General features: G+C 69.5%; 36 protein-coding genes and 1 tRNA gene (1 of these 37 cut by a window edge). 28 read left to right on the top strand and 9 right to left on the bottom strand.

The features are described from left to right. The 3 genes from D4740_RS10770 to D4740_RS10760 all read right to left on the bottom strand — a co-directional run. Positions 1–1,156, bottom strand: the 5' portion of a protein-coding gene (locus D4740_RS10770; RefSeq protein WP_147392906.1) for a hypothetical protein. Its footprint begins 122 nt before the window's first position; the window shows 1,156 of its 1,278 coding nt (coding positions 1–1,156); its start codon is at positions 1,154–1,156; its stop codon lies beyond the left edge, outside the window. Further along, positions 1,153–1,923, bottom strand: coding sequence for a YveK family protein (locus D4740_RS10765; protein WP_119836933.1), 771 nt, complete (start codon positions 1,921–1,923; stop codon positions 1,153–1,155). The genes D4740_RS10770 and D4740_RS10765 overlap by 4 nt, the downstream gene beginning before the upstream one ends. 79 nt (positions 1,924–2,002) lie before the next feature. Continuing rightward, entirely contained in the window at positions 2,003–2,707 is a 705-nt protein-coding gene (locus D4740_RS10760; RefSeq protein ID WP_119836932.1) for a TetR/AcrR family transcriptional regulator, read from the bottom strand. Positions 2,708–2,875: 168 nt separating this feature from the next. Here D4740_RS10760 and D4740_RS10755 point away from each other — a divergent pair. From D4740_RS10755 to D4740_RS10735, 5 genes are all read left to right on the top strand, one after another. Next, positions 2,876–2,947: transfer RNA gene (locus tag D4740_RS10755), tRNA-Gln, on the top strand. 175 nt (positions 2,948–3,122) lie between these two features. Continuing rightward, a complete protein-coding gene (locus D4740_RS10750) occupies positions 3,123–4,121 on the top strand; it encodes a bifunctional N-acetylglucosamine-1-phosphate uridyltransferase/glucosamine-1-phosphate acetyltransferase (RefSeq protein ID WP_119836931.1) in 999 nt (332 codons plus the stop codon). A 141-nt stretch (positions 4,122–4,262) separates the two neighbouring features. After that, positions 4,263–5,246 (top strand): ribose-phosphate diphosphokinase, encoded by a 984-nt coding sequence (locus tag D4740_RS10745; protein WP_119836930.1) that lies wholly within the window; start codon positions 4,263–4,265, stop codon positions 5,244–5,246. Between the two features lie 250 nt (positions 5,247–5,496). Beyond that, entirely contained in the window at positions 5,497–9,756 is a 4,260-nt protein-coding gene (locus tag D4740_RS10740; RefSeq protein ID WP_119836929.1) for a DUF5979 domain-containing protein, read from the top strand. Positions 9,757–10,063: 307 nt separating this feature from the next. Continuing rightward, complete coding sequence (locus tag D4740_RS10735; RefSeq protein WP_119836928.1) at positions 10,064–11,041, top strand: aldo/keto reductase; 978 nt, start codon at positions 10,064–10,066, stop codon at positions 11,039–11,041. A gap of 60 nt (positions 11,042–11,101) precedes the next feature. Here the strand turns inward: D4740_RS10735 and D4740_RS10730 are convergent, their stop codons facing one another. Continuing rightward, positions 11,102–11,767, bottom strand: a complete 666-nt coding sequence (locus D4740_RS10730; protein WP_119836927.1) for an SDR family NAD(P)-dependent oxidoreductase — start codon at positions 11,765–11,767, stop codon at positions 11,102–11,104. Between the two features lie 642 nt (positions 11,768–12,409). On the opposite strand from D4740_RS10730, the gene D4740_RS10725 reads away from it, so the two are divergent. From D4740_RS10725 to D4740_RS10705, 5 genes are all read left to right on the top strand, one after another. Next, on the top strand, positions 12,410–15,847 hold the full coding sequence (locus D4740_RS10725) for a DUF5979 domain-containing protein (protein WP_119836926.1): 3,438 nt from the start codon (positions 12,410–12,412) through the stop codon (positions 15,845–15,847). 164 nt (positions 15,848–16,011) lie between these two features. Beyond that, a complete protein-coding gene (locus D4740_RS10720; RefSeq protein WP_182911402.1) occupies positions 16,012–18,024 on the top strand; it encodes a NosD domain-containing protein in 2,013 nt (670 codons plus the stop codon). A gap of 217 nt (positions 18,025–18,241) precedes the next feature. Next, positions 18,242–22,051, top strand: a complete 3,810-nt coding sequence (gene mfd, locus D4740_RS10715; protein ID WP_119836924.1) for a transcription-repair coupling factor — start codon at positions 18,242–18,244, stop codon at positions 22,049–22,051. A gap of 250 nt (positions 22,052–22,301) precedes the next feature. Further along, positions 22,302–23,714: an Ig-like domain-containing protein gene (locus tag D4740_RS10710; protein WP_119836923.1), complete on the top strand. Its 1,413-nt coding sequence runs from the start codon at positions 22,302–22,304 to the stop codon at positions 23,712–23,714. Between the two features lie 9 nt (positions 23,715–23,723). Continuing rightward, complete coding sequence (locus tag D4740_RS10705) at positions 23,724–26,030, top strand: DUF5979 domain-containing protein (RefSeq protein WP_119836922.1); 2,307 nt, start codon at positions 23,724–23,726, stop codon at positions 26,028–26,030. 161 nt (positions 26,031–26,191) lie between these two features. Here D4740_RS10705 and D4740_RS10700 read toward each other — a convergent pair whose 3' ends face one another. The 3 genes from D4740_RS10700 to D4740_RS12940 are packed head-to-tail and all read right to left on the bottom strand — an operon-like array spanning position 26,192 to position 31,670. Then, positions 26,192–27,511 carry an isochorismate synthase MenF gene (locus D4740_RS10700; protein WP_119836921.1) on the bottom strand — a complete coding sequence of 440 codons (1,320 nt, stop codon included), beginning with the start codon at positions 27,509–27,511 and terminating at the stop codon, positions 26,192–26,194. Next, a complete protein-coding gene (locus tag D4740_RS10695; protein WP_119836920.1) occupies positions 27,508–28,398 on the bottom strand; it encodes an SDR family oxidoreductase in 891 nt (296 codons plus the stop codon). The genes D4740_RS10700 and D4740_RS10695 overlap by 4 nt, the downstream gene beginning before the upstream one ends. Then, positions 28,395–31,670, bottom strand: a complete 3,276-nt coding sequence (locus D4740_RS12940) for an AMP-binding protein (protein WP_182911401.1) — start codon at positions 31,668–31,670, stop codon at positions 28,395–28,397. Before D4740_RS12940 ends, D4740_RS10695 begins: the two co-directional genes overlap by 4 nt. A gap of 212 nt (positions 31,671–31,882) precedes the next feature. On the opposite strand from D4740_RS12940, the gene D4740_RS10685 reads away from it, so the two are divergent. The 18 genes from D4740_RS10685 (at position 31,883) to D4740_RS10600 (ending at position 55,198) form a co-directional block, all read left to right on the top strand. Then, positions 31,883–32,875, top strand: coding sequence for an iron ABC transporter permease (locus D4740_RS10685; protein WP_243106743.1), 993 nt, complete (start codon positions 31,883–31,885; stop codon positions 32,873–32,875). Further along, positions 32,872–33,957 (top strand): iron chelate uptake ABC transporter family permease subunit, encoded by a 1,086-nt coding sequence (locus tag D4740_RS10680; RefSeq protein ID WP_119836918.1) that lies wholly within the window; start codon positions 32,872–32,874, stop codon positions 33,955–33,957. The genes D4740_RS10685 and D4740_RS10680 overlap by 4 nt, the downstream gene beginning before the upstream one ends. Before the next feature lie 170 nt (positions 33,958–34,127). After that, a complete protein-coding gene (locus tag D4740_RS10675) occupies positions 34,128–34,982 on the top strand; it encodes an ABC transporter ATP-binding protein (RefSeq protein ID WP_119836917.1) in 855 nt (284 codons plus the stop codon). 47 nt (positions 34,983–35,029) lie between these two features. Continuing rightward, positions 35,030–36,136: a Fe2+-enterobactin ABC transporter substrate-binding protein gene (gene fepB, locus D4740_RS10670; RefSeq protein ID WP_119836916.1), complete on the top strand. Its 1,107-nt coding sequence runs from the start codon at positions 35,030–35,032 to the stop codon at positions 36,134–36,136. 134 nt (positions 36,137–36,270) lie between these two features. Next, positions 36,271–37,290, top strand: a complete 1,020-nt coding sequence (locus D4740_RS10665) for an isochorismatase family protein (protein ID WP_119836915.1) — start codon at positions 36,271–36,273, stop codon at positions 37,288–37,290. A gap of 4 nt (positions 37,291–37,294) precedes the next feature. Continuing rightward, positions 37,295–45,457, top strand: a complete 8,163-nt coding sequence (locus D4740_RS10660) for a non-ribosomal peptide synthetase (protein ID WP_119836914.1) — start codon at positions 37,295–37,297, stop codon at positions 45,455–45,457. Positions 45,458–45,772: 315 nt separating this feature from the next. Beyond that, the gene (gene eno / locus D4740_RS10655; RefSeq protein WP_119836913.1) at positions 45,773–47,059 is read left to right on the top strand and encodes a phosphopyruvate hydratase; all 1,287 of its coding nucleotides are present in this window, start codon (positions 45,773–45,775) and stop codon (positions 47,057–47,059) included. Between the two features lie 231 nt (positions 47,060–47,290). Continuing rightward, complete coding sequence (locus D4740_RS10650; RefSeq protein ID WP_162933934.1) at positions 47,291–47,839, top strand: septum formation initiator family protein; 549 nt, start codon at positions 47,291–47,293, stop codon at positions 47,837–47,839. Then, the gene (locus tag D4740_RS10645; protein WP_119836912.1) at positions 47,836–48,351 is read left to right on the top strand and encodes a DUF501 domain-containing protein; all 516 of its coding nucleotides are present in this window, start codon (positions 47,836–47,838) and stop codon (positions 48,349–48,351) included. Before D4740_RS10650 ends, D4740_RS10645 begins: the two co-directional genes overlap by 4 nt. Positions 48,352–48,453: 102 nt before the next feature. Then, complete coding sequence (locus D4740_RS10640; RefSeq protein ID WP_119836911.1) at positions 48,454–49,533, top strand: exopolyphosphatase; 1,080 nt, start codon at positions 48,454–48,456, stop codon at positions 49,531–49,533. Beyond that, on the top strand, positions 49,530–50,531 hold the full coding sequence (locus tag D4740_RS10635; protein WP_259390802.1) for a type I 3-dehydroquinate dehydratase: 1,002 nt from the start codon (positions 49,530–49,532) through the stop codon (positions 50,529–50,531). The genes D4740_RS10640 and D4740_RS10635 overlap by 4 nt, the downstream gene beginning before the upstream one ends. A gap of 322 nt (positions 50,532–50,853) precedes the next feature. After that, on the top strand, positions 50,854–51,438 hold the full coding sequence (locus D4740_RS10630) for a 50S ribosomal protein L25/general stress protein Ctc (protein WP_119836960.1): 585 nt from the start codon (positions 50,854–50,856) through the stop codon (positions 51,436–51,438). Between the two features lie 19 nt (positions 51,439–51,457). Then, the gene (pth, locus tag D4740_RS10625; RefSeq protein ID WP_119836910.1) at positions 51,458–52,072 is read left to right on the top strand and encodes an aminoacyl-tRNA hydrolase; all 615 of its coding nucleotides are present in this window, start codon (positions 51,458–51,460) and stop codon (positions 52,070–52,072) included. A gap of 74 nt (positions 52,073–52,146) precedes the next feature. Then, positions 52,147–53,115, top strand: a complete 969-nt coding sequence (locus tag D4740_RS10620; protein WP_119836909.1) for a hypothetical protein — start codon at positions 52,147–52,149, stop codon at positions 53,113–53,115. 99 nt (positions 53,116–53,214) lie between these two features. Beyond that, positions 53,215–53,694, top strand: a complete 480-nt coding sequence (locus tag D4740_RS10615) for a hypothetical protein (protein ID WP_119836908.1) — start codon at positions 53,215–53,217, stop codon at positions 53,692–53,694. 19 nt (positions 53,695–53,713) lie between these two features. Further along, positions 53,714–54,187 carry a hypothetical protein gene (locus tag D4740_RS10610; protein WP_119836907.1) on the top strand — a complete coding sequence of 158 codons (474 nt, stop codon included), beginning with the start codon at positions 53,714–53,716 and terminating at the stop codon, positions 54,185–54,187. Positions 54,188–54,199: 12 nt separating this feature from the next. Next, entirely contained in the window at positions 54,200–54,709 is a 510-nt protein-coding gene (locus D4740_RS10605; RefSeq protein ID WP_182911400.1) for a hypothetical protein, read from the top strand. Positions 54,710–54,718: 9 nt separating this feature from the next. Beyond that, the gene (locus D4740_RS10600) at positions 54,719–55,198 is read left to right on the top strand and encodes a hypothetical protein (RefSeq protein ID WP_147392905.1); all 480 of its coding nucleotides are present in this window, start codon (positions 54,719–54,721) and stop codon (positions 55,196–55,198) included. Here the strand turns inward: D4740_RS10600 and D4740_RS10595 are convergent. After that, a complete protein-coding gene (locus D4740_RS10595; protein WP_119836904.1) occupies positions 55,195–55,932 on the bottom strand; it encodes a response regulator transcription factor in 738 nt (245 codons plus the stop codon). The two genes, D4740_RS10600 and D4740_RS10595, sit on opposite strands and share 4 nt — an antisense overlap. After that, positions 55,914–57,656 carry a histidine kinase gene (locus D4740_RS10590; protein WP_119836903.1) on the bottom strand — a complete coding sequence of 581 codons (1,743 nt, stop codon included), beginning with the start codon at positions 57,654–57,656 and terminating at the stop codon, positions 55,914–55,916. The genes D4740_RS10595 and D4740_RS10590 overlap by 19 nt, the downstream gene beginning before the upstream one ends. Positions 57,657–57,671 lie beyond the last annotated feature (15 nt).

The raw sequence follows: 57,671 nt of genomic DNA, 5'->3' as shown, positions 1-57,671 counted from the left end.
CCCAGGGCCCGACAAGCACGTTCTGGACGATGACGAGGCTGGCGACACACAACCAGGGGGTCACACGCAGGCTGCCCAGGTCCCGCACCATGGCAAGGAGGGTGAGCCACAGGACAGTCAGTACCAGCGCCGCTCCCGGCAGGGAGCCCGCGATCCAGACGTCGGCCAGACCGGAGTGGAGCTCGAAGCCGTTGCCGAACATGAAGTTCTCTACGTATCCGTTGGCGGGGTCGTACCCCAGGGCCGCCATGCCCTCCTTGGCCACGCGGACATCCTCGTAGCGGGGCATGACCCCGGCGCCGTAGCCCCAGGGGCGGCTGAGGAAGAGTGCCCAGGAGCCTCCGAGCTCGGGACGGGCGGCCAGGAGGAAGCCTGCGGGCCCGGAGGCCTGGGCCACGGTACGTTCCTGGGCGTCCTCGCCCAGGGAGCCGGTGGAGGAGGCGAGCAGGACCCCCAGGACGGCAGTGGCACCGACGGCGGCCAGGGCTAGGACCTGGGTCAGTGCCAGGCGCCGAGGCTGAGCAGGCTGCCACCGCATCCAGGCAGCGACCGCCTGCCAGCACACGATCCCTGCGGTGATAGCCAGGAAGGCCAGGCTTGAGCGTGCGTCGGAGACTAGGAAGGTGGCGGCCAGGGCGGCCAGGGCGGCCAGCTGGACCAGGCGCCCGTACCGGTCCGCAGCGACCAGGACCACCAGGCTCACCGCCGCACCGACACCGAACTTCCACGGGTTGGGGGAGCTGCCCAGCAGACGCATGGAGTCCAGTACCATGCCGCTACTCAGGGCCAGAGCAGCACCACGGGTGCCCAGGCGCTGCGCCGCCCAGACGAAGGCGGCCGCTGAGGCGGGCACGCCGAGAAGACTCAGGATGATGTTGCGCTGGGCGGAGGCCATGACGCTGAAGTCCGGGTCTGCGAGCCACGACAGAGCCAGCCCGGTGAGGGCGGCCAGAACCGCTGTCACGAGAAGAGGGGAGAACAGGCGCTGGCGTCGTACTGTGGGCCACGTCATGGGCAGCGCTGCCAGTGCCACACAGTCCGCCGTGGCCATGGACCCGACCAGCTCGCGGCGGACTCCGACCAGCACCATGAGGAGGGCTGCCAGGACCAGGACGCTCCTGCTCTGCAGACGCACTCGCCCGGTAACGGGAGTCATCCGGCTCGCGGCTGCCTGGTGGGTCCACCAGGGTAGGTGCCCGTCCCGGTGCGGGCCGAGCCCCCAGTAGTCTCACTGTCCCCAGCGCCCCCGGTATTCCTGCCGCCCTTCTCTGCGTCCTTGGGGCGCCCCAGGAGGACCAGGGGGGCGACGGTGTGGGCCTCAGGGTCCCTGCGCTGAAGGACGTAGAGCAGCAGCGCCATCCCCGCACCGGCTGCCAGGCCCACGACGGCGCCGACCATCATCGTGCGCGAGGTGGGCAGGCTGGAGGGGGTGGAGGGCAGCGAGGCCGCGTCCAGGACGGCCAGCGTGAGAGTCAGGTCGCTGTTCTGGCTCCTCTCAGACAGGTCCCGGGCGGCGGAGTCCAGTGCCGCGATCTCAGCCTCGGCGATGGCCTGGGCCTGGCCGGGGTCGGAGTGGGAGGCCTGGACCTCAATGATGATCGTCTCCGTCTTGGTGGAGATAGTCACGGAGCGGCGCACCTCGTCCTCGCTGAGCCCTGTGGCCTCGGCAACCTGGGACAGAGCAGCCTCTGAGGTCCCCATCTCCACGAGGGTAGGCATGATGTTCTTCATGTAGTTGAGGACGCTGTCGTTGGTCTGGGAGGAGTCTGGCTGCTCGGTGCCCACGTTCGCGCTCGCGGTCGAGGTGTACACCGGGGGAGTCAGCAGGCCCAGCACAAGGCCCAGCACGGCGCCCAGGACGACGTGCAGGGCGACAAGGACGATGTTCTTGCGCAGGGCGGCGACGACAGTTTCCGGGTCCATGGGCTCCGTTCCGGTGGTGGCTCCGCTGGTGGGCAGGAGCAACCAGACTAGCGCGTGCGAGGTCAGTCCGCCCGGGACGTTATGACGCCGTTGTCACGTCGTCGGTGCTGTCGGCGTCGTCGGTGCCGTGGGCGGGGACGTCGTCGGCCCGGAGCACGGGGTCTGGTTCCAGCCCGCTCAGGCCGTTCCAGGCCAGGTTGACCACGTGGGCGGCGACCTCCTCCTTGCTCATCGTGACCTGCTCCGTGTTCATTGTGCGGTTTCTCAACCACCACTGTGACGGGGTCGCGACCATTCCCACCAGCATCTGGGCGTACAGGGGGGCGGTGCGCGGGTCGAGCCCATGGGCGCAGAACCGGGAGGCCAGGATCCCGGAGACCTGGACGGCGACGTCGGCCAGCAGGGTGGAGTAGGAGCCTGCGGCCCTGCCCGAGCCGGCGGACAGGATCTGGAAGCCGTCCGAGGAGCTCTCGATGTAGGTCAGCAGGGCTAGGGCCGCCCGCTCGGTGATGACGGACGCGGACCGTGCGGAGCCGAGAGCCTCGGTAATCGTCGCGGAGATCGCGGCCAGCTCCCGGTCGACGATGGTGGCGTACAGGCCCTCCTTCCCCCCGAAGTGCTCATACACCACAGGTTTGGACACCTGTGCCCGTGCCGCGACCTCCTCGATGCTGGTGGCCTCGAATCCCTTCTCCGCGAAGAGGCCCCGAGCGACGTCGATGAGCTGCTCACGACGCTCGGAGGCGCTCATCCGGCGGGAACGCTTGCCGTTTCTGACGGACATGGCTCCATCATGCCGTGCTGTCTCCGTGTCTTCATGCCGTCTCCAAGAGCTCAGGAAGCCTGCCGTCGGGGCGCCGTGACAGCGGCAGTGACGACACCTCTGCGGCTCCGCCCACATCCTGGTGCCTCCGTGAGACACTATGCCCGCGCGCCTCCCCAGAGGCGGCGTTCCGCCCTGGTGTAGCGGCAGCACGCAGGCCTTTGGAGCCTTGAGGCCCGGGTTCGAGTCCTGGGGGCGGAGCGACGTACTATGTGGCTGCCCAGGCCCGTCGGGCGCGGAAGGCGCTCGGCGGTGTGCCCTGGGCGTCCCAGGTACGCACAAGTAATCAAGGGGCACGTCACAGGCGCGTTGCCAGCCAGTCATCTGTCCGGTGCACCGGGTTTCCGGGTGCCGGGCACCACCGAGGAGAGGACACGTGGCTTCTACCGCTCCCGCCGCCGTCATCGTCATGGCCGCTGGCAAAGGAACCCGCATGCGCTCGGCTACGCCCAAGGTGCTCCACGCCATCGGCGGCCGTACCCTCCTGGACCATGCAGTGACCGCTGCCAGGGGCCTGGATCCGCAGTACCTGGCTGTCGTCGTGCGTCACGAGCGTGACGCCGTCGTCGCCCACCTGGCTCAGGTAGCGCCGCAGGCCCTCGCGGTGGACCAGGACGAGGTCCCCGGCACCGGACGCGCCGTGGCCTGCGGGCTGGCGGCACTGCCCGAGGACCTCACCGGAGGGGTCGTCGTCACCAGCGGGGACGTCCCGCTGCTCGACACCGCCACGCTGGAGGCGCTTGTGGCCCAGCACGCCGAGCGTGGCGATGCTGTCACCGTGCTGACCACCGAGCTGGAGGACCCCGGTGGCTACGGGCGTGTCCTGCGTGAGCCGGACGGTGCGGTCGGCGCGATCGTCGAGGAGCGTGACGCCACCCAGGCCCAGCGGGCGGTCAGGGAGGTCAACGCCGGCGTCTACGTCTTCGACGCCGAGCACCTGAGGCAGGCTCTGGCGACACTAGGAACCGACAACGACCAGGGAGAGGTCTATCTCACCGACGTCGTCGCCCATGCCCACCGGGCCGGGCACCCTACCAGCGCCCTCGTGGTCGATGACCACTGGTTGGTGCAGGGGTGCAACGACCGCGCCCAGCTGGCTGAGCTCGGTGCTGAGCTCAACCGTCGTGTCCTGTCTGGCTGGATGGCCCAGGGAGTGGGGGTGGTGGACCCGGCGTCGGCCTGGGTGGACGTCACCGTGGAGCTGGCTCAGGACGTCCTCCTGGAGCCTGGTGTCCTGCTGCGGGGGAGGACCCGGCTGGGGCAGGGCGTGCGCGTCGGGGCCTACGCGATCTTGGAGGACGTCGAGATACCGCCCGGGGCCGTCGTGCCTCCTTTCAGCCACCTGGGTGCCGATGACACCGGTGGTGAGCGCTGAGACCAGACCGGGAGCCTGGTGGGCGCCTGCTCGGGGTTCCTGCCGACACCGGTGGCAGCGCGTGCCACGGCACGGCTGCCGCAGCACTACAGGTACGGCCACGCACCACAGCCGCGGCGGCGGCGAGAAGGGATCCATGTCATGACAGGCATCATCACCACCGGCGAGAAGCGGCTGGTCATTGTCTCCGGGAGGGCTCACCCCGAGCTGGCCCAGGGGGTTGCTGCTGAGTTGGGGACGGAGGTCCTGTCCTCCACGGCCTACGACTTCGCCAACGGAGAGACCTACGTCCGCTTCAATGAGTCGGTGCGGGGATGCGACGCCTTCGTGCTGCAGTCTCACGGTGACCGTGTCAACGACTGGCTCATGGAGCAGCTCATCATGGTTGACGCCCTCAAGCGAGCCTCAGCCAAGCGTATTACCGTGGTGGCGCCCTTCTTCCCCTACGCCCGCCAGGACAAGAAGCACCTGGGGCGCGAGCCTATCTCAGCCCGTCTGGTGGCAGACCTGTACCAGACAGCGGGCGCGGACCGCCTCATGAGCGTGGACCTGCACACCTCCCAGGAGCAGGGGTTCTTTGACGGTCCCTGGGACCACCTGTGGGCGCAGCCGGTCCTGGTGGACTACGTGCGGACCCGGGTGGTCCCCGCTAACGCCACGGTGGTCTCCCCGGACGCGGGGCGTATCCGTGTGGCCGAGCGCTGGGCCAGCGCCCTGGGCGGGACCCCCCTGGCTTTTGTCCACAAGACGCGTGACGTCACGCGTCCCAACGAGTCCGTAGCCAACCGGGTGGTCGGTGACGTGGAGGGTCGCTCCTGCGTCCTGGTTGACGACATGATCGACACCGGGGGCACGATTGCCAAGGCGGTCCAGGTCCTGCTGGGCTCCGGGGCCAAGGACGTCATCGTGGCGGCCACCCACGGCGTGCTCTCCGGGCCCGCGGTAGACCGCCTGTCCTCCTGCGGCGCCCGCGAGGTCATCGTTACCGACACGCTGCCGATCCCCGTGGGTAAGCAGTTCGACCAGCTGACGATCCTGCCGATCGCCCCGCTACTGGCTCGCGCGGTCAAGGCCGTGTTCGATGACGGCAGTATCACCTCCCTCTTTGACGCCATGGGGGCGTGAGTCCTCGGCTCCCCTTCCGGTTCCGTAGATGTTTTGCAGTTTCTGACAGTGCCTCGGGGTGCGGGCTTATAGGTTCTCTTAGTGGGCCTGTAAGCGGATTGCAGGGGCGCAGGCCTGGGTAAGTATCGGTTCCGTAAAAGTACCTCCTTTTTAGTGCTGAGAGGTTGCGGCTTCGGGACAGGCATTAATACTCTGGGTCGTCCGTTGCTCTGCATGGTGCAGGCATTTTGATCTCGAAAAGGTCTCATCTATGAAATCCATTGCCGTCCGTGCGGCTGCGCCCCGACGGGGGGCTGGCCGTGCTGGCGCCTGTCTGGCCCTGCTGGCCATGGTGGTGACCATGGTGGTGCCGGTCCTGGCTCCCGCGCCCGCCCATGCTGACGTCAATACCGGCATCACGATCTCCAACTTGAGGCTGGCCAAGACGGATGCCTCGGAGAACCCGCAGTCAGGAAACCTGGACGCAGGCAGCTCGATTGCGCTCATAACCTTTGACTGGGACGCTAGCAACGCCGATCTCAGGGACGGGGACTCCTTCTCCATCGACCTGCCTGAGGAGCTCAGGTTCCGGGTGCCCCAGACGCGCGCCTTCACCCACTTTGTTGACGGTGTGGAGACGGAGGTCGGTACCTGCGTCATCGCGGAGACCAATATGACCTGCACCTTTAACGAGGTGCTGCCGCTTCTCATCCGCCAGGGCTACAACCTCCTGTCCGGGTCCGGCAAGATCCAGGGGGTGGCTGTCAAGTCCACCACGGAGGAGGAGCTTCCCTTCACCGTCAACGGCTCGCAGACCGTCATGGTGGACCTGCCCGGGCAGGGCGGTATCACCGCGCAGCAGATACGCTACGTTCCCGACGCCCTGAGCAAGGGGGCTACCGCCATGTCCGAGAGGTCAACTGGTGTGACATGGGTCATTGGCTTCGGTACTGAGAGACTTCAAGAGGAGTACGCCGCTAACGGGGTGGACGTGACCTTTGACGGTCAGACCGTCCACGAGATCGAGCTCACCGACCTCCTGGGGCCCGGTCAGTCCTTCCCTGATGGGAACCTGACCTCGTGGCGACTCACTCGGCGCAACTCTGCCACAGAGTCGAACCCGCAGACGGCTCAGGTGGTCTTGGCCAACGGTGCAGAGAGCTCGCGGGTCACCGTGCTGGGGGAGTTCAGCCTCAAGGTGGTCTACGGCCAGGAGACCGACTCGGGTCAGAGCGCCCGGATCGTGCTGACCGGCCCCTTTGCCCCCCAGAGCAACTACCAGCTGATCTATGACACCAGAGCCACGACCGAGGACGGCCTGGCTGTCCCCGGGTTTATCTATGAGAACTACGTGTCCATCGACGGCACCAGTTTTGAGCGCGACGCCACCAAGTCCTTCCTGGACTCTTTCTCTCTGACCGTCAACATGCGGCTGGGGTACGGCACCTTCTCCCTGGACAAGTACGTGACCGGCCCGGCCTCCGACCAGGTGCCTGCGGGCTCTACCTTCACGGTCAACCTCAGCTACCAGCTGCCGGAGGGCACGACCCGGGCGACCTACCCGGAGTGGGAGCCTCCGGGGACCCTCAACGCTGACCAGGCCAGTGGCACCGCCTCCTACGAGGTCATCACGGGGCGCAAGAACGTCTTTGTCGGTCCGAACCCGCCGGTGACCTTCCCTGCCGGGACCGTGGTTACCCTGACCGAGGCTGAGCCCTCCGTCCCCCTGCCCGAGGGCTACAGCTGGGGCGAGAGCCTGTTCGTGGTGGGCGGCATTCCGACCAGTACTCTGACGATCGCCAACCAGCAGGTCCTCGGTGCTGAGCTGACCAATATGGTCAGGGCCGAGCCGTCCACCTTTGAGGTCGTCAAGACCGCCTCGGGCGCCCCCGGAGTCGCGGACAAGGACTACACCTTCACCTACACCTGCTCCGACGGACAGGAGGGCACCCTGGTGGCCAGGGGGGACGGCACCCCGGTGCGTGAGACCGGCACGTCCTTCGAGGTCGGCACTACCTGCACCATCACGGAGTCCACCGAGGGTGTTGGGGTGAGCGGCTACAACCTGGAGGCCCCTCTGTCCCAGCGTCTGCGCATCGCCGCAGGTTCCGACGCCGTGGCCCAGGCCGAGTTCACCAACACCTACGTGCCTCGCACAGGTACCTTCACGGTGGCTAAGACGGTGGCCGGGGAGGGTGACTTCGCCCTGGACAAGTTCTCCTTCAGCTACACCTGCACCGACGGTACCGAGGGAACTCTGGAGGCCTACGGCACCGGCCGTGCGGTCAGCAGCCCCGAGATCGCTGAGGGTGCTACCTGTGAGATCACCGAGGACGCGGGGGTGGCCGCCAAGGAGGGCTACTCCGTGGACTCCCAGCTGTCCGACTCCACGGTGACCATCTCTCAGGACGCACCTGTGGCCGTGACTGCGGTCAATACCTACACCAAGGACGAGGGCACCTTCTCCGTGGCCAAGTCTGTGGCTGGTGACGGTGACTTCTCCGGTGACACCTTCGTCTTCGACTACACCTGCTCCACGGGTGAGAGCGGCACGCTGGAGGTTCCCGGTGACGGGACCGCGGTGTCTTCTCCCGTGCTGCCTGCAGGCGCCGTCTGTGAGGTGGCCGAGCAAGAGGGTTCTGCCGCCAGGCAGGGCTACTCGGTGGACACCGAGCTCTCTGGGGGGAAGGTGACTATCGTCACGGGCGAGGACACTGCCGTGACCGCGACCAACACCTACACCCAGGACACGGGAACCTTCTCCGTGACCAAGGAGGTTGCCGGTGACGGGGACTTCGGGGGCGCCACCTACTCCGTGGCCTATGAGTGCACGCTGCCTGACGGCTCCACGAGCTCGGACACGCTCGGTGTCGCTGGCGGCGGCACTGTCAACGGTCCGAGCCTGCCGGTGGGGACCCAGTGCGTCGTGAATGAGGAGGACGCCTCCCGGGCTGGCTACGCCCTGGCCACCAGTACGACCGTGGACGGTGAGCAGGGCTCGTCCCTGACCATCGCTAAGGACGTTACCCGTGCGGTTGTCGTCACCAACACCTACACCCAGCAGACTGGTGGCTTCGAGGTCGCCAAGACGGTGGACGGCGACGCCTCTGCTGGGGCGCCGGAGCAGTTCGTCTTCGGCTACACCTGCACCACGGATGACGGCTCGGACCCCTCCGGTGAGGTGGTTGTCAGGGCTGGGGAGTCCGCGCACGTGGAGGTACCCGTGGGTGAGTGCGTCGTCACCGAGCGTGACGCCTCGGTGAGCGGGGCCGACCTGACTACAGCCATGACCGTGGACGGCCAGGCTGCTGAGGCCCAGGCCGACCAGGCCACAGTCACAGTGACCGAGGGCTCTGCTGTCGCGGTGGAGGTCACTAACACCTACACCGCACACCGGGGTACCTTCTCGGTGGCCAAGACCACCGAGGGGCTCGTCGAGGGCACCGGGCTGGGTGAGCGGGAGTTCTCCTTCTCCTATACCTGCGCCGACGGCTCGCAGGGCACGCTGAGCGCCAAGGCCGACGGCCAGGCGGTCCAGGCCGAGCAGAGCTTCGCGGTGGGCACTGAGTGCACCGTTACCGAGAACGCTGGTTCCGCCCAGATTGAGGGCTACGACCTGACCGTGCCTGAGGACCAGACGGTATCGATCACGGAGCAGGACCAGGTGGCGGCTACGTCCTTCACCAACACCTACACCCCTCAGACCGGTAGCTTTACGGTGTCCAAGGCTGCCACCGGTGCTGACGAGGCTGAGGGTCTGGAGGGCAAGGAGTTCTCCTTCTCCTACATCTGTGACGATGGTACTGAGGGCACGCTGGTGGCCAAGGCTGACGGCCAGGCTGTGGACGCCGAGGCCGACGTGGTCCTGGGCAGCGAGTGCACGGTCTCCGAGGACACCGACGCCGCGGCGATTGAGGGTTACGACCTGGATGAGCCGGAGGCCCAGAAGGTGACCGTGGATTCCAAGGACACGCCTGGTGTGATCAACGTGACCAACGCCTACACCAAGCAGGCGGAGCCGGAGCCGGAACCCAGTCCAAGCCCCAGCGAGGGGCCTGCGGGTGAGCCGAGTCCTTCGGCTGGTGCGAGTGAGGAGCCGGCTGCCCCACCGGCCACGACCACTCCGAGTGAGGCCTCTGAGGGGCCTGCGGGTGAGCCGAGTCCTTCGGCTGGTGCGAGTGAGGAGTCGGCTGCCCCACCGGCCACGACCACTCCGAGTGAGGCCTCTGAGGGGCCTGCGGGTGAGCCGAGTCCTTCGGCTGGTGCCAGTGAGGAGTCGGCTGCCCCACCGGCCACGACCACTCCCTCGGAGGCGTTGGCTGGCCAGGACGGCTCGTCAGCCTCGTCCAGCCCGAGCCCCTCAACAGCGGCGGGTGGCGCAGCTACCGGCTCGGCTCCCCCCAAGACCGCCTCAACAGCCCCTTCCACGGGGTCCCTGGCCAGGACCGGTGTCACGATCCTGCTGCCGATTGCCATCGCCCTGGCAGCGATCGCCGGAGGGGTCGCGCTCCTGCGCCGTCGCCGGTTGTGATGCCTGTCCTGTAAGGGCGCCTGCGCGAGCACTCGCGGGCCCAGAACCGTGACCCAGATACTCTGGCAATAGTTCTGAACCCCACGGGAAGGGGCCGCTCACCTGTCACTGGTGAGCGGCCCCTTCCCGTCTTTGTGCTGCCACGTCTCGCGCTGTTGCAGTCGGCACAGGGGGCCTCGCACAGGGGGCCTTGCAGGGCCAGCATGGGGTCTTGCGCGGCGCCGTCTGCGCTGGGAGCCTTAGGTGTGTCCACGGGCAGCAGGTACCGGCAGGACGTACGGTTAAAGTGGTTAAAGGAGACCCAGACATGGAGTACACGGCCCTCGGCGCCACGGACATCACCATCCCCAGGCTGTGCATCGGCGGCATGAGTTTCGGGGAGGTTTTCCCCGACACCCACCAGTGGGTCATCGACCAGCCCGCCACCCAGGAGGTCATCGCCCGGGCGCTGGAACTCGGTGTTAATTTTATCGACACCGCGAACGTCTACGCCCGGGGTACCAGTGAGACCTTCATCGGGCAGTCGCTGCGCAACCTCGGCGTCGCTCGTGAGGACGTGGTGCTGGCCTCCAAGGTCTACTTCAACGAGGGGCACCTCTCGCGCGAGGCCATCGAGCGTGAGATCACCGGCACCCTGGAGCGCCTGGGCACTGACTACCTCGACCTTTACATCATCCACCGCTTCGACTATGACACCCCCGTTGAGGAGACTATGGAGGCTCTCCACCGGCTTGTTGCCGACGGCCGTGTGAGGGCGCTGGGTGCCTCGGCCATGTACGGCTACCAGCTTCACACCATGCAGGTGGTGGCCGACGCCAACGGGTGGACCCGGTTCTCCAGTATGCAGAACCACTACAACCTGCTCTACCGGGAGGACGAGCGCGAGCTCATTCCCGTGTGCCGCCAGTACGGGATGTCGCTCACCCCGTACAGCCCGCTGGCCTCCGGCCACCTGACCCGCCCGACCTGGGACTCCGACTCGGTGCGCTCCACCACGGATGCTGTCATGCGCAGCAAGTACGACCGCGGGCGCGAGATGGACATGCCGATCGTCACCCGGGTGGCCGAGGTGGCGCAGCGTCGCGAGGTGCCCATGGCCGACGTCGCCCTGGCCTGGCACAGGGCCAGGGGCGTGGCCGCGCCGGTGGTCGGCTGCTCAAAGCCGAGCCGGGTCGATGACGCCGTGCGCGCCTTAGAGCTGCAGCTCAGCGAGGAGGATGTGGCCTACCTGGAGGAGCCCTACCAGGCCCACGAGCTCGTCGGCCTCATTCCGCACGGGGCCTGAGCCGAACGTCGCGCTGCCCGCCACCAGCCTCCTCGACGGGCCTGTGCCCCGCAGGCTCGTCTACAGGTCCATGGGAGCGGCGAAGGTGCGGAACTCGCCCCGCTCGGTGTGCAGTTCCCAGAGCCGCTGGGCCAGGGCGTCCGGCTCGTGGGAGGGCTCGCCGCCCCCGATCCCGCGAGGGATGATGAGCTGGGCCACGTGGATCCCCTCGGGGGCGAGTGCGTCGTGGAGGAGCTGGCCGTAGGCGCTCTCCCCGGCAAAGGCCACCGAGGTGCCCGTGACCCGGGAGCCCGGGCGTACGGCGGAGCCTCCGTTGACGAGCAGGATCGTGCCGCGTCCGAGCTCGCGCATACCCGGCAGCACCTGGCCCACCGCACTGACAGGCCCGTAGATGGACATCTCGACGGGTCCCACGAGGTCCGCGGCGGTAGTCTCCAGGACGGGCTTCATGAACTCGCGCGCGGGTACAGGGCTCCACTGGAGCACCTCAATGGGGCCAAGATCGCTGGCAGCGTCGGCCAGTGCCTGGGTCAGGGCAGCGCGGTCACGGCCGTCGGCGCTGTAGCCACGGGCGGTAACGCCCTCGGCACCCAGGGCGGCGACCCGCTCGTCCAGGTGGCTGCGGCTGCGGGAGACAAGGGCGACGTCGAAGCCCTCGCGGCCGAAGTGGCGGGCGACGGCGTGGCCCAGCCCCGGGCCGCCTCCGATGATGGCAATGGTGGTCATGGCGGTGTCCTCCCGGTTGCTGGTGCATTTGACGGTTCTAGGTCACTGCTGGTCCGCCGCTGGTGTGCGGACAGCTGGTGCGGGAAGCCTATGCGGGCGTTCGGCAGACTGGGAGTCACTGCGGGTACCTCCCTGGTGGTCTTTGGCGCGCGAAGGACAGCGCGAGGCTTTTCCGGTCCCGGTCGCGGTGCGCGGTTCTGTCTGGCGCGCGAGCGACGGGGCGGGCTTCAGCCGGTCGAGGCCGTTCGGTGCTGCGTTCCAGCGGGCAGCTCCCCGGTGGGCAGGTGCTGCCCGAAGGGCTGCGAGACGGCGGGCTGCTGTCTCTGTCCTGACGCGGGCGGGTGGGCGCTGGGGGAGGGCTGTGTGGTGGCCCGTGGGCTGGCTGGTGGTGCGCACCTTTCAGGTGAGAAGGTCTCTAGGAATGGGAGGAGAGAGTTGAGAGATATCCACTAAGGTGTCGAAACGGTTTCAAAGCTTTCGGGAATGTCTCAACTTTCTCGTTGAGGTAGCGGCTGGGTAACTTTTTTGGGGGTGGACTGGGATGAGTGGCCGTCAGGAGGTTCGGAGGAGTTCTGGGCCTGTACGCTGTGTAGTCTGCTTGCAGAGTTGACCATCCCATCCCCTAGCGAAGAGGATCTGTCTATGCTGGTCTTTAGTGGCCGTGGGGCATCTGCGCCCGGTTTGCGGCTGAGGGTCGCCTGTCTGGCGCTCCTGGCCCTGTTCCTTGGCCTTCTGTCGCCCCTGCCGGCTCACGCCGATGTCAACCAAGGGATCGAGGTCAAGGATCTCACCTTGACCAAGTCTGACCGTAACGGCAACGACTCCGCAGGCGCGCTGACGACGCAGGACGTGGCCAAGCTGACCTACTCCTGGGACGCTACCGGAACCACTGTGAACCCGGGGGACTCCTTCTCCGTCAACCTGGGCAACTACTTCAGGAACCTGGAGAGCCCCAAGACGGTACCAATGACCCTGCCCTACAACGGCACGCAGACCGAGATCGGCTCGTGCTCCCTGACTGAGAAGGAGATTGAGTGCACCTTCTCTGATAGCGTCACTGACCTCAAGAACGCAGGGTTCACGAACTTCAGGGGCTCAGGAGAGGCGCTGCTCCTCGTCACGCGGACCACCACCGCGGAGGAGGTGGACATGACGGTCAACGGAAGCCAGACGGTGAGCGTGGACCTGCCCGGCACCGGGGGCATCTCGGGAGTCCCGGAGGTGGTCTACACCCCCTTCAAGTTCACGAAGATGTCCTCGGTTATCGCCTCGTCATCCTCCTCTATGATCTGGGAGGTCAACTTCGGCTCGGACTACATCAAGGAACAGCTTGCCGGGGGCGATAGCCCCATCGAGGCTGATGGCACCACCCGTCAGACCATTACCGTTACTGACACCCTCGGCGCCGGGATGGCCTTCAACCCCGACATGAGCAAGTGGTTCTTCATGGTGCGTAACAGCGCCGCCGAGCCCAGCCTGCCGGGTGTCAACGTTACTAACGCGGCGGGTACGGACCTGAGCACGACGTACGGTGACTTCGACATGGCGGTGTCCATTGAGGGCCAGGTCGCCACTATCACAGTCACTGGGCCCTTCGCCGCCCAGACCAACTACAAGATCTCCTACCCGGTGACCTTTACCTCCCAGTCGGGTACGGCCATCGCCGGGGTGCAGTACGGCAACTCGGCCTCCCTCAACGACTCCGGGGCGCAGGGCGAGTTCACGCGCAGCTACACCGACTCCTTCAAGGTGATCGTGGAGATGGAGGCCGGCTTTGGCGGGTTTGAGATCCTCAAGACGCTGTCCGGTTCTGGTGTGGACGCTGTTGATGTGGCCAGCACGACCCTGCCGGTGACAGTCGAGTACACCCTTCCTGGCCCGGCCAGCTCGTATGAGGGCTGGCAGGCTCCCGGCACGCTGAGTGACGACGGGGTGAGCGGGACCACCACCATGCCGGTGAGCATCGGGCGGACCAACACCTACCCGGCAACCTTCCCCCAGGGCACTGTCATCACCCTGTCGGAGGACACCTCCAAGGCGTCCCCCGCTCCCGAGGGCTTCACCTGGGGCGAGCCGGTCTTCACCGTCGGTCAGACCGAGACCAACAGGCTGACTATTGCTGACCAGACATCCACCCGGGTCACCTTGAACAACGTGGCCGAGGTTGTTACGGCCTCGGGTACCTTCCAGGTTGTCAAGGAGGTCTCTGGGCTGGAGGAGGCCGAGGGCGGCGCGCAGAGGGAGTTCACCTTCTCCTACACCTGCTCTGACGGCCAGACGGGTAGCGTGACTGCCACGGGTGATGGTCAGCCTGCGCAGGTTGACCAGACCTTTGAGGCGGGTACGACCTGTGAGGTCAGTGAGGACGTTGACGACGCCCAGGTAGACGGCTACGTGCTGGTTGCCTCTGAGCCGCAGACGGTGACAATCTCGGAGTCCACCGAGGAGGAGCCTGCCGTCACGGCGTCCTTCACCAACACCTACACGCGGGAGACGGGCTCGTTCTCGGTGGCCAAGATCGTCGAGGGAGGGCCCGAGGGTACGGATCAGACCTCCTTCGCCATCAGCTACACCTGTGAGGACGGTACGCAGGGGACGTTGAGCGTCCCCGGTGACGGCACCGAGGTGGAGTCGCCCCAGCTTCCTGCCGGGGCCACGTGCACCCTGGAGGAGGATGCCGACTCCGCGGCCCGGGAGGGCTACTCGGTCGTCACCTCGTTCTCCCCGGAGACGGTGACCATCACCAAGGACAAGGTCGTTGCCGTCACGGTGACCAACACCTACACGCGGGAGACGGGCTCGTTCTCGGTAGTCAAGGATGTCAAGGGTGACTACTCTCCGACGTCCTCCGACTCGGTGAAGGTGTCCTACACCTGTGACGACGCCGACTCCGCCTCGGGCACCCTGGACGTCGCGATGGACGGGACGCCGACCAGTGGGCCGAGCCTGCCCACGGGGACCACGTGCACCCTGAAGGAGGATGCCAACTCTGCCGCCCGGGAGGGCTACGCGGTGGCCACGGCCTACTCCGACACCACGGTGAGCGTGGTCCAGGGCTCCACGCCCTCGGTGACGGTGACCAACACCTACACGCGTCTTAAGGGTGGCTTCACCATCTCCAAGACGGTGGAGGGTGACGGTGCCTCCCTGGCTCCTGAAGAGTTCACCTTTACCTACACCTGTACCGATGAGGTAACCGGTGAGGCTGGGGAGTCGGTGGAGGTGACGGTCAAGGCCGGCGAGACTGTGGAGGTCTCTGAGGTGGTGAGCGGATCGTGCACGGTCAGTGAGAAGGAGGCCCCGGTAGAGGGGGCCTCGCTGACCACCCGGCTGGCTGTCAACGGCCAGGACGTCGACGGTGGGGAGGCGACCTTCGACGTCACTGGCGGTGAGGACACCGCCGTTGCCGTGTCCGCCACCAACACCTACACCCTGGAGCGTGGCACCTTCAACCTGTCCAAGACGGTGGAGGGCGACGGTTCTGAGGACATCAGCAAGAAGTCCTTCGTCTTCGACTACACCTGCAGCTCCCAGGCTGAGGGCGAGGTGACTGGTGAGCTGACGGTCGCGGGTGACGGCTCTGCCACCGAGTCCGGTCTCCAGCTGCCTGTGGGCGCCGAGTGCACGGTGACAGAGAGGGCCTCCTCGGCCCAGGTTGAGGGCTACGACGTTGCCGTCCCGCAGGCGCAGCAGCTGACTATCGAGGCTGCCGACGACGGCCAGGACCCCACGACCCTGTCGTTCACCAACACCTACACCGAGATTCCGCCGTCTGAGGACCCGACGCCCTCGCCGAGCCCGACGCCGTCTGAGGACCCGACGCCCTCGCCGGGGCCGTCAGGGTCTGAGTCCCCGCAGCCGGGTGGGACGACACCCACGACGGACCCCTCGCCGGGGCCGTCAGGGTCTGAGTCCCCGCAGCCGGGTGGCTCGGGTGTGCCGGAGCCGACCTCCTCGGGCGCGGCGGTGGACCAGGGCCCGTCCCTGGCCCGGACAGGGGCGAGCGTCCTGGTGCCGCTTGTCATAGCCCTGGCCGCCATCATCGGTGGTGTTGTCCTGGTGCGCCGCCGCAAGGCCTGAGCTGCACACCAGTGCGCGGTGGCTCTTAGAAGTGCCGGGCACTGATCACGGGGGAGGGGTCCTGGGCCATGTTCACCATGGCGCAGGACCCCTCCCCCTCCCGTGTCGTAGGACTGCGGCAAGCCGAGCTGGGGCGATTTGTGGCTTGTCTGTAACATCGCGCCGTGCACAGACCCTCTCCCTCCGTTATGACCAGCAGCACCACGAACGCCGCCTCCAGATCCGCCACGAGCACAGGCTCCTCCCGGCTCCTGGCGGTAGCCGCCGCGGGGGTGCTGACACTTGTGCTGGGTGCCTGCCAGCCCGGCTCCTCCCAGGCCCCAGACCGCACCCTGGCTGCTCAGCCCAGTCCCACTGCGGCTGCGGCGTATGCGACCGGGGCGCAGGAGAGCACGGAGGAGATCCCCCTGGGCGTCCCTGCCGAGCCCACGCAGGCCCCCAGCAGCCCCGAGCAGGCCACACCCACAGCCTCCCCTGAGAGCTCTGCCGTCCCGTCCTCCCCTGAGGTGCCGCAGACCTCTGATGTCCCAGCCTCTTCCTCCCTGGAGGAGTACCTGGCCGCCCAGTCCCTTACCGAGGCCCAGGCCAGTGGGCAGGTCCAGGTCGTCTCCTCCCTCCAGGAGGCTCGCGACACGGGTGCCACTGCTGCGCACATCGTCGTCTCCGACGGCACCTCCCACATCCACTTCCAGCAGGACCGCACCCAGGGGGCCGATGCCACTGCGACCATCGGTGGACGGGCTTACGGGGCGGTCTTCACTGACGTCGTCCCTCTCCTGGCCTTCGACGTGAGCGGGGACGCCACGCAGGTGCTCACCGACGCGGTAGCCAAGGCGGCTGAACGGGGCACAGGGGTGCGTCTGAGCCCCACCCAGGCCTACCCCCTCACCGCATCCCTGCGGATTCCCGACGAGGTGCCCTTCCTCGACGGCGCCGGTGCCACCCTCGACGTGAGTATCGCGGGGGCCACGCAGGCTAAGCCTGGCAGCGCCATCAGCCTGGCGGCCGGGTCGAGCGGAACTACCGTGACAGGCATGACCCTGGACCTGGGCGACTCCCCGTACACCATCGGTGTCCAGGGCGACGCCCTGAGCGACTCCACCATCAGCGGTATCACCATGACCGGTGTGACCTTCCGAGGCATCCAGCTCGCCGCGGGCTCGGGCCCGATGACCGGGGTGCGCATCACCGACAACAGGATCGACAATGTCGAGGGAACGACGGACACAAAGGGGGTGGCCTACTCGCTGCTGGTCACCACCGCGGTTGACGACCCCGATACCCGCTTCGTCGGCAGTGCCAGCCCCATCTGGGAGCGCTACGTCACAGACGGCACCGTGAGCCCCAACCGGTACGACAACTCGGGCCTGACAATCTCGGGCAACACCATCGTCGGGGGGTACTACGGCATCGGGCTGTCGGGTGTCACTGACAGCGTCGTATCCCACAACTCCGTGAGCACCACCATGCGCTCCATCTCTATGCAGAACAACTGCTCGAATAACCGGGTGGAGTCCAACACCCTGACCAACAGTCGTTCCTCGGCGGTGCACCTGGCCTACGGCTCCGAAGGCAACACTGTTCACGGTAACACCGTCTCCTCCGACCGGGCCACCGGCCAGGGCCTCCTCCAGGCCTACCAGGGCAGCAGGAGCAACACCTTCAGCGACAACACCGTCACCCTCTCGGGGGACTCGGCTCCTGCGTGGGTGCTCTACGTCGGCCCCGACTCCAGCGGCACCATCTTTACCGGCAACACCGTGACAGGCCGCGCCACGAAGGCGCTCATCGGCATCGAGTCGATCTGGGACGGGCGCTCAGCTGACGGCTCTGCGGCCTCATACATGGCCAGTGGCTCTATTCCTAGCCCTGTGGACGGCTCCGCCGTGACCTACAACGGTGGGCGTGGCGCGCTGGACCAGGTGGCGGTTACTGGCAACGTCCTGACCCCTGGCGACGCGGGAGTCCCCGTTGTCTACGTGGGTGCTGAGGTGTCGGCGGGCCCTGACCAGAAGCAGGCCTTCATCGGCAGCATTACCAACCTCAACGTCAGCGGCAACCAGGTCGTCGGTGTGGATGCCCCTGAGCTGGTCGCCACTCACACCGGCTCCCTGCCCGGGGTCGGGACGGCCTCGATCACCGGCGACACCTCCGTGGGATCCGTCCAGGTCGGCTGACACCGCCGGGCTCCGGCCCTGCGGTGGTCCGCCTCCACGTCATCCGGTCTGAGCGCCAGCGGCGGCCTGCCCCGTCGTCTGGGCCGAGGATGGAGAGCGCAGGGACAGTGCAGGCCTCTGTCTGCGGTGCGGAGCTGGCGTGAGGATCCCTTGAGAGGGAGAGCCCTCCGCCAGGTGCTCGTGACGCCGCCGTCCCCCAGCCCCTAGACTCGCGGCCGTGCGCCTGACTGCCCTCCTGCCCCCGCTGCTCGACGACCCCCTCATCGGCCGCACCGTGCGCCAGGCGGGCTTGCCGACCCGCACCGACCGCAGCGTCGTCGTGGCTCCCGGCGCCCGCCCCGCCGTCCTGGCCGCTATGGCGCTGGGGGAGGACGGCGTGGCCGCAGCGGTCGGGCAGCCGCTGCCCGCAGGATCCGCTGGCGCGGACTCTGCCCACACGTACCCGGAACCTGGCCCGGCTGACGCCACCTACCCAGCCAGCGGCACCCCCCTGCTCGTGGTGACCGCCACCGGGCGTGAGGCTGACGAGACGGCCGCCGCCCTGCGCAGCTACCTGCCCGACGACGACGTCGCCGTCTTCCCAGCCTGGGAGACGCTGCCCCACGAGCGGCTCTCCCCTCGCTCGGACACCGTGGCCCGTCGCCTGGCCGTTCTGCGTCGTCTAGCCCATCCCGAGGACGCCCAGTCTGCCGCGACCGCTGGGGCGGCCGGGCACAGCGGGTGCGGCCCCGTCCGGGTCCTGGTGGTCCCGGTGCGCGCGCTCCTGGCTCCCGTGATCGCCGGCCTGGGCGAGCTAGAGCCGGTACGCCTGGCACCTGGGCTGACCACTAGCCTGGAAGACGTGGCCACGCGCCTGGAGGCGGCTGCCTACACCCGCGTAGACATGGTGGAGGCCCGTGGCCAATACGCGGTGCGCGGCGGAATCCTGGACCTGTTCCCGCCTACGGAGCCCCGCCCGGTGCGCGTGGACTTCTTCGGCGACGAGGTCGAGGAGGTCTCCTCCTTCGCTGTGGCCGACCAGCGCACCATCGAGGCGCTGCCCTCGGTGACCGCCACGGCCTGCCGCGAGCTTGTCCTGACCCCGCAGGTGCGTCAGCGCGCCCACGACCTGCTCGGCTCCGTGCCCGGGGCCGCCGACATGCTGGACAAGATCGCTCAGGGGATCGCGGTGGAGGGCATGGAGTCGCTGGCCCCGGTTCTGGTGGACCGGATGGTCCCCCTGCTGGAGCTGGTGGGGGACCGGCTGATCGTCCTGCTGGAGCCTGAGCGGATCCGTAAGCGGGCAGAGGACCTGGTGGCCACCACCAGCGAGTTCCTGGCCGCCGCCTGGACCTCGGCCGCCTCTGGTGGCACCGTACCGGTGGACCTGTCTGCTGCGGCCTTCGCCCGCCTGGGTGAGGCCCGTGCCCTGGCCCTGGAGTCCAACCTGGGGTGGTGGGCGCTTACCTCCTTGCCGTCGGGTCCCGACGACGAGCAGCTGGCGCTGGCTGACCCCCGCTCCTACCGGGGAGAACTGGGCGCGGCGGTCAAGGACCTCGGCGAGATGGCCAGGCAGGGCTGGAGCGTCGTGGTGGCGACTGACGGCCCGGGGCCGGGGCGCCGCATGGCCCAGCTGCTGGCCGACGGCGACGTTCCCGCCCGTATCGTCACCCACCTCACCCAGCCTGAGGAGCTGGGATGGGGAAACACGGGCGAGGACGGTATCGGCGACGGCGTCGTGAGGGTCACCCAGGCCAGCGCCGGGCACGGCTTCCTGGCCAAGGGGCCGCGCCTGGCCCTCGTGGCTGAGTCCGACCTGACCGGGCGGGCACCTGCCGCCGTGAGCCAGCGACGTACCCTGCCCGCGCGGCGTGCGCGGCGCAGCGTGGACCCCCTGTCCCTGCACCCCGGAGACCTGGTGGTCCACGCTCAGCACGGCGTGGGGCGCTTTGTCGAGCTGACCCGCCGAGGCGTGGGCGCCGGCAGGGCAGGCAAGACCGCAGCCAGCCGGGAGTACCTCGTCATCGAGTACGCCTCCACCCGCCGTGGCCAGCCCGGTGACCGCCTCCTGGTACCCACCGACGCCCTGGACCAGGTCACCAAGTACGTGGGCGGGGACAGCCCGGCGCTCAACAAGATGGGGGGTGCGGACTGGCAGAGGACCAAGTCGCGTGCTCGCAGGGCGGTGCGTGAGATCGCCGGTGAGCTGGTGCGCCTCTACGCCGCCCGCTCGGCCACGACGGGTCACGCCTTCTCCCCTGACACCCCCTGGCAGGCCGAGCTGGAGGAGGCCTTCGCCTACACCGAGACCCCCGACCAGCTGGCTGCTATCGAGGACGTCAAGGCGGATATGGAGAGGACCCAGCCCATGGACCGCCTCGTGTGTGGCGACGTGGGCTACGGCAAGACCGAGATCGCCGTGCGCGCCGCCTTCAAGGCCGTCCAGGACGGCAAGCAGGTGGCCGTCCTGGTCCCGACCACTCTTCTGGTCAGCCAGCACGCGGAGACCTTCACCGAGCGCTACGCGGGCTTCCCGGTCACGGTCAGCCAGCTCTCCCGTTTCCAGGACGCGGACGACTCCAAGAAGGTGCTGGAGGGCCTGGCCTCGGGCTCGGTCGACGTGGTGATCGGCACCCACCGTCTCATCACCGGCCAGGTGCGCTTCAAGGACCTGGGCCTGGTCATCATCGACGAGGAGCAGCGCTTCGGTGTGGAGCACAAGGAGACCCTCAAGGCGTTGCGCACTGACGTCGACGTGCTGTCCATGTCCGCCACGCCCATCCCGCGCACCCTGGAGATGGCCGTCACCGGCCTGCGGGAGATGTCTACCCTGGCCACGCCGCCGGAGGACCGCCACCCCATCCTCACCTACGTGGGCCGTTACGAGACCAGGCAGGTCAGCGCCGCGATCCGTCGTGAGCTCCTGCGCGACGGCCAGGTGTTCTTCGTCCACAACCGGGTAGAGGACATTGACGCCACCGCCGCCCGGCTGGCAGAGCTCGTTCCTGAGGCGCGCGTTGCCACCGCTCACGGCCAGATGGGGGAGCAGCGCCTGGAGCGCGTTATCGACTCCTTCTGGCGTAAGGAGATCGACGTGCTGGTGTGCACCACCATCGTCGAGACCGGTCTGGATGTCACCAACGCCAACACGCTCATCGTGGACCGTGCTGACCGCATGGGCCTGTCCCAGCTCCACCAGCTGCGTGGGCGGGTGGGCCGGGGCCGGGAGAGGGCCTACGCCTACTTCCTCTACCCTTCCGACAAGCCCCTGACCGAGACCGCCCTGGAGCGGCTACGCACCATCGCCTCCAACACTGACCTGGGGGCGGGGATGCAGGTGGCCATGAAGGACCTGGAGATCCGGGGTGCGGGCAACCTCCTGGGAGGGGAGCAGTCCGGGCACGTCGCCGGAGTGGGCTTTGACCTGTACGTGCGTATGGTTGCTGATGCCGTGTCCGCCCACAAGAAGTCCCTGGGTACCCGGACTGGGAGCGGTCCTGGCCCGGGTTCCGCCGACGTCGGCGGGGACGCCGAGGAGACCGAGGAGACTGAGCTGCGGGTGGAGCTACCTGTGGACGCGACGGTCCCGGAGGACTACATCCCCCATGAGCGGCTGCGGCTGGAGGCCTACACCAAGTTCGCCGCCGCCCGCTCCGCCGCCGAGGTGGAGGAGGTCGTCGAGGAGCTGACCGACCGCTACGGGCCGGTGCCCGAGCCCACGCGGCTCCTGGCGGCGCTGGCCCGGCTGCGTGCCCTGGCTGCCCGGCTCGGGGTCACCGAGATCGTCGCCCAGGGAAAGTCGGTACGGTTTGCCCCGGTCAACCTCAACGACTCCGGGCGCACGCGGGTGGCCCGCCTCTACCCGGGCACCGTTGTCAAGCCTGCCACGCGCACGATTGTCGTTCCTGCCCCGGGAGCCTCGGCCCGCATGGGATCGAGCGCGGTCGGTGGGGAGGAGCTGCTGTCCTGGGCAGAGGTGCTGCTGCACGCCGTCGTTGAGGGTGACGACTCCTACGAGGTGGAGGCCACCCGGTACCGGCGCCGTTGAGCGGGAGGGGCGGCTGGACCTGGCTGTCTCTGCGGCCCGATGGTGGTATGGGGCTGGAGTCGATCCTGGTCCTGGGTGCCGCCGGAGGGTCCGTGTCCGGCTCGCCTCGGCTCGGTATCCGGCATCGGAGCACGGCTCACCTCCCGCCCAAAGCTGCATTACGATGACAATCACGGTTGTATGACGGCGGTAGTTTTGGCTTCTGGTCGCGAGGTCGACGACGCCTGTGCCCGTCCCAGACTGGAGCACCATGAGGATCTCGTCCTTCCGGCCCGCCTTCCGCCACCGTACGGTGGTTCGGGGCGTCACGGCCTCCCTGGCGGTGCTGGCTCTCCTGCTCACCATGCTCACCGCCCTGACCACTCCGGCGCGTGCGGCCCAGAACCCTGACATCGACGTCACTGTCACCTCCCTGGACAAGTCTGACGCCAACGGCATCGTCCAGTCGGGCTTCCTGCGGGTGGGCGACGTCGCCAAGCTGGCCTTCACCTGGGATGCGGGCGATACCGACGTCAGCAGCGGGGACTACTTCAGCATCGACCTAGGGGACGCCTTCAGGAACCGCGAGTACCCCAGGACCAACCCGATGACGGTGACGGTGGGTGGACAGCAGGTCACCATCGGCTCCTGCCAGCTTCAGGAACGCACCATCACCTGCACCTTCAACGACGAGGTCGAGACCGTCAAGGAGCAGGGCGGCTCCCTCCTGCGGGGTTCCGGGGAGGCCCTGCTCATCGCCGCCCAGGTCGTAGAGGCTGAGACCGCCGACATGGATCTCAACGGCACCACCACTGCCGTGGACCTGCCCGGGACGGGAGGCATCCTGCCGCAGGCGCAGCCCACCTACCGTCCGGCGACCTTCTCCAAGGTGGCTACGCCCCTGGCGGCAACCTCCACCACCGTGCCCTGGAGCATCACGATAGGCACCACCCACCTGGAGTCGATCCTGCCCGGCTTCGTCGCTGACGGGACCACTGAGTCCACCGTGGTCCTCACTGAGGAGGCCGGTCCGGGCCAGACCTTCGTGACTAACCTGAACAGCTGGGTCTTCCGCCGGGCCTCCTCCGCGGAGTCGGCGACCTCCCTCAACCTGGTCAACGCTGCGGGCCGGGTCTACAACTCGCCGGGTGAGGACTTCACCTACACCGTCGAGTTCAACGACGACGCCACCGTGGCCACCATGACCATCACCGGCATCTTCGAGCCGGACACGAACTACAGCGTCAACGCTCCCGGCGGCATCAACAGCGGAACGGCCGTAGAGGGCGTAATCTACCGCAACTCTGTCACCCTGGAGGGCGCTGACGTTACCGCCAGTGCCGAGCGCTACTACACCGACTCCTTCAAGATCGCCGTCGAGCTGGCCAATGGCTTCGGCGGCTTCGAGATCACCAAGTACCTGGACGGTCAGGCCCTCGACGAGATTGCCGCTGGCACCACCTTTGACGTGGACGTGGCCTACACCCTGTCCCAGGCCGCCAGCGAGTACACCGGCTGGACCCCGCCAGGCACCCTGGCCGATGACGGCCTCACCGGCACCACCACCCTGACGGTGACCATGGGGAAGGTGACAGTCTACCCGGGCTCCTTCCCCGCAGGGACCCAGATCACCCTCACTGAGGACCCGGCTACCGCCTCCCCGGACGCCTCCGCCTACCAGTAGGGCGACCCGGTGCTGCGGATCGGCAACCGGGTGACAGACACCTTCACCGTGGGCAACCGGACCTCCACGGCGCTGGGCCTGACCAACACCGCAGACTACAAGCCGGGCACCCTGGCCGTGACCAAGACCGTCACCGGCCTGGAGGCGGCCGCCCCCAGGACCTACTCCTACACCTACACCTGCGGGGAGGTTACGGGAACCATCAGCAACGTCCCCGGTGACGGGACCCCTGTCGAGGCGGGTGCTACCATCCCTGCGGGCACGGAGTGCACCGTGACCGAGGACGTGGACGCCGCAGCCATGGACGGCTATGACCTGGCAGCTCCCGACCCGGTGACCGTGACGGTCGTCCCCTCCGAGGAGGCGGTAACCGAGGCGGCCTTCACCAACAGCTACACCCGCCACACCGGGACCTTCTCCGTGGCCAAGCAGGTCGGCCCTGAGGACGTCCCCTTCCTGGCAGACACCTTCGACGTCGACTACACCTGCACCCAGCCCGAGGGGACGGAGGTCTCCGGCACCCTGCAGGTCACCGGCGGTGCTCCCGCCGTCAACGGTCCCACCCTGCCGGTAGGGACCACCTGCAGCGTCAGCGAGCCGGAGGAGACCACTCAGCGTGACGGCTACAACGTCTCCACCCTTATCAGGGTTGACGGCACCGAGGGCTCCCGGCTGACGATCACCAGGGACACCACCTCCGAGGTCAGCGTCGTCAACGCCTACACGGCATTGACTGGCGGGTTCCAGATCTCCAAGGAGGTCACCGGTGACGGTGCTGGCCTGGCTGACTCCCAGACCTACGTCTTCACCTACACCTGCACCGGGGTCAACGGAACCACGACCACGGACACGGTCGAGCTGGTCTCCGGTGCCACCACCGCGGTTACTGACGTGCCGGTGGGCAGTTGCACCGTGAACGAGGCCGACGCCTCCGTGGACGGAGCGGACCTCACCACCACCTGGAGCGTGGACGGGGAGGAGACTGACGGCGAGGTTACCTTCGACGTCGCCGACGGGGCCACCGCAGTGGTCCAGGCCACCAACGACTACACGGTGCACCGTGGAGGCTTCTCCGTGGCCAAGGAGGTCACCGGTGCTGAGGAGGCCGACCTGTCCGCCAAGGAGTTCGGCGTCACCTACACCTGCACGGACGGCAGCACGGGCGTGCTCGCGGTCGGGGCGGACGGGCAGTCCGTCTCCGGCCCGCAGGTGCCGGTGGGCACCGAGTGCACTGTCAGCGAGGACCTCGCGTCGGCCTCCCTGGCCGGGTACACCCTGACTGCTCCGGAGGACCAGGCAGTCACGGTGGAGGCCCGCGGCCAGGAGACGGCGTTGACCCTGAGTAACGCCTACACCCGCCAGACGGGCTCCTTCGCGGTGAGCAAGACCGTGGACGGGGACGGGGCTGCGCGGGCGCCGCAGAGCTTCTCCTTCGCCTACACCTGCACCGGCGTCGACGGGACCACGACCACCGGCACGGTGCCCGCCGCCGACGCCGACAGCGCCGTTGTCACCGACGTGCCAGTGGGCCGCTGCACGATCAGCGAGGAGGATGCCTCCGTGGAGGGGACGGACCTGCTCACGCAGACGGTCGTGGACGGAGACCCGGTTATCACGGAGGAGGCCTCCCTCACCGTTACCGACGGCGGCATGGTGGCTGTCGTGGTCACCAACACCTACACCCTGCACCGAGGCTCCTTCTCCGTGACCAAGGTCGTCGAGGGGCTGGAGGACGACTCTGAGGACGCTGGGGACCCCGACGCGCAGGCCGCGCCCAGGGACTATCTCTTCACCTACACCTGCACCCTTCCCGAGGACGCCGCTGACGCCGAGGGCGGTGCTGATGGGGGAGTAGTCAGCGACCAGGTCACCGTGCCTGCGGGCATGACGGTGACCAGCCCAGCCCTGCCGGTGGGCACGGAGTGCACGGTGTCTGAGGACGCCGAGGCTGCTGCGGTCGATGGCTACGCCCTGGAGCCTGCGGAGGACCAGGCCGTCACAGTCAGCACCCAGGACACTGTGGAGGAGATGACCTTCACCAACACCTACACCCGCGAGGTCGAGCCGACGCCGCTGCCCAGCGAGAGCCCGGCACCGCAGCCCAGTGGGGAACCCAGCACCGGGCCCTCCGCCGTGGTCACAAGCGGCCCCGCGACACCGTCCTCGGAGGTTCCCGCCAGTGCGAGCCCGTCACCGGGCGGCAGCTCTGTGACGGGGTCGCTGGCCAGGACCGGTGCTGCGATCCTGCTTCCCGCTGTCGCTGCCCTGGCGGCGATCGGCGGCGGCAGCCTTCTGCTGCGCCGCCGCAGGCAGTGAGCTGAGCCAGTGAGTTGAGCTAGTGAGCTGAGCCTGGGTGTCGGGACCTCTTCAGGTGGGGGTACGACACCCAGGCTCGGCGAGCCCAGCCGGGTCTGCCGTACTGGTTCTGCGGTACCGTGCAGCAGGAGGCAGGCGGTGCTGAGGCTGTCTAGGGCTGTCTAGGGCTGTCCAGCGCGCCTGAAGGAACCGGGGACGCCGCTGAGGTGGTCCAGGTGGCTGAGCGTACTGAGCATGGTTGACAGCTTGGCTGCGGTCTCTGCGTGCTCCCGCTCGGGGGAGGACCCCTCGACAATGCCTGCCCCAGCCTGGATCCTCAGGTGCTGGCGCGACAGGCAGGCCCCGCGGATGACCAGTAACCACCGCCCGTCCCCGCTGGAGTCGGTCCAGCCCACCAGCCCGGAGTAGAGCTCGCGGCTGTGCCCCTCCAGGGAGCGGATGACCTCTGCGGCCCGAGCAGCCGGGACGCCGCACACGGCTGGCGTGGGGTGGAGAGCCAGGGCCGCGTCCAGGCAGGAGCTCCCTGGTCTCAGCAGGCCGGTGACCCGGGTGCCCAGGTGCCACATCGTGTCCGTAGCCAGCAGGGAGGGGGCGGCTGGGACCTGTAGGTCGTCCACGACATCGCCCAGACTGGCTGCGACCTGATCAACGACGAGGGCGTGCTCTCTCATCTCCTTGGGGGAGCCCGTCAGGCGGGCCACGGCCTGCGTGCGCTCGACACTGCGCGGCAGCGACCCGGCCAGGGGGGCGGTGAGGAAGAGACCGTCCCGCGTGTCTGCCACCACCTCCGGGGACGCGCCAAGCCAGGTCCGGCCCTGGGCGTCAGTGGCGCAGTAGACGTCCGCGTCACGGTGCCTGTCCGTCATGAGACGGCCCACAAGGCACGAGGCAAGCCGGGCAGGGTCGAGGTAGTCAGGCAGCGCGACATCGACCCACCGGGACAGCACGACCTTCTGGAGGCCCTCGTGCCCGAGGAGGTCCAGGACCGTGCGGACGTTGTCCATGAATCCGGTGTCGGTGCGGCCTGCGTCGGTGCCGACGAGGCTACTACCGGCAAGGGCAGTGTCGGCAGTGCCGGTGGCAGGGGCGCTGGTCAGTGCCGTCAGGGGGCTGTCCTGCGGCGGGCTCGGTACCTGGCCGCCGTGTCCAGGCAGGCCTGGCGGCTCCTGGGGGGCGGGGCTCGGCGTGGTCCAGCGGCGGGGGCGCCAGGACACCGCGCTGGTGACTCGCAGGTGGGCAGGCTCTGACAGGTCGAAGGGGATGAGCCCGCACAGCACGTGGGCCTGGCCGGTCTCCTCCTCTGCGTGGCGCAGCACGCCAAGCAGCTCGGCCGCCGCCGACCGAGGGTCTGGGGCCAGGACCGGCTGGAGGAGCCGCCCTCCCCGGGCGTGCATCTCCCAGTGCCGCGAAGCGAGGAGGAAGTCGGGCAGGGGTTCAGGGAGATCGTCCGTGCGCGCGGGCTGCGGCAGGCTGATCGTCATCGTTGGCTCGTCCCTCCGTCAACCGCCAGCTCGGCCAGGGTGATATGACGTGCCCTCTCCGAGACCAGGAACGCTACTGTGTGGGCGACGTCGGCAGGCTCACCGACACGTCCCAGAGGGATACCGGGTTGGAAGATCTCCGGTGCACCCCTCACGGTCTGGGCACGGCGGTCCTGCCCTGCCCACATGGCGCGGACCATGGGGGTCAGTGTGGTGCCCGGTGCCACGACGTTGCACCTGATGCCGGCAGGACCGAGCTCAAGTCCCAGGCTGCGGGTGAACTGCGAGGCCGCTGCCTTGGAGGCGCTGTAGGCGGCCAGGCCGCTGCGGGGACGCAGCGCCGAGTTGGAGGCGACGGTGACCAGGCTGCGGGTCCCGGCGGGGATGTCCCCGGGGTCCTGGCTGGTCATGTGGCGCGCTGCCGCCGTGCAGACGTTGACGGTTCCCAGGGCGTTGACGGCCATGACCTGCGCGGCCTGCTCGGCCGGGGTGTCCAGCGCGGGACCGTGGACCAGGACACCAGCGGCGTGGACGACGGCGCGCAGCCGGTAGGAGCTGGCCACCTGCTCGAAGAACGCCTCGACGCCCACGGCGTCGGTGACGTCGAGGCTGCACCACCTCACGCCCTCCTCCTGGGGTGCCGTCTGAGGCGCTGGCCTCCCGGGACCGGACCCGCCGCCCGTAGCGGGCAGGACCGTGGCTGGGCGGCCTGCCTGGCCGTCTGCGGGTCGGTAGGAGCGGTCGTGCGGCGGGTTCAGGTCGGTGCCGATGACGGTGGCTGCGCCGTGCTCCTGCGCCCGGGAGGCCAGGAGACTCGCCACGGCAGAGCCGATGCCCCCGGACGCGCCGGTTACCACGATGGCCTGGGGCAGCCCGGTGCTGGTCATGCCTGCTCCCCGCTGACTGCTTTGCCGGGACCACCGACGGGGGCAGGGCCAGCGGACGGGGCTGTAGCGGATGAGGGCGGGTGGGGGCTGCCTGCCTCGGCTCTGGCTGTGTCCTGGCTGGGGAAGAAGTGGAGGAGGGCGTCGATGATCCCGCCCCGCCAGCAGGCGTAGTCGTGACCCCCGACGTACTCCCGGTAGACGAGGTCAATGCCCTGCTCCCGCAGGACGTCACGGAAGCGCCGGTTGCACCCCAGCAGGTGCCCCTCCATGGTGCCGACCTCCTGGAACACCCGCACAGGAGGACGGCTGGGTCCGACGTGTTCCTGCCACAGGCGCAGCTGGGCGTCTGTCGGCTCTCCGCGGGCGTCAGTCGGCCACCAGAAGGCACCTGACTGGACGATGGCGTTGGAGACGAGATCGGGGCGTCGGCGCACGAGGTCGGCTGCCGCTAGCCCGCCCAGAGAGGCTCCCGAGACGGCGCGCCGGGCGGGGTCGCGGGGCAGGTCGGCCTGGTCGGCGGCCCAGGTCAGAACCTCGGTGGCCAGGCAGTCCGCCAGTCCCGGGACCATGCCGAGCACCTCGGGGCGGCGCCGCGGATCCGCAGGCGAGAAGAGGACGGCCGCGACCGGCAGCGACTGGCCCGAGGCGTTGAGCCGGTCCAGGCACGGCAGAAGGGGGACGTGGCTGGTCAGGACCTGGCCGTCGGAGGCGATAAGGAGCGCCTGCGGCTGACCGTGCTGGTCTGCGGGAAGGTGGCACCACACCTCCAGGTCCAGGTTCAGGACCGAGGAGGTGACGCGGCCTCGTACCGTGCGGCCCTGCGGGGCCGGAGTGCCGGTGGGCGTGATGAAGGGCTGGGGAAGGGCTCCCGGCAGGCTGATCACGGTGGAGCGGGCACCGTCGACCCTGACAACCTCGTTCCTGGTGCTCAGCGGCTCGGCCCGGTGCAGCGCCCCGACCCAGGCCTCCCGGTCCCGGCCCAGGTGGTGGTCGAGGTCGCGTCCCACCAGGAGGGAGGTTGTGGCCCGCAGCCCGCGGGGCAGCACGAAGGCCGAGGCGTGCACCGGCACCCCGTGCACGGTGTGGCGCCCCAGGACGAAGGGGGAGAGGTCCTCCTTGTGCATGTGGGTGATAGTGTCAAAGACGGCCACGGCTGTCTCGCGCGGGTCGGTGACCGCTCGGGCCAGCGTCACGGTGCAGGTGCCGGGCTCCGGCCCGTCCTCCACCAGGTAGCCTCCGCCCGCCTCCAGCCGGGTCAGCAGGTGCCCCAGATCCTGACTGTCGTGTAGTAGCCGCCTGACAGCGTCGGGGTGCTGGGGCGGGACCGCAGGCAGGAACTCCGGCTCCAGCCCTCGCCTGCGGCCCCGGGCAGCGGATCCACTCCGCGCTGCCGGGGGCTGGGCGCCACCGTCCCGGATCTGGGTGACACTGGTCTTGCCTACAGCGGTGCGCGGCAGCGTCGTGACCAGCAGGACCTTGTCCGGCATCTTGTAGGTGGCCACCGAGCGCTCGTGCAGAAAGGAGCGCACCTCGGCGAGGACCTGCGCCGGAGGCTGGCGGTGCCACGGGGAGGCGGCGTCAGGGCGGAGCACGAGGTGGGCGACGATACGCTCACCCAGGACGGGGTCCGGCTCCCCGGTGACGGCCGCCTCGAAGACGTCGGGGTGGGCCTGCAGGTGGTTCTCCAGGTCCCCGGCGGCGATCTTCTCCCCGCCCCGGTTGATCTGCTCCTTCGCCCTGCCTACGACACGTAGGTTGCCCCCGGGGCCGCGCACCACCACGTCCCCGGTCCGGTAGAAGCCGTCGGGGGTGAAGGAGGTCCGGTTGTGGTCGGCAGCCCGGAAGTAGCCGCGGATCGTGTACGGTCCCCGGGTCAGCAGGTGCCCCGCTGTGCCGTCGGGCACCTGCCGGTCCTGGTCGTCGACGATGAGGACCTCGTCGGCGGGACTGAGAGGACGCCCCTGAGTGGACACGATGACGTCGTCGGGGTCGTCGAGCCTGGTGTAGCAGACCAGGCCCTCGGCCATGCCGAAGACCTGCTGCAGGCGGCACCCCAGCTCGGGCCGGACCCGGCGGGCGACCTCCTCCGGCAGCCGTGAGCCGCCCACGTGCAGGACGCGTAGAGTCTCCAGGGGGCCTCCGCGCCTCCCGCCGTCCGCTTCGGTGCCGTCTGCGGGCCGCCCTGACCCGGGCGACCTGGAGGTCTCGGCCCTGCTGATCCTGGCTGCCCGGGCTAGCCACAGCAGCACCATAGGTGGCACCAGGGCCGCGTGGGTGACCTTCTCCTGCTCAATGAGTCGGAAGGCGGTGGCTGCGGAGGGGTCGGGAGCCATGACCACGCTGCCCCCGGCCAGGAGCTGGCCCAGGATGCCCGCAGAGCTCATGGCGAAGTTGTGGGCACAGGGCAGTGCGCACAGCAGGGTGGTGTCACGATCCACCCCGCACAGCTCGACGCTGGCGCGCACGCTGTAGAGGTAGTCGGCGTGCGTGCGGGGGATGAGCTTGGGGGTGCCCGTCGATCCGCCGGATAGCTGGAGCAGGGCGACGTCGAAGGGGTTCGGTGCGGCCAGGTCCGCCCTTTCTACCTCGGGGTTCGTGAGCCTCTTGAGCGCGTCGTAGGTGACAGGGGAGGCGGTGTCGGACGGGGTAGCGGCGGCGTCCCCGGCGCCCTCGCCGTCCGTACCGTGCTCCGTCTCCCCGGCCCCGGGGGTGTCCTGGGCCGGCTGGGGGACGACGACGTGGACCAGCCCCGGGAGCTGGGCGCGCAGGCGGCGTCCCATCGCCACCTGGTCGAATTCCCCGCTGCGCTCAGAGCTGACGTAGGCGCGTGCCCGGGCGTGGTGGGCGAAGTCGGTGATCTCGCTGGCCCTGTGGGCGGGAAGGCTCATGACAGGCACCGCTCCGACCCGCCACAGCGACAGCAGGACGGCGACGAACTCGGCGCAGTTAGGCAGCTGGACCACCACCGTGTCCCCGGGGCGCAGGCCCAGGTCCTGCCACCCGGGGCACAGCGCGGCGACCTCCTCCTCCAGGCGCGCGTAGGTCCAGCGGTGACGGGGGTCGACGACAGCCAGGCGGTCCCGGGTGCCCTCGGTGGGGCGGGCGAGGTCACCCAGGAGGTCTGTGGTCCAGTAGCCGTCCTGGCGGTAGCGGTAGGCGAGATCGGCGGGGACCGGGGTCCAGCCCGGGCCCAGACGGCTGTGACCCCCGGTTACGCGAGGGCTCTCCCCGGGGCTCTCCATGTCACGCGGTGGTGAAGAAGTGATTGACACAACGTCACCCTACACCTTAGGTTAAGCTCATCTAAATACGCATGGTGAAGGTGGTGAAACTGGGAGTGGTCGAGGGCAGAGCAGGGAGCGGCTTGCGGGTGGGTGCCGTAGGAGCCGCGGACGAGCCGCTTGGCGTCCGACCCCCTCGGACCGCCCGCCGCAGCCGAGACCGCCTGACCCGGCAGGGTCGGCGACCTCGGCAGGCGCGGTCCGTGCCGTTCCGGCTGGCGGTGGTCCTTACCGCCCTGGTTCTTGTCGCCGTGTGCGCGCTCGTCTCGGTGAGCGTGGGCTCTTCTGCCCTCACGCTGGGTGAGATCTGGGAGTACCTCACTCATCCTGACGCCTCCGTCTACGACTCTGTCATCGTCAACACGCTGCGTCCCCGGCGTACCGTCCTGGGACTCCTGGTGGGGACGGCCCTGGCTGTGGCCGGCGCGCTCATGCAGGCGGTGACTCGCAACCCGCTGGCGGAGCCCGGACTCCTGGGAGTGACCTCGGGGGCCTCTCTCGCCGTAGTCCTGGGCTCCTGGCTCACGGGCGCGACGTCGGTGCCCGAGCAGTTTGGGCTGGCGGCCGCGGGCTCCCTGGCGGCCACGGTCGTCGTCTACCTGGTGGCCTCCCTCGGCGGTGCGGCGGCCTCACCCGTGCGCCTGCTCCTGGTGGGGGTCGCCTTCTCCGCCGCCGCCTCGGCCGCGATCCAGGCCCTCCTGCTGTCCAGCCCTCGCACCTTCGCCACCTTCCGCTACTGGGACGCGGGCGCGCTGCTGCGCACCGACGTCCCCCTGGGGGCTCTGGCCGCCGTCGTGGCCGTCGGGACGCTCATCGCCCTGTCGTGCTCCCGGGGACTGACCAACCTGTCCCTGGGTGACGACGTCGCGGCAGCCCTGGGAACCAGGGTGGTGCTGGTGCGTGCGCTCAGCCTGGTCTCCCTGACGCTGCTGTGCGGCGCGGCCACAGCGGCTGCGGGTCCCGTCGGCTTCGTGGGCCTTATCGTGCCGCTGGCTGCCTCCTGGCTCATGGGGCCTCACCGGGGGTGGATCATCGTCCTCAGTGCCCTGATGGGCCCCTGCCTGGTGCTGGCCGCCGACGTCGTGGGGCGGGTCATCAGCCGTCCCGGCGAGATCCAGGTGGGGCTGCTGACGGCCTTCGTCGGCTCGCCGGTGCTGCTTGTCATGGTCCTGCGCCTTAAGGACGCCCGACTGTGAGCGCGGCCTACCCGGACTCCGGGCGCTCCGTGCCAGGCTACTGGTGGCTGAGGCTGCCGACTCCCGGGCGGGCGGGCTGCTCGCTGCTGCTGACCCCCCGACACCTGCTGGTAGGTACGGTCCTGACGCTCCTGTGCCTGGTCACGGCGGTCCTGGCCCTGAGGACAGGAGCCATCCCCCTGGACTACTCCCAGATAGGCGAGGTCCTGGCCGGAGGAGGCTCCCGGGGGGACCGGGTCGTCGTGCTGCGGTGGCGCCTGCCACGGATCGCCCTGGGCGTGGTTGCGGGCGCGGCTCTGGGCGTGGCCGGGCAGCTGTTCCAGGTAGTGACCAGGAACCCCCTGGGCTCCCCCGACCTCATCGGCTTCTCCATGGGGGCGCAGACCGGGATCCTGGTCAGCGTCCTGGTCCTGCCCGGCACGGCGCTGTCGGTGCTGTCGGTGTCCCTTGCCTCCCTCCTGGGCGGGTTGGGCGTGGGCACGGGGGTGTTCCTGCTCTCCGTACGGGGAGGGTTCGCTGGCATGCGTCTGGTCCTGGCCGGTATCGCCATCAGCTCGATGCTGTCCTCCGTCAACCGCTGGCTGCTGCTGCGGGTGGACCAGGACACTGCCTTCGGGGCGCTGAGGACCTCCACCGGGACGCTGTCGGCAGCCACGTGGCAGGTAACGGTTCCGACCTTCCTCGGTGTCCTGGCCGTGCTGGTCCTCCTGGCTCCTCTGGCCCGCCAGGCGCGGATGCTGCCCCTGGGTGACGACCTGGCTGCGGCGCTGGGGACGCGGGTGGGTCGCCTGCGCACCAGGCTCGTGCTTCTGGGGACGGCGCTTGTCGCCCTGGTCACCATGGCCGTTGGTCCCGTCGGCTTCGTCGCCCTGGTCTCGCCCCACCTGGCTCGCCTCACGGCCCGCGCGGAGGTCCCCCCGGTCTACGTCACCGGCGCGGTGGGGGCGCTCCTGCTCCTGGGCTCCGACGTCGTCAGCCAGAGGCTGCTGGCCTCCATGCCGGTGGGAGTGACCACGGGGGCGGTCGGAGGCACCTACCTCATGTGCGTCCTGGTGGTGGCCGCCAGGAGGAGGCGGGGATGAGCACCTGTACCCGGCCTGCTGCGCCGAGGGGCAGGGACAGGACAGCAGGGAGACGTACGTGGAACCGCGCGGGACCACGCGGAGCCATATGAAACTACGCAGGACCACGCAGGACCACGCAAGACCACGTAATACACATAAGACCACGTAAGACGGGGAGGAGACGACAGATGACGACCTGGCTGAGTACCCGGCTCAGTGCGCAGGAGGTGACCATCGCCTACGACGGGTACACGGTCTCTGCCGATCTGGACGTGGAGGTCCCTGTCGGCGGCTTCACCGCCGTCGTGGGTCCCAACGCCTGCGGGAAGTCCACGCTGCTGCGCTGCCTGGCGCGCCTGCACCGGCCCTCCCACGGGACCGTGCTGCTCGACGGCGAGGACATCTACCGTCTGGACACCAGGACCGTGGCCAGGAAGGTGGGGCTGCTGCCCCAGTCCGCGCTGGTGCCGGACCGGATGAGCGTGCGCGACCTGGTGGCCCGGGGACGCTTCCCCCATCAGGGGATGTTCCGGCAGTGGTCGCAGGCTGACCGTGACGCCGTGGATGGGGCCATGACCCTGACCGGTGTCCAGGACCTGGCGCTGCGGCCCGTGGACCAGCTCTCCGGCGGGCAGCGTCAGAGGGTCTGGCTCGCCCTCGTGCTCGCCCAGGACACGGAGACGGTCCTCCTGGACGAGCCCACCACCTTCCTCGACCTGGCTCACCAGGTGGAGATCCTGCGGCTGTGCCGTGCGCTCAACGAGGAGCAGGGGCGCACCGTCGTCGCGGTGCTCCATGACCTCAATCACGCTGCCCGCTGCGCCTCGCACATGATTGTTATGCGTGACGGCCAGGTTTACGCCACGGGCAGCCCGGGCGACATCGTGACCGAGCAGATGGTGGGGGAGGTGTTCGGTCTGGACGCCGTCGTGATGGCGGACCCGGTAGCAGGGATGCCCATGGTGGTCCCCCGCGACCTGGGGGAGGCCGGCCCCGCCCGTAGGCCCTCGGCCGCGCGTGGTGAGGACAGCCGCGCGGCCTGACTGAGACCTCTCGCCGCGTGGCGGCGAGAAGAAGAAAGGAAGGAAACATGAGCACCTCTTCTCCAGCGAGCTCACCAGCGACGCGCCGCCCGAGACGGGGACTGGACCTGCTCCTGCCCGTCGTCCCGGCCCTCCTGGTGGCCGTTCTGCTCGCCGTGGGCCTCAGCGCCTGCGGCAGCGGCTCAGGAGGCTCTGACGAGGCTAGCGGCTCCGCAGGTACCGACCAGGCCGTGGACCCGGCCAGTGCGGACGGCGACTGGCCGCGCACCGTCCAGACCGATGACGACACCGACGCCGAGCTCACCCTGGACGCCCAGCCCGAGACCATCGTCTCTACCTCCGTCACCCTCACCGGCTCTCTGCTGGCGGTGGGCGCCCCGGTCGTGGCCTCCGGGGCCACGGCGCCCGACCAGGAGGGCCTGAGCGACTCCAACGGCTTCTTCCTCCAGTGGTCTGACGCCGCCCAGGAGCAAGGGGTCGAGGTCGCCTACGAGAACAGCGCTCCCGAGGCGGAGAGCGTCGCCCAGTACTCCCCGGACCTCATTGTCGTGGCTAAGACGGGGGGTGACTCCGCCATGGACATCATCGACCAGCTCCGTGACGTCGCCCCAGTCCTGGTCGTGGACTACGGCACACGCTCCTGGCAGGACGTCACCACCCTGCTGGGCGAGGCAACAGGTCAGGAGGAGCAGGCCGAGGAGGTCGTCTCCGACTTCGACAGCAAGGTGGCACAGGCCAAGGAGTCGATCACCGTGCCCGAGGGCGACACCTCGGCCTTCATCGTCGCCGGTGACGACTCCGGGGACGCCATGGTCCTGACCCAGGAGTCTCCCCAGGTCCAGCTGCTCACCGAGCTGGGCTTCACCATGGCTACCGTCCCCGCCGACGTCCAGGGCGAGGAGTCCATGGGTGAGCGGGGCGACATCATCGAGCTGTCCGGGGAGAACGTCCAGAAGGGGCTTGTCGGTGAGAACTGGGTCGTCGTGGCCGCCGACCAGGCGACCAGGGACACGATGGACAGCAACGAGGCCTACACCACTGCTGCCCCTGTGCGCGACGACAAGGTCTCCTACATGCCCTCCACCACCTTCCGGCTGGACTACTACTCCGCCCAGGAGATGCTCGACGCCCTCACCGAGTCCTACTCCGGGTAGCCGTGGCGAGGGCAGCGGGCAGGTGCCCGGAAGGCTCTGGGGGATCTCAGAAGGTCCCTGGGGCCCAGCAGACAGGAACCTGCTCGCCCGCCCCGTCCCAGCCCCGACAGACCCTGTGACATGAGGAGCGAGATATGATCCCCCAGGAGATTCGATACCAGACCCCGATACAGCCCCTGCCGCCCTCACGTGCTCCCTGGGAACCTGACCCCGACCGGGCCGTGCTCCTGGTCCACGACATGCAGGAGCACTTCCTGTCGGCCTATGTGCCGGGGGAGGAGCCGCTGCGTGGGCTGCTGCACGGCGTGGCGGAGATGGTCAGGCTGGCCCGTCTTCGGGGGGTACCGGTGGTCTACACCGCCCAGCCTGCGCACCAGGGCCGCCAGGAGCGGGGTCTGCTCCAGGACCTGTGGGGCCAGGGCGTCGCAGATGACGAGCACGCCGCGATCGTGCCCGAGGTGGCCCCCGGGCCTCGTGACACCGTGCTGACCAAGAGGCGCTACGACGCCTTTGAGGGGACCGGCCTCCACGAGCTGATGGGTGCCCTGGGACGCGACCAGCTGGTCATCACCGGCGTCTACGCCCACATCGGCTGCCTCGCCACGGCGCTGCGGGCCTTCGTCCTGGACCTCAGGCCCTTCCTGGTTGCTGACGCGGTAGCGGACCTCGGCGCCGACGAGCACCGCATGGCCCTGGAGCTGGTGTCGCGCTCCTGCGGCGTAGTCACAGACCTCTCCCGGATGCGCCAGGTTCTGGAGGGTCCGGGAGGCCCTGAGCGGCCTACCCAGCATCAGGAGGGGGAGCAGGAGGGCCGGGAGCCCGGGCAGGCCCGGCCCTACCCCACCTCCCTGGGGGAGCTGGCAGCACAGCTGGAGGAGACCACCTCCACCCCGGCTGACGGCATCACGCCTGACAGTGAGCTGCCGTCGATCGGTGTGGACTCCGTGCGCATGATGATGCTCACCGAGGCCTGGAGCACGCTGGAGGCAGAGGTGGACTTCACTGACATGGTCCAGTGCCGCACCGTCGCCGACCTGGCGGACCTCCTGGAGACCACCCACGGGTTCACCATGGCGGCACCGCAGAAGGGGCCGTCCGAGCGCGTGCCCTCCAGGCCGCACGCGCGCCGTGGCGGGACCGACGGTGGGAGGTAGTGCTGTGCCCGCAGAACAGGGTCCCGGCCGCAGCAGTGGTACCGGCCGTCCCGAGCACGACGCCCGCACTGGGCGCACGGGCGGGGAGGTGAACGAGGGCACGGAGCTCACGCCTGCACAGCAGGGCATCTGGCTGTCCCAGCACGTCCTGGCTGACGAGAGCGTCTACGGGGTCGCAGAGGTGACCAGGATCGAGGGTCCCCTTGACACCGGGGCGTGGCTGGCGGCGGCGGACAGGGTCCTCCACGACATTCCGGCCCTGCGCACACGCCTGGTCGTCAAGGGCGACCCGGGTACGGCCAGCCCGGGCCGCCTAGGAAGCCCGGTAGGAAGCCTGGACGACGCCGCCTCCCGCCCGACGGTCCCGGTGGGTGCTGTCGGGGAGGTGGACGGGCGGCAGGCACCCGCCGCAGGGGAGGGCCTGCCACGTGTCGTGCTCGACGCCGTTCCTGTTCGCGCCGGGCTCGTCGACCTCAGGCAGGATCCCCGGGGAGGGCAGGAGGCAGCCCGGCAGTGGGTGCTCCAGCACCTGGGGGAGCCGATCGACCTGGAGCAGGGGGTAGTGTCCCGCGCCTGCCTGCTGCTCACCGGCCAGGACAGCGCCCAGTGGTTCCTGCGGGTCCACCACCTGGCGCTGGACGGCTACGGGTTCGCCCTGGTCGGGCGTACGCTGGCCCGTGAGTACTCGTCCCGGCTCTCCTCCCAGGGTGCCGGGTCCCCTGCCGCCCCGGCCCGCGGTGCTGCCGCTGTCGGCACGGCCCCTGGTGCCGAGGCCGACAGGAGCACCGGCAGCACCGCAGGTGCCGACCCTGAGGCGGTAGAGGCCTACCTGGAGGCCGTCGTGCAGCAGGCTGCCTACGCCCGTAGCCCCCAGGCCAAGGAGGACCGTGCCTTCTGGCGGGAGCAGGCCCCCGATGCCCCGGCCGTCTCCATGGCGCCGGGCGGGGACCCCTCCAAGGCGGCCTACCACCCGGTGGAAGCGCCCGGCCCGTTCGCAGGTGCCGACCCCACGGTGCTTGTCGCGGCCCTGGCCGTCCTGGCCGGGGTGGTCCACAGGCGTGACGAGGCGGTCGTCGGTGTCCACGTCATGAACCGGACCAGCCAGACGCTCCTGCGGACCCCGTGCCACACCCAGAACGTCCTGCCCGTGCGGGTCGACCTGGACCCGGACCAGAGCGTGGGCCAGCTGCTTACCCAGGTCTCGCAGGCCTGGCAGCGCTGCCGGGACCACCAGCGCTACCGGCACGAGGACATCCGTGCCGACCGGGGGCTGGCAGTGTCCGAGGCGCTCTGCGACGTCGCTGTCAACATCGTCCCCTTCGGCGGGGCACGACGTTACGGCAGGGCGCGGGGGCGTAGTGAGGCGGTGTGGGAGGGCCCGGCCGAGGGGCTGGTTCTCGACGTCCGGCCCGGCCAGCCGGACGCTCCCATGGGTCTGGCGGCCCCGGCAGGCTCCCTGAGCGAGTCGGTCCTTGCCGGGTACGCCCGGGTCCTGGAGACGCTTGTGAGCCGACTCAGCCGGGCAGCCCACGGGACAGGCACGCCTGAGGGGGCCGGGGCCGAGATGGCTGGTGACACGCACGAGCGCCTACGCGACCTGGTCCTCAGCCCGCAGGTGCCTTACGTGACCGGCTCCCCTCACCCCCCTGACCTGCAGGCGCTGCCCCCCGAGCCAGAGGAGGTGGCGTCCCTGCCCGCTGCGGGGCAGGGACGGAGCGCGACCGACCCGGTGTGGGCGGTGGGCGCGCTGGATCGCGCCCGCCTGGCCACCAGTAGCCGGCTCCGGCCCCCTGGTTCCAGCCAGGAGCACCTCTGCGCCCCCGACCGTCTCCTCACCTATGAGGAAACGGCCTCCTGGGCCCACCGCCTGACCCGTCTGCTCAGGGAGCTCGGCGTGGGAGCCGGGGACAGGGTCCTGCTCTACCTGCCCCGGACCAGCTGGATGGTGCTGGCGCCTCCGGCGGTCCTGGAGGCCGGGGCCGCCTTTGTCCCCTGTGACCCCCAGTGGCCTGCCCGTCGACTCAGCCAGGTTGTCGAGGACGTGGAGCCTGCCGTGGTGGTGACCACCTCTGTGCTGGGGCAGGGACCGGCCCTGCGGCAGGCACTCAGCCAGGCAGGAGGGGCGGGGACGCGGGCACCGCAGACTCTGGTTCTCGACGCCGACAGCGTCCGTGCCCAGATGGAGGCCCTGCCAGCGGGGCCGGTCGCGCCCGGTGAACTCGACCGCCCGGTCAGGGGTGAGGACGCCGCCTACATCCTGTTCACCTCCGGCTCGACCGGACGCCCCAAGGGAGTCGTGGTTGAGCACCGTAACCTGTCCAGCTATGCCAGGGCCTTCGACCTGCTCTACGTGGATAGGGAGCTGGTCGCTGCGGGCACGACCGGGTGGTCGGGGCAGGTGGAGCGGGAAGGACAGCCGGGGAGCACATCAGGCGCAGGGACTACGCGGGAGAGCGTGGTGCTGGACTACAGCCACGAGTACTCCCCGGCCTTTGACTCCGCCCTCAGCCCCCTGGTCGCCTTCCTCCACGGGCACCGCCTGCACGTGCCTACCGAGGAGCAGCTTGGTGACCCTGTTGCCCATGCCCGGTTCCTCCAGGACCATGCCGTTGATGTCATCGACCTCTCCCCGGCTGTCCTGGAGCAACTGCTGGAGGTGGGACTGCCCGTCGGCCGGGACCGTGAGGGCCGGGGACACGCGGTGACCAGCCTGTTCATCGGTGGTGACACCTGCTCCGTCTCGCTGTGGGAGCGGCTGCGCCAGGAGACGCGTCGCGGCGTCTTTGCCGCTAACGGTTATGGTCCCACCGAGAACACGGTGGAGGCTACCGTCGCCTGGGTGGCCGACCACCCGGAGCCGAGCATCGGCCGCAGCCTGCCCGGGCAGGAGGCTCGGGTGCTGGACCACCTGGGCCGTGCCCTGCCGCCAGGGGTAACCGGTGAGCTCTATCTGTGCGGCAGCTCGGTGGCCCGCGGCTACCTCAGGGACGACGACCTGACACGCTCGCGGTTCGTGACCGCCGCCGGCGGCTCGCGGTGCTATCGCACCGGCGACCTGGTACGGCGGGAGGCTGACGGAGCGCTCACCTTCATGGGGCGTGCTGACTCCCAGGTGTCGCTGCGCGGCGTACGCATTGAGGTGGCAGAGGTCGAGGCAGCCCTCGTCACCCAGCCCGGGATCCGCCAGGCCGTGGTCACGGTGCGCGACGACGGTGACGGTGCCAGGCTGGTGGGCTACGTCGTGCCCACGCAGGAACAGGCGCCGCTGGATACTGCCGGGGTGCTCGACCACCTGCGTGGCCTCCTGCCCCCTTCCTTTGTCCCCACGACCCTGGTGTGCCTGGAGGCTCTGCCGCTGACGGAGCGGGGCAAGGTGGACCGCAGCCGTCTGCCTGCCCCCGGGCGTGAGGTCGGTGCGGGTCTGTCGTGGGAGCAGATGGACCCCGACCAGCAGGTGGTGGCCTCCGTCTACGCCGAGGTTCTGGACGTGCCTGCCCACACCCTGCGTAGCCACACCGACCTGTTCTCCATGGGAGGCCACTCTCTGACCGCAGCCCGTGTGCTGGGCCGACTCACCCAGGCGGGATACCAGGGCCTGCACCTGAGGGACTTTTTCCGGGACGCCAGTGTGGAACAGGTGGCTCGTCTCCTGGGTGGGACAGGTCCCCGCCCGGCATCCTCTCCCGGTGTCGGCACGGGAGCGGAGGCCAGTGGCGGCACAGGTGCCCAGGCCGCTGGTGAGGCTGTCGGCGGCGCGGGGAGCCCAGGTGCCCCGGCACTCCCGGTCCCGGCGTCCCCTGCGGCAGGAGGCCGGCCCTTGATGACTGCGGCCCAGCGTCGCCTGTGGTTCCTGGAGCAGGAGCAGGGACCGTCCCCTGTCTACGCCATTCCTCTTGTGCTCGACGTCGCCGGGCACCTAGACATCCGGGCGCTGGAGGCCGCAGTCGTGGACACCGTGCTGACCTACACGGCGCTGCGGACCTCCTACCCGGCTGGCGAGGACGGCCTCCCCACTGTTGCCACCTGGCAGGAGGCGGCGGTACGCCAGGCCGTCAGACTGGTCGTGGTGGACCGCGACCCCCACGACCCCGACCTGGTGAGCAGCCTCGACACCACCATTGATGTCACCGCGCAGCCTCCGGTGCGCGCCTACCTCGCCCAGGACGCCGACCGGCAGCGCCTGGTGCTGGTCATCCACCACGTCGCTGCTGACGGCTGGTCGCTCAGGCCTGTGGTGGACACCCTCGCTGCCGCCTACCGGGCCCGTGTCCAGGACCTGGACCGCCGGAACTCCCCGGATCCAGGACAGGACGCAGCGCGACGGGCCTCGGGGCCTGGTCCCCGGCCCGCCTCCTCGCCTCCTGCCTCGGTCTCCTTCCCGCGCGTCTCGCCGCCCACGCCGACGCCCCTACCCCTGGTCGCCGTACCGCCGGCGCCCCTACCTGCCCCAGCGCCTGAGGCCCTGTCCTGGTGGACCGAGAGGCTGCGGGGCCTGCCCGAGGAGATCCCGCTGCCCCTGGACCGGCCCCGTCCCCGGCAGCGCGACCACCGGGGCGGGCAGGTTCGGGTGTCCCTGGGGGCCGAGCGCTCAGCCGCTGTGGAGGGCCTGGCCCGAGCCCACCAGGCCAGCCCGTTCATGGTCCTCCACAGCGTGCTCGCGGGCCTGCTGACCCGGTGCGGCGCAGGTTATGACGTCCCCATAGGGACGATCTCCTCGGGTCGTACCGACGCCCGGCGTGAGCAGGAGGTCGGGTTCCTCGCCAACACCGTGGTGACCCGGACCAGTACGGAGGGCAATCCCTCCTTCGCCGAGCTCCTGGCGCGGGTCCGCGAGGACACCCTGACCATGCTGGACCACGCCGAGGTGCCTTTCGACGCGGTGGTTGGCGCCGTCAACCCGCGCCGTGACTCCAGCCGCCACCCCCTGTTCCAGGTCATGCTCGTGGCCCAGGACACCGGAGGCCTCTCCTTCGACGCGGGTGCCGGGGCACCTCAGGTCAGCGTAGGTGTTGAGGGGACCGGTACCTCCAAGTTTGACCTGACCTGGGAGGTCACCATGGGTGAGGGCATCTGCGTGCGCCTGGAGTACGCCACCGACGTGATCGACTCGGCCACGGCGCAGGCCCTGACCCGCTGGTTCCTTCGGCTGCTGGACCAGATGCTGGAGGACCCGCACTCACGGCTGTGGGACCGGGTGCTGGAGGAGGAGGCCCGGGAGCAGGCGCTCCAGGAGGCGACCAGGATGCTGGGGGCCAGGACTGCTATGCCCGAGGCCACCAGTCCCGCGTTACGCCGTGCCAGCCTGGGGCAGGCGCTGGAGGCCGCCATGGCGCAGTGGGCCGAGCGCGAGGCGTTGACGGTACCTGACGAGCCCGGTGCACGTGGTGCGGGTGTACCTGATGCGCCCGGTGCGCAGCGTCTCACCTACGCCGCCCTGGAGCGGGTGTCGGCGCGGGTCAGGGACGTCCTGCTTGAGGCCGGGGCGGGACCGGGACGCCGGGTGGCGCTCCTGCTGAGACGTGGGCGGCTCCAGGTCGAGATGATCGTTGCGGTGCTGCGCACCGGGGCTGCCTACGTCCCCCTCGACCCGCAGTACCCTGAGGCCCGGCTGGCTGCAGCCCTGGAGGACTGCCAGCCCGTGGTCCTGGTCCACGACCTGCCCGACGATGCCGAGGGGTCTCCCCTGCCGCCGGGGCTGCGCAGCGCCCTGGGGTCGCAGGCGGTGGTGCTGTCCGCCCGTGACCTGGAGGGCGGGTGCTCCGGCCTGCCGGGCCAGGCTCCTCTCCTCGGGAGGTCCCCCGGTCAGGTCGCGCCGCCGTCCGCGACCTGCGCCGACGACCCCGCCTACGTCATCTTCACCTCTGGGTCCACCGGCCGCCCCAAGGGGGTCGAGGTCACCCAGGACAATGTCCTGAGGCTGCTGCGCAGCACCGAGCACCGACTCGGCCTTGGCGCGGCAGACGTGTGGACGTTCTTCCACTCCTACGCCTTCGACTTCTCCGTGTGGGAGGTTCTGGGGTGCCTCCTGACCGGAGGCAGGCTGGTGGTGGTCCCCTACGAGGTCAGCCGCAGCCCCGAGGAGATGCTGGCCCTGCTGGAGGCCGAGGAGGTCACGGTCCTGAGCCAGACTCCCTCAGCCTTCGCCCAGCTGGCCGCGGCTGACGCGCAGCGTGACGAGGCTGTGGCGCAGGAGGCAGGCCTAGGCCAGGTCAGCCAGTCTGGCCTGGGCCTGCGCGTGGTGGTCCTGGGTGGTGAGGAGATGGACCTGGACGTGGTACGGCGCTGGTTCCGGCGGCACCCGCCGGGATCGCCACGGGTGGTCAACATGTACGGGATCACCGAGACCACCGTGCACGTGACCTACCTGGAGGTTGATGAGGCCACCACAGGGAACAGTCCGATCGGGCGTCCCCTGGAGGACCTGGCCGTCTACCTCCTGGACGAGGGCGGCCACCCGGTACCTGCGGGCGTGGTCGGGGAGATCCACGTCGGTGGTGCTGGGGTGGCCTCGGGCTACGTCAACCAGCCCGGGCTGAGCGACGAGCGGTTCCTGCCGGACCCCTTCGCGCTGGCTGTCTTGGAGGGTGCCGGGCACGACGGGGGTGTAGGCGGCCTGCTGGGTGCGCCCAGGAGTGCTGAGGCACTGGCGGCCCCGGCGGAGGCGGCGGGGCCAGGCTCCTCGGGCTGGGCCAGGCAGGGGCGGATGTACCGCTCCGGCGACCTGGCCGTGCGCACCAGGCAGGGCGACCTGGAGTTCACGGGGCGTGCTGACAGGCAGGTTCAGCTGCGGGGCTTCCGGGTCGAGCTGGGGGAGGTCGAGGCCCGGGCGCGCGAGGTCGAGGGCGTCCGCCTGGCCTACGCCCGGGTGGTCCAGGTGCGCCAGGGCGACGAGCGTCTTGTCCTCTACCTGACGGGACCTGATCCGACGACCGCGGACCCGGCACTGCTGCGCCGCCAGGTCGCACGACGCCTGCCCGGCCAGATGGCCCCGGCGGCGGTGGTGGTCCTAGACCGCCTGGCCCTGACTGTCAACGGCAAGCGTGACGACGCGGCTCTGCCCGTCCCCCGGCTGCCCCGCTCGCAGGGGCGGGCGCCGGCCACCAGGACCGAGAGGCTTGTGTGCGAGCACGTCGCTCGGGTTCTGGGTATCGAGGGGTGCAGCGCCGATGACTCCTTCTTCGACCTGGGTGGGCACTCGATGCTGGCGGTCTCGCTGGTAGCGGCGCTCAGGAAGGCCACCGGGCGCCCCCTGCGGGTCGGCACGGTCATGACCCACCCGACTCCTGCCCTGCTGGCCGCCCACCTGGACGAGCATGACCCGACGCGTCCCGGCGACACCGACCTGGGCGTGCTGCTGCCCTTGCGTCCTCCGGACAACCGCGGGCCTGGCAGCGGGCAGGGTCCCGGTACGGACCTGGGGGGAGTCTTCTGCGTCCACCCGGCTGGCGGCCTGTCCTGGTGCTACGCCGGCCTGCCCCGCCACCTGGACGGACTGCCGGTGTGGGGCCTGCAGGCACGTGGCGTCCTGGAGCCGGGCTCACAGCCGACCTCCCTGGAGGAGATGGCCCGCGACTACGTCACCCAGGTCCTCCAGGTCCAGCCCAGCGGCCCCTACCACCTGGTGGGCTGGTCCCTGGGCGGGATGGTCGCTCACGTCATGGCTGTGCTTCTGCAGGAGGCGGGCCACCAGGTGGGGGTGCTCGCGCTGATGGACGCCTACCCCTCGGAGGCGGCTAGCGGCGCTATGGAGCCGCCGCTGGCGGACGCCCTGTCTGCGCTCCTGGCCATGGCCGGGATTGATGACGACGTCCTGGCCGGACACGAGGAGGACCTCGCTGCCGTGGTCAGGGCGCTGGAGGAGCGCTCCTCCCCGATGGCCGGGCTGGAGCGCGGCGTCCTGGAGGCGCTGGTGACCACCTACCGCAACACCACCCGGATCCTGCGGGAGTACCAGCACCGGGCCTACCGGGGGCGGGCGCTCTTCCTCCGGGCAGCCCGCGGCGGGATCGGTCCTGAGCATGACCCGGGAGAGTGGGAGCCCTACGTCACCGGAGGACTGCAGGTGGTGGACGTCGACTGTAACCACCGAGAGATGACCCAGCCGGGGGCGCTGGGGGTTGTCGGCCCGGTCCTGGACCGTGCCATCCGCTCGGCTGTCAGCCCGTAGCCCGGGGGTCGGCCGTCTCCGGGCGGGGCCGTGGTCAGGTGGGGCGAGGGTGTGGCGACCTTCGACGTCCTGAGAATTTCTCACTGGCGTTTCGACCCTGGTTTCGCGCCTGGCGTGAACCCTGTCATGACCGGGGGACCAATGCTGGTATGCGCCGCACGCGCTACCGCTAGGCTAGGGCTGCACCCTGGTCGCCACCGGACTGGGCGGGTGCTCGTGAGCACCGACCGGGCCGAGGGGGATCAAGATCAACCAGGCCCAACCAGGTCGAGACCAACCAGGTCGAAACCAACAAGGACGAACAAGGAGCTGCAAGTGGCCCTCATCGAGAACGTTCACGCCCGCGAGATCCTCGACTCCCGCGGAAACCCCACCCTTGAGGTCGAGATCCTCCTGGAGGACGGCTCCTCCGCGCGCGCCGCCGTCCCCTCCGGTGCCTCCACCGGCGCCTTCGAGGCTGTTGAGCTGCGTGACGGCGACAAGGGCCGTTACCTGGGCAAGGGGGTTGAGAAGGCTGTCGCCAACGTCAACGAGATCATCGCCCCGGAGATCATCGGCTTCGACGCGGCCGACCAGCGTGGCCTCGACCACCTCATGATCGAGCTGGACGGCACCCCTAACAAGGGCAAGCTGGGCGCCAACGCCATCCTGGGGGTCTCCCTGGCTGCTGCCCAGGCCTCGGCGGAGGCCGCCGGGCTGGACCTCTTCCAGTACGTGGGCGGCCCGGGTGCCCACGTCCTGCCCGTGCCCATGATGAACATCCTCAACGGCGGCTCCCACGCTGACTCCAACGTGGACATCCAGGAGTTCATGATCGCCCCCATCGGCGCCTCCACCTTCCGCGAGGCCCTGCGCATGGGTGCCGAGGTCTACCACGCCCTCAAGGCCGTGGTGAAGGACCGTGGCCTGTCCACCGGCCTGGGTGACGAGGGCGGCTTCGCTCCCAACCTGGACTCCAACCGTGAGGCCCTGGAGCTCATCGTCGAGGCTATTACTAAGGCGGGCTACAAGCCGGGTGCGGACGTGGCGCTGGCTATGGACGTGGCCTCCACGGAGTTCTTCGACGAGAAGACCAGGACCTACCGCTTCGAGGGCGAGGCCCGTGACAACGCCTTCATGGTGGACTACTACGAGAAGCTGGTGGCGGACTTCCCGATCGTGTCCATTGAGGACCCGCTCAGCGAGGACGAGTGGGAGGACTGGAAGGCGCTGACCGACAAGATCGGCGACCGTGTCCAGCTCGTCGGGGACGACTTCTTCGTCACCAACCCCGAGCGTCTGGCCAAGGGCATCAGCATGGGTGCGGCCAACGCCCTCCTGGTCAAGGTCAACCAGATCGGCTCCCTGACTGAGACCCTGGAGGCCGTGGAGATGGCCCACCGTGCCGGCTTCCGCTCCATGACCTCCCACCGCTCCGGCGAGACCGAGGACGTCACTATCGCCGACCTGGCCGTGGCCACCAACTCCGGCCAGATCAAGACCGGAGCCCCCGCCCGTGGCGAGCGCATCAACAAGTACAACCAGCTCCTGCGTATTGAGGAGGCCCTGGGCGACGCCGCCGTCTACGCGGGTGCGGGCGCTTTCCCGCGCTTCCAGGCCTGAGCCGCTGCTCCCTGCGCAGAACGTACCGAGTCCTCATAGGACGACAGGCATGCCGGTCCACTATGAGGACTCGGTACGTTTATGAGGAGTCGGTGCAGTTCGTGACACCCCGCAACGCCTCCTGGGGTGCGGGTTTCTCAGTTCTGCGGCCTGCCTGGCACGCCTGGCAGGTGAGCGACGCACCACGGCGGGTTCTCGTGACCAGGGGCGTGCTGGGGCACCATGCCTGCCATGGTGCCCAGACGACCTGTGTCTACCCGCTTCCGGAGCCGCCGTGGCTCGGGAGGCCATCCCGGGACGAGCGCGTCGGAGCACGCCTCGTCGTCCCCTGTGGAGGCGGCGCGAGGACACTACGACGACGGTGCGGCAGTGGTTGAGCGGGGAGTGCCGCCACGGGTGGTCACCCTGGTCCTGGTCTGTCTCATCGCCTTTGCTGTCGTCTTCACCTCTTTGCGGGCCTACCTCTCTCAGCAGGCTCAGTACGACGCCGTGGTGGACCAGATCGAGGAGGCCCGGGCCACCTCCACCGCATTGGAGGAGGAGCTCGAGCTGTGGGAGGACGAGGACTACGTGCGGGCTCAGGTCCGTGAGCGCCTGGGCTACGTCATGCCGGGGGAGACCTCTTACGTGGTCGTCGGGGCGGAACAGTTCGAGGACGGCGCCCAGGGGGAGGTCGGCGGGGGCCGGGAGGACCAGGACCTGCCCTGGTACACGACCCTCCAGGACTCCGCCCGCGCTGCTGGCCACGGCGAGGAGCGCAGTGAGGAGCAGGACGGGTGAGGAGACAGGCTCAGTCGGCCTCTTCTGTGGACCGGGCCGACCTGGAGGTGCTGGCGGACCAGCTGGGGCGGGCGCCTCGAGGGGTGGCTGGTATTGCGGCGCGCTGCGTGTGCGGGCGGCCCACAGTGGTCCGTACCCTCCCCCGCCTGGAGGACGGAACTCCCTTCCCCACTACCTACTACCTCACCCATCCGGCGGCAGTCAGGGGATGCTCCACCCTGGAGGCCGAGCACCTCATGGAGGAGCTCAATGACGAGCTGGGGCGGGACACGACGCTGGCCGCTGCCTACGCTCGTGCCCACGAGGACTACCTGGCCCGCCGCCGCGAGCTGGGACAGGTGGCGCAGATCGACGGCGTCTCCGCGGGCGGCATGCCCACCCGGGTCAAGTGCCTCCACGCCCTGGTGGCCCACTCCCTGGCAGTGGGGCCGGGACTCAACCCGGTCGGGGACCGGGTGCTGGACCTCTTGCGGGAGCGTGCTCTGTGGGATCCTTCCTCCTGTGCGTGCTGACCACCCCCTGCTACCGACGTCACTGCCTCCGTTGCTGGCTCCGCCGCTAGCCTCACCGCCGCTGGCGCCACTGATGCTTCCATCGATGTAGAGAGACCACCGATGACCCGAGTCGCCGCTATTGACTGCGGTACCAACACCATTCGCCTGCTTGTCGCCCAGGCCTGGCGTGACGACCTTGGCCGGGTGCGCCTGGAGCCGTTGCGCAGGCGCAGCCAGATCGTCCGTCTGGGTCAGGGCGTGGACCGTACCGGCCGCCTGGACCCGCAGGCCCTGGAGCGGACCCTGGCTGCTGTGGCCGACTACGCCGAGGACTGTCGCGAGCTGGGGGTCCCTGAGGGGCCGGGTGCCCGGCGGTTCGTGGCGACCTCCGCGACCCGTGACGCGGGCAACCGCGACGACTTCACTGCCGGGGTGGCCCACCTGGTGGGGGTGGAACCCCAGGTGGTCAGCGGTCAGGAGGAGGCCCGGCTGTCCTTTGTCGGCTCCCTCCTGGGAGACGGGGGGGCTGGCGGTCCTGACAGTGCCGACGCTGGTGCCGACGCTGGTGCTGGGGCTACCGAGCGGCTCGTGGTGGACCTGGGCGGCGGCTCCACCGAGCTGGTCCTGGGGGACCGGGAGCCGCGCAGCGCAGTCAGCCTGGACACCGGCAGCGTGCGTGTCACCGAGCGCTTCCTTGCCGGAGGGACTGGCCCCCAGGCCCTGGCTTGCGCCCGTGGCGAGGTGCGTGCGCTGCTGGACCAGGCCGCAGAGGTGGTTGACCTCGCCGCCCCTGCACGTCTGGTGGGCCTGGCGGGCACCGTGGCCACGGTGACGGCCCACGCCCTGGGCCTGGAACACTTTGACCCCGCCGCGATCGACGGAGCCGAACTGGGTGTGGAGGCCGTGCTGGCCTCCTGCGAGGCGATCATGGCCTCCACCCCGCAGGAGCGGCAGACGTGGGGCTACCTGGCGCCGGGCCGCCGCGACGTGATCGCCGCGGGGGCGCTGGTGTGGGCGGAAGTGGTCGGCAGGGTCACGCAGGAGACGACGGCGGCTGGGCGGCCCCTGGAGACGGTGACCACCAGCCTCCACGACATCCTTGACGGTATCGCCCTGTCCCTGGTACCTCCCGCTGCCCCGTCCCGGGAGTGCACGGCGTCGGGGTGCAGGGAGCCAGGCTCCCTGGAGGAGCAGCCGTGAGCCAGGCAGGTGTCGACGGCGGGGTAGGCTCCGCAGGCCTGGGCAGCGCCGACAGCGCTGGTGCGCCAGCAGGCCCGGTACCGGACAGGCCGCTGCCACGGGTCCTGGACTGGGGCACCACGGTGATCGGTCAGGGCGGCCCGGCGGTTGCCGTGTCCCTGACGGGGCCGACGCTGGCCCGTACCCGCCAGCAGGCTGCCCGCGCGGTGGCGGCGGGGGCGGACGTGCTGGAGCTGCGGGTAGACCTGCTGGAGCCAGTGCGTGATCAGGTGGCCGGAGCCGCGCAGGGCTGTGGGGCCAGCCGGGCAGGTGGGCGCGCGCAGGAGGTTGAGTCCGCTCAGGCTGCCAGGGTCGCCCAGGCGGTGCTGGAGGCGGTCGAGGCCGTGGGAGCTGTACTTCCCGGGTCCCCTGGATCTCCTGGTAGGCGGGGGGGTGCCGGTGTTCCTGTGCTGCTAACGTGCCGTACTGCGGCGGAGGGCGGCCAGGCCAACGTCGATGACGCCTTCTACGAGGCCCTGCTCCTGGCGGCTGTGGAGGGAGCCGCTAGGCTGCCTGGTCCCCTGCGCCCGGTGGCGGTTGACGTCGAGCTGGAGCGCGGCTGCCTGGAGCGTGTGGCGCGGGCGGCGCACGCGGCGGGGATTGACGTCGTTGCCTCCTTCCACGACGTCGCCGCTACCCCTGGGGAGGCGGTCCTGGAGAACGTCTTGGAGCGCATGGTGGCTCAGGGGGCGGACCTGGCCAAGGTGGCGGTGTGGCCCACCGACGCCGTTGACGTGGCCCGCCTGCTGACCGTGACGGCGCGTGCCCGCCTGCCCGTGCCTGTGGCAGCCATGTCTATGGGAGCGCTCGGTGCGGTGACCCGGGTGGCGGCCGTGTTCGGCTCCGCCCTGACCTTCGCCGTCGTCCCCGACGAGGAGGGGCGGGCGGAGCCCTCCGCCCCCGGGCAGCTGCCCCTGGCGGAGGTGCGCCGCTGCCTGGCCCTCCTGGACGGCCGGTAGGCCTGCTGCTCCTGCGTCCGGGCGGGTTAGTGGCTCGGGGGTGAGGACACTGCGGCCAGGCACAGGACCGGACGGGTCGGCGCTCCGGTGGCGTGGGGTGGTGCGTGCGGGGCCGCGGCTGCCTGCCGCAACCCCGGCCGCCCCTCGTGGGCGGCCTCACCGCCTGGCGGCCCACCAGCGCGCCGGGGGTGACGTAGGATCGCCGCGTTGCCCCGGCGAGGGACGCGCCTGCGCGCGCATCCGTGATCGACGTGGTGGTGCCTGGTTGTGCCGCGCGCCGTCGCGCCCGCCGGACCACCTGATGAGCACGGAGGAGACCCCCATGGCAGACAACACCGTCACTCTCAAGGCACAGCTGCGCACCGCGCTGGGCAAGGGGCCTGCCCGGCAGGCCCGTCGTGCCGGTCAGGTTCCCGCAGTCGTCTACGGTCACGGCGCCCAGCCCCGGCACCTGCTGCTGGAGGAGCACGCCACCCGCATGGCCCTGCGCTCCAACGAGAACGCCCTGGTGGAGCTGGAGATCGAGGGGGAGGAGCCCCTTCTGGTCCTCACCAAGGAGGTCCAGCGCCACCCCGTGCGTCCGGGTGTCCAGCACGTCGACTTCCTCCTGGTCAACCGCAACGAGCAGGTGGAGGTCGAGGTCCCAGTGACCGTGGTCGGGGACGCCGCGCCTGGCACCATGCACATGATTGAGGCGGACCACGTCGTGATCTCCGCCTCTGCGGTGGCCATCCCCGAGGTGATCGAGGTGGATGTGACCGGTGTTCAGGCCGGGACAGTCATCACGGTGGCCGACCTGTCCCTGCCGGAGGGCGTAGAGGCCGTCGCGGACGCCGGGCTCGGTGTGGTCAACGTGAGGGAGGACTCCAGAGGATCGGCCCCGGCGTCGGCCGAGGCTGCACAGTGAGTACCGGGGGGAGCCGGGCATGAGTGCCCCCTGGCTGGTGGTGGGGCTGGGCAACCCCGGCCCCCGTTACGCCCGCAACCGCCACAACCTGGGACGCATGGTGGTGGAGGTGCTGGCTGGGCGTGCCGGGGCGAGGCTGTCCTCCCACCGCGCCCACGCCCAGGTAGCCGAGGTGCGTCTGGGGGTGCTGCCCGGGGGAGCCCCCGGCCCCCGGGCGGTCCTGGCTCAGCCGGGCACCCTCATGAACGGCTCCGGCGGTCCGGTCAAGGCTCTGGCCGACTACTACGGTGTGGAGGCGACCGACCGCCTCCTGGTGGTCCACGATGAGCTGGACCTGTCTGCTCACGTCCTGCGGCTCAAGCGCGGCGGCGGTGAAGGCGGGCACAACGGCCTGAGGTCGGTCTCCTCCGCCCTGGGTACGCGGGGCTACGCCCGGCTCCGCGTGGGGATCGGGCGCCCTCCGGGGCGTCAGGACCCGGCGGACTACGTGCTGGAGGACGTCCCTGCCCGGGAGCGGCAGGCCCTGGCGGTGACTCTGGAGCAGGCCGCCGACGCCGTGGAGCAGGTGGTGGCCCTGGGCCTGGAGGCCACCCAGCAGCGCCTCCACGCGCCCGCTGCGGCGCCGGAGATGTAGCCCGCTTGTTCTGCCTTTGCGTCTCCACGTCTGGGGCCACCGACCCGGAGACTGTTCGGGAGACCCTGGCGGCCGTGCCCGGAGGGAACCTTCTGGAGGACGTCGCGGCGGTGACGCCGAGCACCAGCACCAGCCAGGTGCTGACGGTGGACACCGACGTCACCGACACGGTGGTCTCCGAGGACCCCAGCACACCGATCCACCTGACCTCACAGCAGGGCAAGGAGGTCAGTGTCACCCTGCCCTACGCTGAGACCTCTGAGACCGCCGTGCCGGTGGGCGACGGGGTGGTCTCCTTCGCCAACGAGCAGGGGTTCACCTCCGTGCCGGTGGTCAAGGAGGACGGCTCAGCCCAGGTGGCCCTCATGGTGGAGTCCGCGGACGCGCCCGAGCGCTTCCCCTTCCAGGTGGGTCTGCCCGAGGGAGCGACTGCCGAGGTGACCGAGGAGGACGGCGGGGTGGTGTTCACCTCCGCCGAGGGCGAGTTCCTCGGGGGCCTGACCCCACCGTGGGCCAAGGACGTCAACGGCACCGAGCTGGCTACCCGCTACGAGGTCGAGGAGACCAGTTCCGGCGGCGTGGTGGTCACCCAGGTGATCGAGCACCACTCTGGCGGAGCCGCCTACCCCGTGGTGGCCGACCCGTGGCTGGGCATCGATCTGTTCGGGGAGGCGGAGTATGACAGACCGGAAACCGACGGACATGGTGACGTGGTGCTGTCCGTCATGCTGTCTCGCTGGGGCTGGTACTGGTACATCACTGGGGGTAATCCTCCAGTGATGCCGCCGCAGCCCTGGACAGGACAGGGGATCCTCCTGACCGCGGGCTGGGACGAGGTAGTGGACAAATTGGATCGAGCCGATGACAAACCCACTATCCGCCACCAGTACGAGTGCCACGTGGCTCTTGGTTATATTGTCTGGGCACCGCCGCCGCTCGGAGGCGCAGGGGTGCACTGGGACTTCGAGATGGCCCGTGTCAACAAGCCCGACTGGCCAATGGACATCCTGGAGCACAGGTGCAACTGGCGGGAGTACGACTAGGCTGTGCACGGATCCTCAGTCGGTTCGTGATCGCGTCAGGCTGAGAGCTGCTGTAGTGCCGTTGCGGCAGGTACTTGTGAGTGAGTATGAGGAGTGGTCGTGGTTGAGCGCCGTGTGCGGCGGTGGTCCTGGGGCAGGAGGATCGTGGGCGCGGTGGTGGTCATGGTCCTCCTGCTCTGGGGGTACGCGGGCTGTGTCCGGGCGCTGGAGAACCGTGACGGCATCCCGGCGGACTGGGCTATATTTCTGGGGTCTTATGACTCCGAGGTATTTCCTGACCCGGTGGAGACCACGGAGCAGACCTGCACCGAGGACCTGCCCTGCCGATGGGCGGTCACCTCAGACACCGCCGTCGTCATGATGTTCGACGACCAGAGGGACGCCTGCCGGGCTGCGCAGACCCTGCCCGCCACGGTGCGCCAGGACTGGATAGCCGTGCGCTTCACCCCCGGCGCCCTGACCGTGAAGCAGCGCAACGACTTGATGGCGCACTTCGCCAACTACAACCGTGACCCGGACGGCGACTTTGCCGACGACCTGGGCTCGTGGCTGCCCTGGGTGGTACGGACCTGCTCGTAAAAATCAGGAAGGAGAGGCGGTGCCTTCAGGTAGTGCACTGCGGGCCTGGGTCAGGACGGTCGTGATCGTGTTGGCGGTGCCGGTTCTGTTCCTCGGGTGGTTCCTGGGCTGCCTGTGGTACCTGGAGCTGCGTGACGACATCCCGGCCAGTTGGGCCGTGGAGCTGGGGACGCTGAACCCGGAACTGTTCCCTGCTCCGGTGGACACCACCGCCCAGACCTGTACCGAGGACCTGCCCTGCCGGTGGGCGGTCACCTCAGATACTGCGGTGGTCATGATGTTCACCAGCCAGAAGGACGCCTGCCAGGCCGCCCACACCCTACCAGGTACGCTGCGGCACGACTGGCTGGCCGTCCAGTTCACCCCGGGGGCGCTGAGCGTGGAGGAGCGGGCCAACCTGCTGCTGCACTTTGACGCCTACGAGCGATACCCCTATGGGGAAGGAATCGACGACATGTCCTGGCTGCCCTGGATCACCCCGAACTGCTCGTAGGGAGTGTCTGCTGTGACGGCTCGAGGCTCATGGTGGAGCCAACTGCTCGAGGGGGCAGCGATTGCGGTGGCAGTCGTGGTCCTGGTGTACGTGGGTTCTGTGGGCATCATTATCGCGACCTACTATACGGCGGGGCCGAGTGATGACGGCCTGGCAGAGTGGGTCGCGGAGCTGGAGACTCTGGACCCAGAGTTGATGCCCCACACGCGGGACACCACTACCCAGACCTGCACCGAAGACCTGCCGTGCCGGTGGGCGCTCACCTCAGACACCGCCGTGGTCATGATGTTCAACGACAATCCAGCAGCCTGCCACGCCGCGGATCCCCTACCTGACGCGTACTGGCGCGACCAGGTAGCCGTCCGTCTCACCCCCGGCGCCCTGACCCAGGAGCAGCAGGACGACCTGCTCATCCACATCGACACCTACTACAAACGCTACTACTGGCGCACCAGCGAGCAAGGCACCCCGGACCCGCTGGACCCCTGGGCTCTCGAGGAGGACCAGTCCTGTCCGTCGTAGGGTGTGGTCGTGGCTGTACACGGTCGTAGTGCCTCGCGGCGAGGGCTTGGGCGCGTCCTGGGCGTCGTGTCTGTGCTGGTCCTCCTGCTCGGCGGATTCGTAGCCTGTGCCGTGGCGATGGAGCGTCGTGACGACATCCCAGCGAGTTGGGCTGTATTTCTGGGGTCTTATGGCTCCGAGGTATTTCCTGACCCGGTGGAGACCACGGAGCAGACCTGCACGGAGGACCTGCCGTGCCGGTGGGCGGTCACCTCCGACACCGCGGTGGTCATGATGTTTGACGACCAGCGGGACGCCTGCCGGGCGGCGGACACCCTGCCGCGTACGGTGCGTCACGACTGGCTCGCCGTCCAGTTCACCCCCGGTGCCTTGAGCGTGCAGCAGCGCGCCGACCTGCTGCTGCACCTTGACAGCTACCACCGCTATCCGCGTAGCAACGGCTATGACAGCTTCAGCCGGTGGGAGGCCGGAGCCGGGTCCTGCTCCTAGGCCATAAGCCCCGACTCGTAGGCGAGGACGACGGCCTGGACCCGGTCACGCACGTCCAGCTTGGTCAGCACGTTGCCGACGTGGGTCTTGACCGTGGTGGCAGACACCACCAGCTGGTCGGCGATCTCCGCGTTGGACATCCCCCGGGCCATGAGCAGCAGGATCTCCTTCTCCCGGGGGGTCAGGGAGGTGATGCGCGGGTCCTGGGAGATGGAGGCCCTCTCCCGGTCCTCCGGCAGCGAGGAGGCAAACATCTCCAGCATCCTCCTGGTGACCCGGGGGGAGACCACGGCCTCGCCGGAGGCCACCGTACGGATCGCGGCCGCCAGGTCCGCCGGACGCGTGTCCTTGAGGAGGAACCCCGAGGCCCCGGCGCGTAGCCCGGCAAAGGCGTACTCGTCCAGGTCGAAGGTGGTCAGGATCAGGATCCGGATGCCGGGGAGCTCCCGCACGATCGTCTCGGTCGCCTCGATACCGTTCATCCCCGGCATGCGCACGTCCATAAGGATGACGTCAGGTCCCAGCGCCCGGGCCTGGGCGACTGCAGTGGCCCCGTCGGAGGCCTCGCCGACGACGTGGATACCTGGCTCAGCGTCCAGCACCATGCGGAAGCCCATACGCATAAGGGACTGGTCGTCAGCCAGGAGGACGGTTACCGGTGCGGGCTCCTCTGGGGTACCCGCACCGGCGCCACCGTCGGCCGGAGCCGCGTCGTTCACAGGGGCATCTGCCATGACAGTGTTCCTTCGTTCTTCTCGTCCCAGCGCAGGACCGCGCGGACCCGCCAGCCCGTGGCGGTCGGTCCGGCCTGGACGCTCCCACCATAGACCGCGGCCCGCTCCCGCATGCCGATGAGGCCCTTGCCGGAGCCGTGCATCGGGCGGGCTCCGGGAGCCGCCTCGTTGTCCACGGTGAGGACAGCCGTGCCAGTGTGACGCTCGACGGTGACTGCCACCCGCGGTGAGGTAGGAGCGTAGCGCAGGATGTTGGTCAGGGCTTCCTGAGCAATACGGAACACTGTCAGCTGGAGGGCCTTGTCCTCAGGCAGCGCCTCACCAGACCACGTGTAGTCCACCGGGACCCCAGCGGCGCGGAAGCGCTCCACCAGCCCGGCGATATCCGCCTGCTCCGGGGCCGGAGCCAGCGGGGTTGCCCCTGCGGAGGAGTCCGAGTCGTGGTCGGTAGCCTCCCGGCGCAGGTCGGCGATCGGGGCGCTGGGCTCGACAGCCGCCACGGTCCCCGGAGGTGCGAACTCCGGGACAGGCAGGTCGCGCACCTCGGGGGAGCGAGATGACCGGGTTCCCGTCTGGGCTGCCCGGGACCTAGCTGCCGTGCTCCGGGAGGGGCCGGGGTCGTTGCCCTTCGTGTCTCCGGCTCCTTCGGCAGGGCGAGGGCCGGGTGGGGGCGGCGCCCCGCCAACCTCAGGGGCGTCCTCGGTAGGGTCTGAGGGCTGGTCCCCGGAGACGGGCGGGCTACCGGTGTCATGCCCGACCCCGGTCAGCGCGGGGTCCTCCCGCAGCACGCCGACCAGGCGGCGGGTGTCCGCCAGTGCCCCGCGCCCGGTCTCCGCCAGAGTCTCCAGGGCCTTCCTAGCGGTAGCCGGGTCGCGGTCGATGGTAGCCGCCGCGCCGTCAGCCATGGTGATCATGACAGCCAGGGAGTGGGCGACGACGTCGTGCATCTCCCGGGCGATCCGACTGCGCTCGTTGGAGGCAGCCAGCAGGGCCTCCTGTTCGCGAGCCAGCGCCAGGCGCGAGGAGCGCACCTCCACCTCGGTGACGCGTAGGCGTGCCGAGCGTAGGTTCAGCCCCGTCAGTACCGTGACGAGAAAGATAAGTGTCATCTGGAGCATCACCTGAAGCGTCTGCCCCGAGGTCGCAGGGTAGCCCTCAATGAAGACCGCTGTTAGGTAGAAGACGGCCATTGTCGTGATCCAGGCGGCCCAGGTTGTCAGCGGGCGGCTGCGAGCGGCGACTGTTCCCAGGGTGATGGGTACGCCTAGCCAGGCGAATATGGTGATGACGACAGCGGCCAGCCCGAACTCCTCGGTCGTAGGCGGTCGGTGGACCCACAGGAGGAGCTGCTCATACAGGGGCAGCAGAGTCAGCAGAGCCAGCCACGCCACCACGGGGTGACGCCGCCGCAGGGTCAGGGCCATAGCACCGCACAGCCAGGCGGCAAGCGCCAGGGGGTAGCGTGCCACCAGGGCCGGGACGGAGGACAGCGACTCCCCGTACTGATGGAGGGCCAGGTGGGCCATGAGGATGTTGGTCAGCAGGACCGCCACGGCGATAGTGCCGTCCACCCAGGTGGGGTGACTGCGGTACCAGGATGTCAGTGAGCGGGCGAGGCCGCGCAGGAGGTGTCGCGCAGAGCCACGGTCACGGGTGGTGTCGCGTGCCTCCACCGGAGCCGCCTGAGCAGGAGCGGTGTCGAGGCTGGGAGAAGAGTCGGGCATCGGGGCCAGTGTGCC

Origin of the sequence: Actinomyces sp. 2119 (genome assembly GCF_003591215.1) — a bacterium.
In the GTDB taxonomy this organism is placed as follows: domain Bacteria; phylum Actinomycetota; class Actinomycetes; order Actinomycetales; family Actinomycetaceae; genus Actinomyces; species Actinomyces lilanjuaniae.
The sequence above is the reverse complement of the archived record's forward strand: the minus strand, read 5'-3'. Positions and strand labels throughout refer to the sequence as shown.

Coding starts and splice junctions, on each gene's coding strand:
- D4740_RS10665 (WP_119836915.1), top strand. CDS start 36,271: ATGATCCCCCAGGAGATTCGATACCAGACCCCGATACAGCCCCTGCCG.
- D4740_RS10590 (WP_119836903.1), bottom strand. CDS start 57,656: ATGCCCGACTCTTCTCCCAGCCTCGACACCGCTCCTGCTCAGGCGGCT.
- pth (WP_119836910.1), top strand. CDS start 51,458: ATGAGTGCCCCCTGGCTGGTGGTGGGGCTGGGCAACCCCGGCCCCCGT.
- D4740_RS10630 (WP_119836960.1), top strand. CDS start 50,854: ATGGCAGACAACACCGTCACTCTCAAGGCACAGCTGCGCACCGCGCTG.
- D4740_RS10675 (WP_119836917.1), top strand. CDS start 34,128: ATGACGACCTGGCTGAGTACCCGGCTCAGTGCGCAGGAGGTGACCATC.
- D4740_RS10725 (WP_119836926.1), top strand. CDS start 12,410: ATGCTGGTCTTTAGTGGCCGTGGGGCATCTGCGCCCGGTTTGCGGCTG.
- D4740_RS10595 (WP_119836904.1), bottom strand. CDS start 55,932: ATGGCAGATGCCCCTGTGAACGACGCGGCTCCGGCCGACGGTGGCGCC.
- D4740_RS10640 (WP_119836911.1), top strand. CDS start 48,454: ATGACCCGAGTCGCCGCTATTGACTGCGGTACCAACACCATTCGCCTG.
- D4740_RS10730 (WP_119836927.1), bottom strand. CDS start 11,767: ATGACCACCATTGCCATCATCGGAGGCGGCCCGGGGCTGGGCCACGCC.
- D4740_RS10735 (WP_119836928.1), top strand. CDS start 10,064: ATGGAGTACACGGCCCTCGGCGCCACGGACATCACCATCCCCAGGCTG.
- D4740_RS10745 (WP_119836930.1), top strand. CDS start 4,263: ATGACAGGCATCATCACCACCGGCGAGAAGCGGCTGGTCATTGTCTCC.
- D4740_RS10650 (WP_162933934.1), top strand. CDS start 47,291: ATGGTGCCCAGACGACCTGTGTCTACCCGCTTCCGGAGCCGCCGTGGC.
- fepB (WP_119836916.1), top strand. CDS start 35,030: ATGAGCACCTCTTCTCCAGCGAGCTCACCAGCGACGCGCCGCCCGAGA.
- D4740_RS10700 (WP_119836921.1), bottom strand. CDS start 27,511: ATGACGATCAGCCTGCCGCAGCCCGCGCGCACGGACGATCTCCCTGAA.
- D4740_RS10695 (WP_119836920.1), bottom strand. CDS start 28,398: ATGACCAGCACCGGGCTGCCCCAGGCCATCGTGGTAACCGGCGCGTCC.
- D4740_RS10760 (WP_119836932.1), bottom strand. CDS start 2,707: ATGTCCGTCAGAAACGGCAAGCGTTCCCGCCGGATGAGCGCCTCCGAG.
- D4740_RS10740 (WP_119836929.1), top strand. CDS start 5,497: ATGAAATCCATTGCCGTCCGTGCGGCTGCGCCCCGACGGGGGGCTGGC.
- D4740_RS10710 (WP_119836923.1), top strand. CDS start 22,302: ATGAGGATCTCGTCCTTCCGGCCCGCCTTCCGCCACCGTACGGTGGTT.
- D4740_RS10765 (WP_119836933.1), bottom strand. CDS start 1,923: ATGGACCCGGAAACTGTCGTCGCCGCCCTGCGCAAGAACATCGTCCTT.